Origin of the sequence: Priestia sp. GS2, assembly GCF_036409025.1 — a bacterium.
In the GTDB taxonomy this organism is placed as follows: Bacteria; Bacillota; Bacilli; order Bacillales; family Bacillaceae_H; genus Priestia; species Priestia aryabhattai_A.
Genome location: NZ_JAZGJX010000001.1, coordinates 3,633,763 through 3,691,433, shown reverse-complemented (window position 1 = coordinate 3,691,433; position 57,671 = coordinate 3,633,763). Strand labels below are relative to the sequence as shown.

57 protein-coding genes (1 of these 57 running past the window's edge) are annotated in these 57,671 nt (G+C 38.0%); 43 read left to right on the top strand and 14 right to left on the bottom strand.

Annotated elements, in window-relative coordinates; translation table 11 throughout:
• Positions 1-202: 202 nt before the first annotated feature.
• Both ald and V2145_RS18890 read right to left on the bottom strand, forming a co-directional pair.
• Entirely contained in the window at positions 203-1,336 is a 1,134-nt protein-coding gene (gene ald, locus V2145_RS18895; protein ID WP_094910985.1) for an alanine dehydrogenase, read from the bottom strand.
• Between the two features lie 239 nt (positions 1,337-1,575).
• Complete coding sequence (locus tag V2145_RS18890) at positions 1,576-2,823, bottom strand: PucR family transcriptional regulator (protein ID WP_311856064.1); 1,248 nt, start codon at positions 2,821-2,823, stop codon at positions 1,576-1,578.
• 229 nt (positions 2,824-3,052) lie between these two features.
• Here V2145_RS18890 and V2145_RS18885 point away from each other — a divergent pair, with 229 nt between their 5' ends.
• Complete coding sequence (locus V2145_RS18885; protein WP_179289224.1) at positions 3,053-4,462, top strand: alanine/glycine:cation symporter family protein; 1,410 nt, start codon at positions 3,053-3,055, stop codon at positions 4,460-4,462.
• 181 nt (positions 4,463-4,643) lie between these two features.
• Positions 4,644-6,056, top strand: coding sequence for an NADP-dependent phosphogluconate dehydrogenase (gene gndA / locus V2145_RS18880; RefSeq protein ID WP_094910987.1), 1,413 nt, complete (start codon positions 4,644-4,646; stop codon positions 6,054-6,056).
• A 111-nt stretch (positions 6,057-6,167) separates the two neighbouring features.
• Here the strand turns inward: gndA and zwf are convergent, their stop codons facing one another.
• Positions 6,168-7,670, bottom strand: a complete 1,503-nt coding sequence (zwf, locus tag V2145_RS18875) for a glucose-6-phosphate dehydrogenase (protein ID WP_094910988.1) — start codon at positions 7,668-7,670, stop codon at positions 6,168-6,170.
• Between the two features lie 204 nt (positions 7,671-7,874).
• On the bottom strand, positions 7,875-8,321 hold the full coding sequence (locus V2145_RS18870) for a staygreen family protein (protein ID WP_094910989.1): 447 nt from the start codon (positions 8,319-8,321) through the stop codon (positions 7,875-7,877).
• A 184-nt stretch (positions 8,322-8,505) separates the two neighbouring features.
• On the opposite strand from V2145_RS18870, the gene V2145_RS18865 reads away from it, so the two are divergent.
• From V2145_RS18865 to V2145_RS18855, 3 genes are all read left to right on the top strand, one after another.
• Complete coding sequence (locus tag V2145_RS18865) at positions 8,506-9,186, top strand: uracil-DNA glycosylase (RefSeq protein WP_311856065.1); 681 nt, start codon at positions 8,506-8,508, stop codon at positions 9,184-9,186.
• 101 nt (positions 9,187-9,287) lie between these two features.
• The gene (locus tag V2145_RS18860) at positions 9,288-9,599 is read left to right on the top strand and encodes a YwdI family protein (protein ID WP_094910991.1); all 312 of its coding nucleotides are present in this window, start codon (positions 9,288-9,290) and stop codon (positions 9,597-9,599) included.
• 15 nt (positions 9,600-9,614) lie between these two features.
• Positions 9,615-9,983: a DUF423 domain-containing protein gene (locus V2145_RS18855; protein WP_094910992.1), complete on the top strand. Its 369-nt coding sequence runs from the start codon at positions 9,615-9,617 to the stop codon at positions 9,981-9,983.
• 35 nt (positions 9,984-10,018) lie between these two features.
• On the opposite strand, the gene gerQ is transcribed toward V2145_RS18855, so the two are convergent.
• The 3 genes from gerQ to hemQ all read right to left on the bottom strand — a co-directional run bounded on the left by gerQ (position 10,019) and on the right by hemQ (position 11,808).
• On the bottom strand, positions 10,019-10,501 hold the full coding sequence (gerQ, locus tag V2145_RS18850; protein ID WP_094910993.1) for a spore coat protein GerQ: 483 nt from the start codon (positions 10,499-10,501) through the stop codon (positions 10,019-10,021).
• Positions 10,502-10,528: 27 nt separating this feature from the next.
• Positions 10,529-10,951, bottom strand: coding sequence for a cell wall hydrolase (locus tag V2145_RS18845; RefSeq protein ID WP_094910994.1), 423 nt, complete (start codon positions 10,949-10,951; stop codon positions 10,529-10,531).
• A 113-nt stretch (positions 10,952-11,064) separates the two neighbouring features.
• Positions 11,065-11,808 (bottom strand): hydrogen peroxide-dependent heme synthase, encoded by a 744-nt coding sequence (gene hemQ / locus V2145_RS18840; RefSeq protein ID WP_094910995.1) that lies wholly within the window; start codon positions 11,806-11,808, stop codon positions 11,065-11,067.
• Positions 11,809-12,084: 276 nt separating this feature from the next.
• Here hemQ and pta point away from each other — a divergent pair, with 276 nt between their 5' ends.
• Positions 12,085-13,056 (top strand): phosphate acetyltransferase, encoded by a 972-nt coding sequence (gene pta, locus V2145_RS18835; RefSeq protein WP_094910996.1) that lies wholly within the window; start codon positions 12,085-12,087, stop codon positions 13,054-13,056.
• A gap of 35 nt (positions 13,057-13,091) precedes the next feature.
• Here the strand turns inward: pta and V2145_RS18830 are convergent, their stop codons facing one another.
• Positions 13,092-13,946: a lipoate--protein ligase family protein gene (locus V2145_RS18830; RefSeq protein WP_330988100.1), complete on the bottom strand. Its 855-nt coding sequence runs from the start codon at positions 13,944-13,946 to the stop codon at positions 13,092-13,094.
• 121 nt (positions 13,947-14,067) lie between these two features.
• Positions 14,068-14,733: an RsfA family transcriptional regulator gene (locus V2145_RS18825; protein WP_094910998.1), complete on the bottom strand. Its 666-nt coding sequence runs from the start codon at positions 14,731-14,733 to the stop codon at positions 14,068-14,070.
• Positions 14,734-14,941: 208 nt separating this feature from the next.
• On the opposite strand from V2145_RS18825, the gene V2145_RS18820 reads away from it, so the two are divergent.
• The 3 genes from V2145_RS18820 (at position 14,942) to V2145_RS18810 (ending at position 17,124) form a co-directional block, all read left to right on the top strand.
• A complete protein-coding gene (locus V2145_RS18820; protein ID WP_094910999.1) occupies positions 14,942-15,166 on the top strand; it encodes a DUF1450 domain-containing protein in 225 nt (74 codons plus the stop codon).
• Positions 15,167-15,278: 112 nt separating this feature from the next.
• Positions 15,279-16,580, top strand: coding sequence for an HD domain-containing protein (locus V2145_RS18815; RefSeq protein WP_131887548.1), 1,302 nt, complete (start codon positions 15,279-15,281; stop codon positions 16,578-16,580).
• A 28-nt stretch (positions 16,581-16,608) separates the two neighbouring features.
• The gene (locus V2145_RS18810) at positions 16,609-17,124 is read left to right on the top strand and encodes a YwgA family protein (RefSeq protein ID WP_094911001.1); all 516 of its coding nucleotides are present in this window, start codon (positions 16,609-16,611) and stop codon (positions 17,122-17,124) included.
• Positions 17,125-17,182: 58 nt separating this feature from the next.
• Here V2145_RS18810 and V2145_RS18805 read toward each other — a convergent pair whose 3' ends face one another.
• Entirely contained in the window at positions 17,183-17,368 is a 186-nt protein-coding gene (locus V2145_RS18805) for a 2-hydroxymuconate tautomerase (protein ID WP_025908713.1), read from the bottom strand.
• Between the two features lie 146 nt (positions 17,369-17,514).
• Between V2145_RS18805 and V2145_RS18800 the strand changes: the two genes are divergently transcribed.
• On the top strand, positions 17,515-18,162 hold the full coding sequence (locus V2145_RS18800; RefSeq protein ID WP_094911002.1) for a site-2 protease family protein: 648 nt from the start codon (positions 17,515-17,517) through the stop codon (positions 18,160-18,162).
• Positions 18,163-18,180: 18 nt separating this feature from the next.
• Complete coding sequence (locus V2145_RS18795; protein ID WP_094911003.1) at positions 18,181-18,690, top strand: YwhD family protein; 510 nt, start codon at positions 18,181-18,183, stop codon at positions 18,688-18,690.
• A gap of 35 nt (positions 18,691-18,725) precedes the next feature.
• On the opposite strand, the gene V2145_RS18790 is transcribed toward V2145_RS18795, so the two are convergent.
• On the bottom strand, positions 18,726-20,798 hold the full coding sequence (locus tag V2145_RS18790) for a transglycosylase domain-containing protein (protein WP_311856069.1): 2,073 nt from the start codon (positions 20,796-20,798) through the stop codon (positions 18,726-18,728).
• Between the two features lie 368 nt (positions 20,799-21,166).
• On the opposite strand from V2145_RS18790, the gene speE reads away from it, so the two are divergent.
• The 4 genes from speE to argS all read left to right on the top strand — a co-directional run bounded on the left by speE (position 21,167) and on the right by argS (position 25,294).
• Positions 21,167-21,994, top strand: coding sequence for a spermidine synthase (speE, locus tag V2145_RS18785; protein ID WP_094911005.1), 828 nt, complete (start codon positions 21,167-21,169; stop codon positions 21,992-21,994).
• Between the two features lie 157 nt (positions 21,995-22,151).
• On the top strand, positions 22,152-23,030 hold the full coding sequence (gene speB, locus V2145_RS18780) for an agmatinase (RefSeq protein WP_061785339.1): 879 nt from the start codon (positions 22,152-22,154) through the stop codon (positions 23,028-23,030).
• A gap of 157 nt (positions 23,031-23,187) precedes the next feature.
• Entirely contained in the window at positions 23,188-23,637 is a 450-nt protein-coding gene (locus V2145_RS18775; protein ID WP_025908719.1) for a DUF1934 domain-containing protein, read from the top strand.
• A complete protein-coding gene (gene argS, locus V2145_RS18770; RefSeq protein ID WP_094911006.1) occupies positions 23,624-25,294 on the top strand; it encodes an arginine--tRNA ligase in 1,671 nt (556 codons plus the stop codon). Before V2145_RS18775 ends, argS begins: the two co-directional genes overlap by 14 nt.
• A 31-nt stretch (positions 25,295-25,325) precedes the next feature.
• Here the strand turns inward: argS and uvsE are convergent, their stop codons facing one another.
• Both uvsE and cls read right to left on the bottom strand, forming a co-directional pair.
• The gene (gene uvsE / locus V2145_RS18765; protein WP_094911229.1) at positions 25,326-26,279 is read right to left on the bottom strand and encodes a UV DNA damage repair endonuclease UvsE; all 954 of its coding nucleotides are present in this window, start codon (positions 26,277-26,279) and stop codon (positions 25,326-25,328) included.
• A gap of 23 nt (positions 26,280-26,302) precedes the next feature.
• Complete coding sequence (cls, locus tag V2145_RS18760; RefSeq protein WP_311856073.1) at positions 26,303-27,499, bottom strand: cardiolipin synthase; 1,197 nt, start codon at positions 27,497-27,499, stop codon at positions 26,303-26,305.
• A gap of 191 nt (positions 27,500-27,690) precedes the next feature.
• On the opposite strand from cls, the gene V2145_RS18755 reads away from it, so the two are divergent.
• From V2145_RS18755 to V2145_RS18715, 9 genes are all read left to right on the top strand, one after another.
• A complete protein-coding gene (locus V2145_RS18755) occupies positions 27,691-29,805 on the top strand; it encodes a heterodisulfide reductase-related iron-sulfur binding cluster (protein WP_094911008.1) in 2,115 nt (704 codons plus the stop codon).
• A gap of 144 nt (positions 29,806-29,949) precedes the next feature.
• Positions 29,950-31,128 carry an acetyl-CoA C-acetyltransferase gene (locus tag V2145_RS18750; protein ID WP_330988099.1) on the top strand — a complete coding sequence of 393 codons (1,179 nt, stop codon included), beginning with the start codon at positions 29,950-29,952 and terminating at the stop codon, positions 31,126-31,128.
• Between the two features lie 15 nt (positions 31,129-31,143).
• Positions 31,144-31,998, top strand: a complete 855-nt coding sequence (locus tag V2145_RS18745; protein WP_330988098.1) for a 3-hydroxybutyryl-CoA dehydrogenase — start codon at positions 31,144-31,146, stop codon at positions 31,996-31,998.
• Positions 31,999-32,009: 11 nt separating this feature from the next.
• Positions 32,010-33,122, top strand: coding sequence for an acyl-CoA dehydrogenase family protein (locus V2145_RS18740; protein WP_311856081.1), 1,113 nt, complete (start codon positions 32,010-32,012; stop codon positions 33,120-33,122).
• Between the two features lie 16 nt (positions 33,123-33,138).
• Entirely contained in the window at positions 33,139-34,278 is a 1,140-nt protein-coding gene (locus V2145_RS18735; protein ID WP_330988097.1) for an acyl-CoA dehydrogenase, read from the top strand.
• A 22-nt stretch (positions 34,279-34,300) separates the two neighbouring features.
• Positions 34,301-34,930, top strand: coding sequence for a TetR/AcrR family transcriptional regulator (locus tag V2145_RS18730; RefSeq protein ID WP_094911013.1), 630 nt, complete (start codon positions 34,301-34,303; stop codon positions 34,928-34,930).
• Between the two features lie 18 nt (positions 34,931-34,948).
• Positions 34,949-38,176, top strand: coding sequence for a fused isobutyryl-CoA mutase/GTPase IcmF (icmF, locus tag V2145_RS18725; protein WP_330988096.1), 3,228 nt, complete (start codon positions 34,949-34,951; stop codon positions 38,174-38,176).
• A 210-nt stretch (positions 38,177-38,386) separates the two neighbouring features.
• Positions 38,387-38,932, top strand: coding sequence for a DNA-directed RNA polymerase subunit delta (gene rpoE / locus V2145_RS18720; protein ID WP_311856086.1), 546 nt, complete (start codon positions 38,387-38,389; stop codon positions 38,930-38,932).
• A 347-nt stretch (positions 38,933-39,279) separates the two neighbouring features.
• Positions 39,280-40,887, top strand: coding sequence for a CTP synthase (locus V2145_RS18715; protein ID WP_094911016.1), 1,608 nt, complete (start codon positions 39,280-39,282; stop codon positions 40,885-40,887).
• 39 nt (positions 40,888-40,926) lie between these two features.
• On the opposite strand, the gene V2145_RS18710 is transcribed toward V2145_RS18715, so the two are convergent.
• Positions 40,927-41,457: a DUF2529 domain-containing protein gene (locus tag V2145_RS18710; protein ID WP_094911017.1), complete on the bottom strand. Its 531-nt coding sequence runs from the start codon at positions 41,455-41,457 to the stop codon at positions 40,927-40,929.
• Between the two features lie 237 nt (positions 41,458-41,694).
• Between V2145_RS18710 and V2145_RS18705 the strand changes: the two genes are divergently transcribed.
• The 19 genes from V2145_RS18705 to upp all read left to right on the top strand — a co-directional run.
• A complete protein-coding gene (locus V2145_RS18705; protein ID WP_094911018.1) occupies positions 41,695-42,069 on the top strand; it encodes a response regulator in 375 nt (124 codons plus the stop codon).
• 225 nt (positions 42,070-42,294) lie between these two features.
• Complete coding sequence (locus V2145_RS18700; protein ID WP_094911019.1) at positions 42,295-43,152, top strand: class II fructose-bisphosphate aldolase; 858 nt, start codon at positions 42,295-42,297, stop codon at positions 43,150-43,152.
• 123 nt (positions 43,153-43,275) lie between these two features.
• Positions 43,276-43,920 (top strand): fructose-6-phosphate aldolase, encoded by a 645-nt coding sequence (gene fsa, locus V2145_RS18695; RefSeq protein ID WP_311856092.1) that lies wholly within the window; start codon positions 43,276-43,278, stop codon positions 43,918-43,920.
• 204 nt (positions 43,921-44,124) lie between these two features.
• Entirely contained in the window at positions 44,125-45,411 is a 1,287-nt protein-coding gene (locus tag V2145_RS18690) for a UDP-N-acetylglucosamine 1-carboxyvinyltransferase (protein WP_094911021.1), read from the top strand.
• A 493-nt stretch (positions 45,412-45,904) separates the two neighbouring features.
• Positions 45,905-47,179 carry a transcription termination factor Rho gene (rho, locus tag V2145_RS18685; RefSeq protein WP_025908737.1) on the top strand — a complete coding sequence of 425 codons (1,275 nt, stop codon included), beginning with the start codon at positions 45,905-45,907 and terminating at the stop codon, positions 47,177-47,179.
• Positions 47,180-47,395: 216 nt separating this feature from the next.
• Positions 47,396-47,596 (top strand): 50S ribosomal protein L31, encoded by a 201-nt coding sequence (rpmE, locus tag V2145_RS18680; protein WP_025908738.1) that lies wholly within the window; start codon positions 47,396-47,398, stop codon positions 47,594-47,596.
• Between the two features lie 201 nt (positions 47,597-47,797).
• Positions 47,798-48,409 carry a thymidine kinase gene (locus tag V2145_RS18675; protein ID WP_179289231.1) on the top strand — a complete coding sequence of 204 codons (612 nt, stop codon included), beginning with the start codon at positions 47,798-47,800 and terminating at the stop codon, positions 48,407-48,409.
• A 90-nt stretch (positions 48,410-48,499) separates the two neighbouring features.
• Positions 48,500-48,886: a hypothetical protein gene (locus V2145_RS18670; RefSeq protein WP_330988095.1), complete on the top strand. Its 387-nt coding sequence runs from the start codon at positions 48,500-48,502 to the stop codon at positions 48,884-48,886.
• Positions 48,887-48,972: 86 nt separating this feature from the next.
• Positions 48,973-50,040, top strand: a complete 1,068-nt coding sequence (gene prfA, locus V2145_RS18665; RefSeq protein WP_094911024.1) for a peptide chain release factor 1 — start codon at positions 48,973-48,975, stop codon at positions 50,038-50,040.
• Between the two features lie 2 nt (positions 50,041-50,042).
• Positions 50,043-50,885: a peptide chain release factor N(5)-glutamine methyltransferase gene (gene prmC, locus V2145_RS18660; RefSeq protein WP_330988094.1), complete on the top strand. Its 843-nt coding sequence runs from the start codon at positions 50,043-50,045 to the stop codon at positions 50,883-50,885.
• An 80-nt stretch (positions 50,886-50,965) separates the two neighbouring features.
• Positions 50,966-51,733 (top strand): stage II sporulation protein R, encoded by a 768-nt coding sequence (gene spoIIR / locus V2145_RS18655; RefSeq protein ID WP_210610794.1) that lies wholly within the window; start codon positions 50,966-50,968, stop codon positions 51,731-51,733.
• Positions 51,734-51,814: 81 nt separating this feature from the next.
• Positions 51,815-52,258 carry a GNAT family N-acetyltransferase gene (locus tag V2145_RS18650; protein WP_311856095.1) on the top strand — a complete coding sequence of 148 codons (444 nt, stop codon included), beginning with the start codon at positions 51,815-51,817 and terminating at the stop codon, positions 52,256-52,258.
• Between the two features lie 187 nt (positions 52,259-52,445).
• Positions 52,446-53,486, top strand: coding sequence for an L-threonylcarbamoyladenylate synthase (locus V2145_RS18645; RefSeq protein ID WP_311856096.1), 1,041 nt, complete (start codon positions 52,446-52,448; stop codon positions 53,484-53,486).
• A 70-nt stretch (positions 53,487-53,556) separates the two neighbouring features.
• Positions 53,557-54,117, top strand: coding sequence for a manganese efflux pump MntP (locus V2145_RS18640; protein ID WP_076512295.1), 561 nt, complete (start codon positions 53,557-53,559; stop codon positions 54,115-54,117).
• Between the two features lie 182 nt (positions 54,118-54,299).
• Positions 54,300-54,734 carry a low molecular weight protein arginine phosphatase gene (locus V2145_RS18635; protein ID WP_094911029.1) on the top strand — a complete coding sequence of 145 codons (435 nt, stop codon included), beginning with the start codon at positions 54,300-54,302 and terminating at the stop codon, positions 54,732-54,734.
• Positions 54,735-54,784: 50 nt separating this feature from the next.
• On the top strand, positions 54,785-55,222 hold the full coding sequence (gene rpiB / locus V2145_RS18630) for a ribose 5-phosphate isomerase B (RefSeq protein ID WP_094911030.1): 438 nt from the start codon (positions 54,785-54,787) through the stop codon (positions 55,220-55,222).
• A gap of 24 nt (positions 55,223-55,246) precedes the next feature.
• Entirely contained in the window at positions 55,247-55,798 is a 552-nt protein-coding gene (locus V2145_RS18625) for a TIGR01440 family protein (protein WP_311856102.1), read from the top strand.
• A gap of 122 nt (positions 55,799-55,920) precedes the next feature.
• Positions 55,921-57,165 carry a serine hydroxymethyltransferase gene (gene glyA / locus V2145_RS18620; RefSeq protein ID WP_094911032.1) on the top strand — a complete coding sequence of 415 codons (1,245 nt, stop codon included), beginning with the start codon at positions 55,921-55,923 and terminating at the stop codon, positions 57,163-57,165.
• 277 nt (positions 57,166-57,442) lie between these two features.
• Positions 57,443-57,671 carry the 5' end (the start) of a uracil phosphoribosyltransferase gene (gene upp, locus V2145_RS18615; RefSeq protein ID WP_094911033.1) on the top strand. Its footprint extends 401 nt past the window's final position, so the window shows 229 of its 630 coding nt (coding positions 1-229); its start codon is at positions 57,443-57,445; the stop codon falls past the right edge of the window.

Below are 57,671 nucleotides of genomic sequence, written 5' to 3'. Positions count from 1 at the left end.
TATTCTAGCGCTTTTATAGTAGAGATTCAATTTACAAAATTAAACTTTTTGAATCAAAAATAACTATTCAATGAAAGGTAATAATGTTTTACTAATATATAATTTTTGAAAAAATAGCGAAGTGTGAGAGACGAGGGATGTTTTCTTTAAATAATTTGTTATAAACAACAAAGGTCTCTCTAGATAGAGAGACCTTAATTTATTAAATAGAAGTTAACTCTTTGTTTAAGGCAACTTCAACTGGTACATAATCATAGTCTAAGTCGCGTGCCACTGCTTCATATGTGATTGCGCCATTTGCTACGTTTACACCTAATTTAAGTGCAGGGTTTTCTTGAATTGCTTTATAAGCACCTTTGGATGCAATTTGTAAAGCGTATGGTACAGTTACATTTGTAAGAGCAATTGTAGATGTACGAGGTACTGCACCTGGCATATTTGCAACAGCATAGTGAACTACACCGTGCTTTTCGTACGTTGGTTGATCATGAGTGGTGATATGATCTACTGTTTCTACAATACCACCTTGGTCAATTGCTACGTCAACAATCACAGACCCTGGTTTCATTGTTTGTACCATTTCTTCTGTTACAAGTTTAGGTGCTTTTGCACCTGGAATTAACACAGCACCAATTAATAAGTCCGCTTGAGCAACCGCATCGGCGATGTTATAAGGGTTTGAAACCAGCGTATTGATTTGATTGCCGAAAATATCGTCTAATTGGCGAAGACGTTCAGGGCTTAGGTCAATGATTGTTACATCTGCACCAAGTCCGATTGCTAACTTAGCAGCATTTGTTCCAACAACACCGCCGCCGATAATCGTTACTTTGCCACGACTCACTCCAGGTACGCCAGCTAATAGAATACCTTTACCACCGTTTGATTTTTGTAGGAATTGAGCACCGATTTGAGAAGCCATGCGTCCTGCTACTTCACTCATTGGTGTTAATAACGGTAACGTTCTGTTTACTGCAACTGTTTCATATGCGATAGCTGTGACACCTTTATCTTTAAGCGCTTGTGCTAAAGCAGGCTCCGCAGCTAAGTGTAAATAAGTAAATAAAATTAAACCTGGGCGGAAATAATCATATTCGCTAGGTAGAGGCTCTTTTACTTTCATGACCATTTCAGCTTGAGCCCAAACGTCAGCAGCTAATTCAATGATTTCTGCTCCAGCTTTCATGTAGTCTTCATTCGTAAATCCACTTCCGATTCCTGCTTCAGCTTCTACTAAGACGCGATGACCTGTACCAACAAATGATGCTACTCCTGCAGGCGTAATCGCTACACGGTTTTCGTTGTTTTTAATCTCTTTTGGTACACCAATAATCATAATATGTTTCCTCCCTTAAAATAGACGAAATCTTATTTCTAGGTACAGTATATAAAAAACTTTTTTCTTTTTCTTTGTTAGGAAAAAAGAAATCAATCATATTATTTTGTAAAAATACACAAATGGAAGCGGTTACTATTTGGATTTTTCTGATTATTTGTTAGGTGTTCTGACATAGTTTGAGTCTTTTGGTCTATCTGAAGAAAAGAGCCATTCTTCAGGAAGAATGGCTCTGTTACTTAATTTGATGGAGGATTTTTATACTTTTGTAATTTAATATCTAAATAAAGCGTAATTTTTTGGTTTGTATCCTTTAAGTTAATATCACCAATCTCTGAAATGCGCTTTAAACGATAGCTTAAAGTATTAATGTGAACATTTAATACTTTAGCAGCATCGTTAATGTTATTATCCGAATCTAAAAATACTTCGAGAGTTTCCACTAAGTTACTGTTGTGGCGCAAATCGTACTCGTTTAATTTAGCCAATGAGTAATTTTCAAAGCGATCTTGCGTTCTTTTTTCTAGCAGCACGTCTAAAAATTGATAGATACCTAATTCTTGATAGCCCGCGATATGAGCTGTTTCTTTTGGGAACTTCTTCTTAATGTCCAATACGTTTAGTGCTTCATTGTAGCTTTTGGCGATGTGGTCATAAGAAGAATACATGCTGCTAAAGCTAGATTCAATTTGCTCAATTGAGAATCGTTCCTCCATTGTATCTTTAAAGAATGTTACAAACTCATGCTGATCTTTTAATGGAGCTAAAATTGAATCTAAAGAAAGGAACAAAATTAGATCATTGCAGTCAATTGTATATAGAATAATTTTCAAACGGTGCATGGTTTTTAATAAATAAGAAATTTGACGTTCAGCTTCTGGTGTAATATCTTCCTGAAATCGAAATACTGCAATCGAAAAAGACGTAGGTGGAGTAATTTGCGCATCATAAAAAGCTTGCGTAATATCTTCTTTTGACTCCATGTGTCCTGTGAGTAGCTTCCAAAAAAACTCTTGTGAGCGTTCCTCACGCTTGTACTTGCGAATTTGAAGCTGAAGTAATTTATTGCGAAGTACCGTAGCGGCTTTCTTTAATAGAAATAACTCTTCTTCATTTAAGGCCTTATCGACTTCTACAGCCCAAATAAAACCTAGCACCTCTTCGTTTTTCCAAATTGAAATAGCTACGCGATTTCCCAATCCAATTTCATTGATATTTTCGACGCGAATAGGGTCATCTGTTTTTAATAATTGAGGAATGATCCCTTCTTTCCACAAGTTATTAATTACTTTCTCTGGTACACGTCGGCCAATTATTGTTGCGATACGGGCTTGATCTGTCCGTTCGTCATGCGTACTATATGCCAAAAGACGGTGGTTAGAATCTTCAATAGTAATTGGGCATTGTAAAACTTCACTAATACGGTCTGCAAACTCTTCAAGCGTGTCAAAGTTTTCCTTAAATGGATCTCGAATCGGTTTGTTCATATTAAATCCCTCTTTAATAAAAATAATTACATATTGATTTATCATAAATCTTTTGATAATCTTTTGACTATTGATTAAAAACATTTTGTGAAAATAGACAAAAACAAATTAGTCTTTTTAATGATTTTAACAAAAAAACTTGTCTAAGAAAATGTTAAAATTATATCAGGGAATCATTTATTAGAGCTTATTTAGAATGTAAGCGCTAACAGATGGGGAGGAAGCATCAATGGACATTCTAGATATTTTAGGGAAAATCAATGGAGTTCTTTGGGGAACACCTAGCTTAATTCTTTTATTTGGGACAGGCTTATTTTTAACCTTTGCATTAAGAGGCCTACAGTTCCGTAAGTTGATGTATGCGTTCAAATTAGGATTTACAAAAGAAAAGGAAGAAGATGCAAAGGCTGAAGGTGATGTAAGTAACTTTAAAGCTTTGATGACAGCTTTAGCTGCAACAATTGGTAACGGTAATATTGCTGGTGTAGCAACAGCCATCACGCTAGGTGGACCAGGGGCAATCTTCTGGATGTGGATTGTAGGGTTACTGGGAATGGCTACAAAGTATGCTGAAGCCTTATTAGCAATGAAATTCCGTGTGAAAAATGATAAAGGTGAATATTCAGGTGGTCCGATGTATTATGTCGAAAGAGGGTTAGGACCAAAGTTTAAAATTTTAGCTATCGCATTTGCTCTTTTTGGAGCCTTTGCCGCATTAGGTATCGGAAACAGCGTTCAGTCTAATACAATTGCAAGCGTTGTAGACGAAAGTTTTGGGATTAGTGGCATTGTAACAGGGATTGTATTAGCTGTTTTAACAACTTTAATTATCTTTGGTGGTATTCAGCGTATTAGTACAGTGGCAGGGGTTTTTGTACCGCTGATGGCTTTACTATACATTGCTGGTTCACTATTAATTATTTTCTTAAATGTTGATAAAATTATTCCATCATTTGCATTGATTTTCGAATATGCATTTTCACCAGTAGCTGCAACAAGTGGATTTGTTGGCATTGCGGTTTCTGAAGCAATTCGTAGCGGAGTATCACGTGGAATCTTCTCAAATGAAGCAGGTTTAGGAACGGCTGCTTTAATTGCAGGGAATGCTCGTTCAGATCATCCGGTTAAACAAGCCCTTGTGGCGATGACAGGTACATTTATTGTTACTATTGTTGTTTGTACAATGACAGGTTTAGTACTAATTATTACAGGGTTCTGGGACCCAACAGGAGGAGCTATCTCTGGTGTGGCGCACAACGCTAACTTAGATGGAGGAGCCTTAACTTCAGCAGCCTTTGCCGCATCTTTAGGCAAAATTGGTGAATATATTGTTGCATTTTCTGTTATTTTCTTCGGATTCTCAACAATTGTAGGTTGGTATGTATACGGAGAAAAATGTTTTGAATATTTATTTGGCACAAAAGCAACAGGTCTTTATCGTGCAATTTATGTAGCGGCTTGTGGCCTTGGGGCAGTAGCAAACTTAACGGTTGTTTGGGCATTTGCAGATATGGCGAATGCACTGATGATGATTCCAAACTTAATTGCTCTTGTGTTGTTATATAAAGTTGTTGTTCATGAAACAAATGATTATTTTGAAAATCATTACAAAGTAGCAACAATGAAAAAAGCAAGCTGATATCAAAAAAGCGTCTGCATAAGCAGGCGCTTTCGTTTTTTTTTTAAATAAAACCGTGGTACTATACAGATATGTATAATACATGATATGAAGGTTGCTGCTTCTAGCTTGAATGTTTTTGTGTGGTTCAGTTAAGATTAAAGTGGCTAATTCATATTAAAAAACGAAGGGAAGAGAGAACATGACAAAGCAGCAAATTGGTGTTATTGGCTTAGCGGTTATGGGAAAAAACCTTGCGCTAAACATTGAAAGCAGAGGCTATTCAGTATCTGTTTACAACCGTTCACCGGAGAAAACAGAAGAGTTTTTAAAATCCGAGGCAGAAGGTAAAAACTTTGTTGGTACATACAGTGTCGAAGAGTTTGTTAATTCTCTTGAAAAACCACGTAAAATTTTATTAATGGTTAAAGCTGGTGCAGCAACAGATGCAACAATTGATTCGTTAAAACCATACCTTGAAAAAGGCGATATTTTAATTGACGGTGGTAACACATTCTTCCAAGATACAATTCGTCGAAATAAAGAATTAGAAGAGCTTGGTATTAACTTTGTTGGTACAGGCGTTTCAGGCGGAGAAGAAGGCGCATTAAAAGGTCCTTCAATCATGCCTGGTGGTCAAAAAGAAGCTTATAAGCTAGTAGAGCCAATCTTAAAGTCTATCTCTGCTAAAGTAGAAGGAGATGACTGCTGCACATACATCGGACCAAATGGTGCAGGGCACTATGTAAAAATGGTTCATAACGGAATTGAATATGGCGATATGCAGCTGATTTCTGAAGCGTACTTCATTATGAAAAACGTTTTAGGTTTAGAAGCAGATGAATTACACGAGGTATTTGCTGAGTGGAATAAAGGAGAATTAGATAGCTACCTTATCGAAATTACAGCTGATATCTTTACAAAGAAAGATGACGAGACAGGCAAGCCGCTTGTTGACGTGATCTTAGATACAGCAGGACAAAAAGGTACTGGTAAATGGACAAGCCAAAGCTCATTAGACTTAGGTGTGCCTCTACCAATTATTACAGAGTCTGTATTTGCCCGTTTTATTTCAGCAATGAAAGAAGAGCGTGTAAAAGCAAGCAAAGTATTAAGTGGTCCAGAAACAACTTCTTATGAAGGCGATAAAACAGAGCTAATCGAAGCAATTCGAAAAGCGCTATATATGAGTAAAATTTGTTCATACGCACAAGGATTCGCTCAAATGAAAGCTGCGTCTGAAGAGTATGATTGGAATCTACAATATGGCGATATTGCGATGATCTTCCGCGGTGGTTGCATCATTCGTGCACAATTCCTACAAAAGATTAAAGAAGCATACGATCGTGATGCAGACTTAACAAACTTATTGTTAGATCCGTATTTCAAAGATATCGTAGAAGGATATCAATCTGCGCTTCGTGAAGTAATTTCAATCGCAGTTAAACAAGGTATTCCAGTACCAAGTTTCTCAAGCGCGTTAGCTTACTATGACAGCTACCGTACAGAAACACTTCCAGCCAACCTTTTACAAGCACAACGCGACTACTTTGGAGCTCATACGTACCAACGTATTGACAAAGAAGGCGTATTCCACACAGAGTGGTTAAAGTAAAAATAATGAATAAGAAAGCGGGTTGCTTTTGACAGCAACCCGCTTTTTCTATTCGACAAAGCATTTGTCGAATAAAAACGCAGCGAATATTTCGCTGCGTTTTTGCTTTCATTATTTATTGTTTGAGAAGTTACCTTCCCCAACAGGCCACCACTGGAAGCCTTCTTCAGCAAGAAGAGCATCCGATGCTTTTGGTCCCATTGAACCTGATTCATAGTTCGGGAAGTCTGTTGCTTTATTTTGCTCCCAAGCTTCTGAGATAGTATCAACAAATTTCCATGATAGAGCAACTTCATCCCAGTGTGTAAAGTTTGTCGCATCTCCAAGCATGCAATCGTAAATTAAGCGTTCATAAGCTTCTGGCGTATTCATCTTATCTCCGCAGTTATTGCAGTAGTTAAGGTTAATTGGCGTAGAAGCTGTTGCTCCTGGTGTTTTACGCGCATTTAAATGAAGAGTAATCCCTTCTTCTGGTTGAATATGAATAACAAGTAGGTTAGGATGAATATCCTTACCACGATTGAAGTATAAGTTCATTGGTAAATCTTTAAACTGAACAACAATAGTTGTTGCTTTTTCTTTCATGCGTTTACCTGTACGAATATAAATTGGTACACCAGCCCATCTAAAGTTGTCAATCATTAGTTTACCTGAAACAAACGTTGCAGTATTAGACTCTTCATCCACAGAATTTTCTTCACGGTAGCCAATTACTTCGTTTTCTTCCACAATCCCTTTTCCGTACTGGCCGCGTACAAAGTATTGATCTACCTCATCCGTTGACATTGAACGAAGCGCACGTAATACTTTTACTTTTTCGCTACGAATTTCTTCTGGTGTAAGTTTAATTGGTGGCTCCATAGCTAATAGAGCAACCATTTGTAAAATATGGTTTTGAACCATGTCGCGTAGTGCACCTGAAGATTCATAATAGCGTCCACGATCTTCTACACCAAGCGTTTCACTTGATGTAATTTGGATGTTTGAAATATATTGGTTGTTCCAAAGAGGCTCAAATAGCGCATTTGCAAAGCGAATTACTTCAATGTTTTGAACCATTTCTTTTCCAAGGTAGTGGTCAATACGATAAATTTGATCTTCAGAGAAAGCGTGACGAATTTGCTCGTTAAGCTCTTTAGCAGATTCATAATCGTGACCAAATGGCTTTTCAATTACAAGGCGGCTCCAACCTTCAGTAGCTGTTAAACCTTCATTTTTTAAATTAGACGCAATTGTTCCAAAGAATTCTGGGGCCATTGCTAAATAGAAAATACGGTTTCCAGGAACATTGTATTGTGTATCAAGCTCTTCCGTTAATGTTTTTAACTCTTGATATGATTCTACGTTTGTAACATCAAATGGCTGGTAGTAGAAGTGTGAAGCAAACGTATCAATATCAGCGTCTTCTGTTTGCAGATTACCAACAGACTTTTTAACGTTTTCACGTAACTCTTCGTTTGTCCATGGTCTTCTGGCTACTCCAACAACTGCAAAATCTTCGGATAGTTTATTTTCTCTATATAAGCGGAAAATAGATGGAAATAGTTTACGTTTTGCTAAATCACCTGTAGCTCCAAAAATTACAATAATTGATTTTGGCTGTTCATTTGTCATTGCTTCTAGACCCTCTCTTTATCAAAATTACGTTTAGTTTAAGCTAATATATCTAATATAAAATTGTAACGATTTATAAATGGTAAAGCAAATCTATATGATTTGTAGTTATTATTCCATGTTTTGCATGAGTTTAAAAGTATTTTGTTTGGTAAATGAAAAAAGCTACGCCAATTAAACGGCAGTAGCAATGTTTTGAAAGCGCTATTTGTATTGATATAATGCACCTAATGATTTTTTACGATCTAAAAAAGAATGGGCAGAGTCAATATATAAAAAAATAGGACAATGTTCTAGCAGAGGATGCCTTTGAAAGAATGCTTTTTCAGAATGATATAGGGTATTTAAATAAAGCGGCAAAATTTCTAAAAGATGCATATAACGCTCTAGTGCTGTATCTTCTGAAATAGTATGGTCAATATAAAAATAAAGTGACAGTGAGTAGAATCCTTTATTGAATAAAAAAGAAGCCAAGCATTCGTTACGACTTTTACTAATATGATCATAGGCAAATTCTAAACCGACGTAAATGGACGGTATTGACGATTGATGGGATGGGAAAATGGTATATTTTCGAGGAATCATCGGTTCGGTAGGTGTAATTCCTAATCCGTATGTGACATCCACTTGGCGGGGACTAGCAATTATCATATAAACCCCTCCTTAATAGGAAAAGATGCACTCTTTATAGTGTATACAAAAGCAACTTGAACATGACTTTAACTGGAGAAATATGGTGATTATAATGTGTTATTCACTGAAAGCATGCAGTTTAGGTACAATAACAAAAGAATGAAGAATTACATAATGACTAAATATGAAAGGGATGAACGATATGTCTATTTTAAAAAATGATTGGAATGAGTTATTAAAGGCGGAATTCGAAAAGGAATATTATATTCAACTGAGGCAGTTTCTTGTGAATGAATATAATAGCGAAACTGTATATCCTGACCGATATGATATTTTTAACGCTCTACATTATACTCCTTACAAGGATGTTAAAGTTTTATTATTGGGTCAAGACCCTTATCATGGACCTGGTCAAGCTCACGGGTTAAGCTTTTCCGTTCAGCCTGGAGTAAAAACTCCACCTTCACTTGTAAACATTTATAAAGAATTACATCAGGAGCTAGGATGTGAAATTCCTAATAATGGATACTTGACTAAATGGGCTAAGCAAGGGGTATTGCTTTTAAATACGGTATTAACTGTTCGACGCAGCCAGCCGAACTCCCATAAAGGACAAGGTTGGGAGATTTTCACAGACCGTATTATTGAACTGGTTGCTCAAAAAGAGGAGCCCGTGGTTTTTTTACTTTGGGGTAAGCATGCGCAGGCCAAGAAAAGCTTGATTACGGGAAAACATCATTTAATTTTAGAAAGTCCTCATCCAAGTCCATTTTCTGCAAATCGTGGATTCTTTGGTAATAATCATTTTCTCTTAACAAATAATTTTTTACAAGAAAATGATTGTACACCAATTGACTGGCAAATTGATAACATCAAATCGTGAACATTTAGCGAACTACAATTGAATCATCGCTCAACTTATGAATTTTTGATAAACTATAAACAGATTAGATTCGCAATAGGCAAAGTAAAAGAGGTGAAATGGTGGAAATAAAGTTAGAACAGCTATTAGATAAAATGAGTGCGGAGTTAGCAAAAGCGAAACAAGAAGCGCATCATTCTGCTCGCGTGAGGGATCAATTAATCGCAATTAAAACATTATGTGAACTGGCATTAGCTGACGGAAATTCATCTTCTTCAGTCAAATCAACAGCTCCATCAAGCGTTGTCATGCCTTCACAAATTCAAGCTCAGCCTTCGATGCAACAACAAATCATTCAATCATCTAGGCAAAATTTTGAAGGGGAAAAGCTTGCTTCAGACGATGCTAACGGAGATAGCTTATTTGATTTTTAAAAAAGGGGTAGGAACATGAAAATCTTTGTTATTTTAGGTGCTATCAATGCAGCTTTAGCTGTTGCTTTAGGTGCATTCGGAGCTCATGGATTAGAAGGCAAGATATCGGAAAAATATTTAGAAGTATGGAAAACAGGTGTTCAATATCATATGTTCCATGCTATCGGCTTATTTGTAGTCGCTTTCTTACTTGCAAAGGCTCCTCAGTCAACGTTGTTGTCAACGTCAGGTTGGTTGATGATGGGTGGTATTGTATTATTTTCAGGTAGCTTATATGTTTTAAGTACGTCTGGAATCAAGGTATTAGGAGCTATCACACCTTTAGGCGGGGTAGCATTCATCACAGCTTGGGTATTAATTGTTATTGCAGCGTTGAAATGGTGAAAAAAGGCCTCTAGCTTAAAGCTAGAGGCCTTTTTTTAACGAGGTGAGTAATTGCTTAATGGTGGTCCGCCACCATTAAAGGGATAGGTATACTGAATTTCCTCATCGAACGTAATGTAATCTAAGTAAACCATTAATAGTAAGTAACGCTTCCCTGTTTGTGGGTCGCTTAAGATTAAGTGGTCACGCCCAGCGGCTTCAATGATACCTTTGAAGACTTTAGCATTCCATTGATTATTATTTTCAAATGTCATGTAAACCGTTGCAATTTTTCCGCGATTTAAACGCAAAATGTTTTCAATATATGACTCTTCTATTGGTAGCTGGCCAGGGTCTTGAGGAGCACCGGAACCTCCCGATGGAATTTGAGGCGGCATTTGTCCAGATGGACTTTGTTGCTGACCTCCACCACCTCCTTGTTGCTGTTGATAAGGCGTATAGTAAGGATAGTTATAGCTCATATATGGGTTTTGCATATAAGGCTGGGTCTGATTTTGGTTACCTTTTGGTTTTTTCATAGTACCCTCCTTTAATTCTACATGTATTTAGTAAACACTCGGACAATCCGCTTGAGTTGGTGCAAAAAAGCAATGAGACTTGAACCTTCCAGTGTTTGGTTGGTTATACCATGTAGCGGGACAGTTGCCACCTGGTTTAAAAAACCATAAAGAATTTGTAGCTGGTGAAAATCTTTCTCCTCTTAATACACGGCGAGCTAAATCAATATCTGCTTGCCGTGCACGCTGATAAAAATATCCTTTTTGCGTGGCTTCAAAACCTCCAGGGCTTTGGAAGACCATCTGTCTGATGGTTCGAATATCTTTAAAGTCTAAACAAGAAGCTCTTGCTCGGTTCACACCCACGTTACCTACAAGAAGCATTCCTTGTTTTCCTTCACCTTCAGCTTCAGCTCGCAGGAGTCTGGCTAGAAGCTTAACATCTTCTTCGGTGTGCGCGACAACCGCCATTTCCTCACCTCGCTTACCTGTGACGCTATTGTATGTATATGAATAAAAAGAGAGAATATGACCATTAAAAGGGCATAAAAAATGCTTCCCCTTATAAGAGAGGAAGCATAGGATTAGACTGAAAGAAAGTGATTGAATCGATCGACTTCAAGTAAGTTCCCAACGAAGAAACTACCAAACTCTCCATAGCGTGCACTTACTTCATCGAATCTCATTTCATATACGAGTTTTTTAAATTGTAATACGTCATCAGCGAATAACGTAACGCCCCATTCATAGTCATCAAAGCCAACAGAGCCTGTAATAATTTGCTTCACTTTACCTGCATATTGACGGCCAATCATACCGTGACTGCGCATTAAGCTACGGCGCTCTTCCATCGGCAACATGTACCAGTTGTCGTCACCTTGACGACGCTTATCCATTGGATAGAAGCAAACATACTTCGATTTTGGAAGAGTTGGGTATAAGCGTGCACGAATGTGCGGATTTTCATATGGATCTTCACCTGCTGGTAAGTAGTTACTTAACTCAACAACAGATACATATGAATAAGCTGGGACAGTGAATTCTGCTAGCTTTGTTTTATTGAATTCATTTTCAATTTCATTTAGTTCTTCCATCGTTGGACGTACAAGCATGATCATAAAATCTGCTTTTTGACCGACAATACTATATAGTGCATGACTTCCTTCAGCTGCATTTTCCGTACTTGTCCACTTTTCTGTTAAGGCTAAAAATTCATGAATAGCGGTTTCGCGTTCTTCGTTTGATAGCTGTTTCCATGCTGTCCAATTGATTGTTCGAAAATCATGAAGAGCGTACCATCCATCCAGTGTTTGAGCTGCTTCTGCCATATTCTTTCACTCCTAAACTACAGTATAATGACTTCTAGTTTTACTATATCATAGTTTATCCGAATGCTTGGATTGAAAAACTCATGAATTGTGATTAAAAAAGCACAATTTACGCTATGCTAAAAGGGCAGTTGAAAGTATATTTAATTGAATTTTAGAAATTTAAAGACTTTTTACTGTTATCAAATTGTTAAAGGACATGCCTTTGATTTTTTTTCGAAGTGGAGTATCCTATTACATGGAAACTGTTTTTTAACATATTGAGGAGGACTTAGTTTGAGCAATTTATTTACTGGTTTAAAAGAAAAGGTATCTGCAAGCAATGTATCAATCGTATTTCCAGAAGGTTTAGATGAGCGTATTCTTGGAGCGGTAGCTCGTTTAGCTGCAGATAAAGTTGTAACGCCAATCGTTATTGGAAACGAAGAAGAAGTACAGGCTAAAGCAAAAAGCTTGAACGTAATTTTAGATGGAGTGCAAATCTTTGATCCTCATAATTATGATGGATTTGATGAAATGGTAGCTGCATTTGTAGAGCGCCGTAAAGGAAAAGCGACTGAAGAAGCAGCGCGTAAAATTTTATTAGACGAAAATTACTTTGGCACAATGCTTGTTCATATGGGCAAAGCAGATGGCCTTGTAAGCGGAGCTGCACATTCAACAGCTGATACAGTGCGTCCAGCGCTACAAATTATTAAAACAAGAGAAGGCGTAACAAAAACATCAGGCGTATTCATCATGGTTCGTGGTGACGAGAAGTACGTATTTGCTGATTGTGCAATTAATATTGCTCCAAATAGCCAAGATTTAGCTGAAATTGCAATCGAAAGTGCACGCACAGCTAACATGTTTGACGTAGATCCACGTGTTGCAATGCTTAGTTTCTCAACAAAAGGATCAGCTAAATCACCAGAAACTGAAAAAGTAGCAGATGCTGTTAAAATTGCAAAAGAGATGGCACCAAACCTAACTTTAGACGGTGAATTCCAGTTTGACGCAGCATTTGTACCATCTGTTGCTGAAAAGAAAGCACCGGGTTCAGATATTAAAGGTGATGCAAATGTATTTGTATTCCCAAGTCTTGAAGCTGGTAATATTGGATACAAGATCGCTCAACGCTTAGGTAATTTCGAAGCAGTTGGCCCAATTCTTCAAGGTTTAAACAAGCCGGTTAACGACCTTTCACGTGGTTGTAACGAAGAGGATGTATACAAATTAGCTTTAATTACAGCTGCTCAAGCACTGTAAACGCATAAAAAAAACGCCATTTAACGGCGTTTTTTTTATGCGTTTAGAAAAGCCCCTAACGCTTTTTCGTTTCGGTCATACATTCGTTGTAGCTGTGTGTCAAACAATTCAAGTTCTGCTGCTTGTAGGGGAACCATCTCTAAGGAAGCTCCGGTGGATTGTAATGTTTGAAACGTTAGCATCATTACATCGCTTACCGTTAGCTCAACGTTTAACAGCTGTGAAAGAGAGGCCATTGTCTCTGGAACAATCGTTGGATATGTAAACTTTGTCTCAGTATTTGCTAGGCCTCTTTGGTAAAATTCTTTAATAACACTAGCTCTTTTGGCTCCATCACCTGATACGCAGAGATAAATCTGTACAGCAACTCCACCTCGTACACGGCGCTGTGAGATACCTGCAAATTTTTGACCACCGATGCTTAAGTCGTAGCTTCCTGGACAGTATGAACCGACAATTTCTCTTGCTTCAATGTCAGTTGTATAGCCAGCAAACATTGCTTTAATTAAATCAAACATCGCATCATATCCTCGGTCTATATCAATGCCTTTTTCTGCATCCGGAAAGATAAGTGAAATATTTAGAACACCTTCATCAAGTACGACGGCTAGTCCTCCAGAATTCCGAACAATTGGTTTATAGCCTTGTTCTTGCAAATAGCGAATACCTTCAGCTAAACGTGGAAGCTTTGTGTCTTGAATACCAAGAACAATTGTATCGTGATGCACCCAAGAGCGAACTGTCGCGGGAGACTCGGCCTTTCCAACACTTGTACAAAGAGTATCATCTATCGCGAAAGATTGCTTTGCATCAAATTCTGGACCTAAGCTTGATTGATCAATGATGCGCCATTTTGGCTGTTGTAAAAGATTTGATTTATATATAGACATGTTCCATAACTCCTTTATGAAGTAAACGAACATATTATAGCATATTTAAGAATCAGAGTATGACAAGGCGTAAGTTAATTCCAATAAAAAAGGAGGCATAAGGATGCCACCTTTGGATGCATTATTCAGCTAACTTTTCTAAATTTCCGTTACGGTCCATTTTAAACGAAGTAGCTGATCGGTCTTCTTCATCAAATAAAACCAGCTTGCGGGCACGGTTCATGATTTGCATTAATGTTTCATAGTCTTCTTGAATAGTAGTAGCATTTGCTTCAAGCTGCGTTACTTGCTTTTCAAGATCTTGAATTTTGCGGTGTAAGTCATCGTTTTCTTTACGTAAACGAGAATTCTCATGTTGAATTGCCTGCATGTTTCCAGTTTGGCCTCTAAATGTTTCTAAATAGCGTATGACTAAGTCAATCGATAAACTATCATTACTGGCTGTTATAGTGGGAGCAGAGACTGGGATTGCCTCGTACACTTCCTCTGTAACGTGTTCTATAGTTGGTGTAGGTGGTGTATATAAAAGCTTTTTCTTGCCTTGTTCTTGTCCAAGGGCACGCATGCGTTGCTTACGCTGTTTTTTCGCGAGCTGGAGCGCTTTTTCATATTGATGTCTTACCACGGCATTCCAGCGAAATCCGCAAGCCGCAGACGTACGATTTAGTTCATCTCCAACTTCTTCAAACGCGTTTAATTGGGTACTTCCTTCTCTTACATGTCTTAAAACCGTTTCTGCTAAAAGTAAATCATTTTCTTCTGTCCACGCATCTTGTCTATCTTTCACGTATTTCACTCCTCATTTTTATATGATTGGTAGCTACCATGTTTTGTAGTATTTAGTATGTACGGATTAGCGTAGAGTTATACTATTTTTTCTAGAAGTATGATAGATTTTGGCACTTTTCGAAACTTGCACTCCTATGCAAATAGCGGTAAAATACCCTTTAGGCAAAAAAGATATGTGTAAGCACTTTTGAAAGGATTGTGTCAGCATGACAAATGAATTTAGAATTTGTGATGATTGTCAGGCAACAAATGTGAAGACATTGTTACCTCGACTTCAAAAAATAGATGCATGTGCAGATGTAAAAGTGGGCTGTCAATCATACTGTGGTCCAGGACGTAAAAAGTCATTCGCATTTGTAAATAACCGCCCTGTAGCTGCGCCAACAGAGGACGAGCTAATTGAAAAAATTGAGAAAAAACTAAACAAATAAAATAAAATCACCTTTGTCCTAAGCAAAAGGTGATTTTTTATTCTGACTAGGAATTTTTAAACACCTTGTCGAAGAAGACATACTAACAACGTCAAGATAGAGAGGTATGTAAATGGCATATCTAAATGAAAAACTTAGTGAAGAAAAAGTATTTAAAGACCCTGTTCATCGCTATATCCACGTACGAGACCGATTAATCTGGGAGCTCATCGGTACATCTGAATTTCAGCGTTTACGTCGAATTCGTCAGCTAGGAACAACCTATTTAACGTTTCACGGTGCTGAACATAGTCGTTTTAATCATTCTTTAGGTGTATATGAGATTGTGCGTCGAATTATTGATGACGTATTTCGAAACCGCCCAGAATGGGACGACGATGAAAGGCTTCTTTGCTTATGTGCGGCACTTTTACACGATTTAGGACATGGTCCATTCTCTCATTCTTTTGAAAAGGTATTTCACCTGGACCATGAAGAGTTTACTCAAGCAATTATTTTGGGAAATACAGAAGTAAATCGTGTATTGAAAAAAGCGGGAGCAGATTTTCCAAAAAAGGTAGCAGAAGTGATTGCGAAAACGTACAAAAATAAGTTGGTGGTGAGCTTGATTTCAAGCCAAATTGATGCCGACCGAATGGATTATTTACAGCGTGATGCTTATTATACAGGGGTAAGCTATGGACACTTTGATATGGAGCGTATTCTGCGCGTAATGCGGCCACAAGAAGAGCAAGCTGTCATTAAGCATAGCGGTATGCATGCAGTTGAGGATTACATCATGAGTCGTTATCAAATGTATTGGCAAATTTATTTTCATCCTGTAACGCGCAGTGCGGAAGTCATCTTAACTAAAATTCTACATCGTGCGAAAGAGCTTCATCAAAAATCCTATGAGTTTCGCCAGCCGCCTGTTCATTTTTATTCGATTTTTAAAGATGAAATATCACTAGAAGAGTACTTAAGGTTGGACGAGTCTGTTGTCATGTTTTATTTTCAGGCTTGGCAAGATGAAGAAGATAATATTTTAGCAGATTTATGTCGTAGATTTATGAACCGTAACCTTTTTAAATATATCGAGTTCAATCCAAACCTCCAAATGAAAATGTGGATGGAGCTAACAACATTATTTAAAAAAGCTGGAATTGATCCTGATTATTATTTAGTTGTTGATTCATCCAGTGACTTACCGTACGACTTTTATCGTCCAGGTGAAGAAGAGGAGCGCTTGCCAATCCATTTGTTGATGCCAAACGGTGAAGTAAGAGAGCTATCGCGACAGTCTGAAATTGTTGAGTCCATTTCAGGGAAGAAACGAACGGATCATAAACTTTATTTTCCACAAGATCTAATCGATCAGTTATCGTCAAAAAGAAAAGTGAAAGACCAAATTTTACAGCTATTAAAAAGTAATTAGAGTTAAATAGTATAGGAGTTGAAGGGCTGTGTTAAATGATCACGCAAAGATTATTAAAGTGTTCTCAGCAGCGGGAGAAATTGTAGGGAGAAAAAAGCTCCAAAAAATGATTTTTATTGGAAAAAAGCTAGAGTTTCCTTTTTATGAGCGCTATAATTTCCATTTTTTTGGTCCGTATTCAGAGGAACTTACCCTTCGAGTAGAAGAATTGTGTAATCTAGGCTTTTTGCAGGAATTAAAAGAAAATAAGGGGGGCTATATGCAGTACCGATACGCACTAACTCAGGCTGGAAATGAGTTTCTAAGCCATTATGAGCTAGAGTTACCCCATTTACAGGAAGTCATGACGGATATGAACAACCAGTCTTCAAAGTTTTTAGAGCTTGTCTCAACAATTTTATACTTTGATGGATTATCGAAAGAAGAAGTGAGTGAAAAAGTGTTTACGTTAAAGAGTAAACAGAACTATACAGAAGAAGACATTGAACAAGCATATGCATATATTGAAAATCTAAAAGCGGTGACGTTTGACCGTGTTCATTAATAAAAAGCCCTCTGCATCGGTTCAGAGGGCTTTGTTCAATGAATAAACGATATGTATCTTATTGATCGCTTAAGCGTTTACCGTTTACTGCATAGTGGTTTTTTGACATTTCTTCAATAAAAACCGCGATTTTCTCAGAAGGGGCACCTGTTGTTTCAGATACAGCAGCGGTTACTTTCTCAACAAGAGCTCTTTTTTGATCTTCAGTGCGACCTTCAAGCATTTTTACCGTTACATATGGCATAATAATTTCACTCCTTTTCTTCAGTGTCTTCTTCAGTGTAGTCCTTTTACATTGAAAAATACACCCTCATCTAATGATGAAATAATTAAATTATAGTATACTCGATGTATTATTGTAATTCAGAATGATTATAAAGGAGAGAGCGAGTGAATCAATTTTTAGCTTTTCCGCTTGAATATATTCCGTACGTTGCTATTACGCTAATTATCGCATTTACGCTACATGAATTTGCGCATGCTTTTGTTGCATACAAGTTTGGAGACGAGACGGCAAAGAAACAAGGGCGGTTGACGCTATCGCCTCTTTCACATTTAGATCCGCTAGGAACAATTCTTCTACTTGTCGTGGGGTTTGGCTGGGCTAAACCTGTACCTGTTAATCGTTTTTTCTTCAAGAATCCGCGTCTAGCTGGTGTATTAGTTTCAATTGCAGGGCCGCTTAGTAACCTATTGCTTGCATTTTTAGGGGTTCTTGGTTGGTTTTTGGTGCTGCGCTTTGGCTTAGATACAGAGCCAATATATACATTTTTTAATCTGTTTATCACGATTAATCTTGTTTTATTTTTATTTAATCTGCTGCCATTTCCGCCGCTTGATGGCTATCGTATCATAGAAGATCTTGTTCCAAACACAGTGCGCGCAAAAATGACGCAGTATGAGTCGTGGGGAATCTTGTTATTTTTAGTGTTAATTATTACACCGCTTGACCGCTATATTATTGCCCCTATATATGACATTGGGATCCCATTTTTTGTTGAGCTGTTTCAGCAACTTCTGGGACCGTTATTAACTTAAGTAAGGAGCGTTTTAACAATGGATCAACCGAAAAAAAAGAAAAATATTGGATTTAATATTATTAAGAATGATTCAACAGATGGACATGGAGGTTTTGGGGTTGGAGCACTAAGCTTAGAGAACATTTCACCGGTTTTTGTGTGTCCATCAGACGAAGAAGCTTTTGTTGATATCGGTGCGATGCATGCAAGGAGCGTGGTTGAAAAAGGAATTAAGTTTTTACCAAACAAAGACGAAGTTCCTAACGGCAAGCTCTATTGGCTTGTTTGGGTGACAATTGATCGTAATCCAGCAGGCCCTTATTATGCTGGCGTAACGGCATGTGAAATGACTGTAGATCGTGAGATTCGTCGTGGATACAAGTCGCTTCCAGAGCATGTGAATAAAATGGATAAATCTATGAAGCGCCGTATTATGGTAGACGAAATGGATAGTAAGTCAAAAACAATCTTAAAAGATTTTCTATCTGCTCATGATAAGGAAATTTGGGAACGTTCTAGTGACGAATTAAAAGAAGCTTTATCATGAGAAAAAGGCCCTTGGCATTATGCCAAGGGCCTTTTTTAAAACCAATCGCGCAGACGATGAAAAAATCCATCCGCTTCTTCCTTCTTCTTTGGTGCTTGTTTTTTCTCTTCAGAAGCGCCTTTATCTCGACAATACGTAGTCGGTTGAGTACCTGTTAAATAATATGCTTTATATTTCTTCGAACAAGCTTTTGTTGCGATATCACCTGTCTCAGGGTTGATATTTACGCTAACTAACCCTTTAGGTGCTTTAAATCCTTGCTTTTTCTTTCCTTCAAGTGCATCTTCCATAAACAATGCCCACATTTTTTTTGCATAAGCTTTTTCCTCGACACGTTCAATTTGTTTGCCTTGGTCATAACCTACCCAAACGCCTGATACGAGCTGAGGGGTGTATCCAATCATCCAGCTATCCGTCGATGTAGTACCGGATTTACCAGCATAATCTCTTGACAAGTATTTTAAAATTGGCTTTCCTGTTACTGTTGTATATCCATTTAATTCCTTTTGGAACATACCTGTCATCAAATGCGTTGTTAAAAATGCTAATCGCTTGTCAACAATTCTCTTTTTTTCTTGAGGTGCTTCATACACCATGTCTCCATCAGCTGTTTCAATTCGCTTAATGAATGTTGGTGAAATTTCGTTACCACCGTTTGCAAAGATGCCATATGCATTAACCATATCAATCACGCGAACAGGGGATGTGCCAAGAGCTAGGGATGGTACCTGCTTCAGCGGAGTCGAAATGCCTAATGATTTAGCTGTTTCGACCAATCGGTGCTCCCCGATAAATAAATGTGTTTTAACAGCATAAATGTTGTCTGATAGCGCAATGGCCTGTGCTAGTGTAATCGGATTATTTGCATAATAGCTGTTATAGTTACTTGGTTTATATGTTGAAACTCCATCATTTAAGGTAAAGGTTGTCTCTTCACTTTGCATGGCGGTAGATTCCGTAAAGCCGTCTGCTAAAGCAGCATAATATAAAAATGGCTTCATTGTAGAGCCAGGCTGGCGCACAGCTTGAGTTGCTCTGTTAAATGGGCTTTCCTTGTAATCTCTACCGCCAATTAGTGCCTTTACTTCACCTGTTTTTGGATCCATTGCGACAAATGCTGTTTGAATATCAGAAGCTTTATTCATAACGGTATTCATTGCTTCTTCCGCTTTCTTTTGTACGCTACTATCAAGCGTTGTGTAAATTCGCAAGCCGTTTGAATGGATCATCGCCTCTGTAATTCCTAGCTCGTTTGTTAACTGCGATAAAGCTGCACTCATGAAATAAGACGCATCTTGTTTCTTCACATTTGCTTCATCTTGTGTTTTTTTGGCATATACCAAAGGTGTTACGAATGCTTTATCCGCATCTTTTTGCGAAATTTTTCCTTGGTCAACAAGTAAGTTTAAAATGATGCGCTGACGCTCTTTTGCATTTTCTTCATGAAGAAGAGGAGAATAGTAAGTAGGCCCTTTTGGAATTCCGGCTAGCATACTAGCTTCACTTAGGGTTAATTCCTTTGCTTTTTTATTAAAATACGTTTTTGAAGCAGCCTCAACTCCATAGGCGCCGTGTCCATAGTAAATAGTATTTAAATAACCTTCAAAGATTTTATCCTTGTCATAGTTAAATTCCAGGCGAATAGTATAAAGCGCCTCTTGGAATTTCCTTGTCCATGTTTTATCGTGTTCTAAAAAAAGATTTCGTGCATACTGCTGCGTAATTGTGCTAGCACCTTGTACTTTACTCATTGCTTTAATATCAGCAACAATTGCTCCACCAATCCGTTTAATATCAAAGCCATTATGATCATAAAACCGCTTGTCTTCAACTGCTAATGTGGCTTCTTTAATATTGTCAGATACGCTTTCTAGAGGTACCCAATAACGTTTTTCACCGTTATGTAATTCGTCTAATACTTTACCGTTGCTGGAATAGAAAATAGCGGTTTGCGGGACAGTGAGCGTAGGTGGACCGGCAATTTTGGCGTATAAAAATATACTGATATAGGCAATCCCGATACATACAGTACATAGAAGTGCAAGAACAAGTAGAATGCGAAAAAGACGTCTAGCTTTCTTAAAGTGTTCAATTAATACAGTTTCCATTGTCATCACCTCATGAGTTAACTCCTTTGGTTTCTAAAAAAGTTACGTTTTAAAGGGTACCCAGATTGATATGTGCTTTTTATTAAAGAAGGGTTTTTGTGAGCTAAATCCATTTATTTAAGCCTTTTTAATGTGTAGATTTATACAGGTAATTCAGGTAAATACAGGCTTTTAAAATGAGGTTATAGCAATTTAAAGGAATATATAGTTTAGTATGAAAAAGAAAAAGCTCTTTTAAACCTAGAAGTCTAAAAAAAAACCTTTGCTTTTCACTTAAATTCATCTATACTTTTTTTCATGTTTGTATAAATTATGTTAGGGTAATCTATGCATAGGCTAAATTCTCAAAACAGAAGGGAAGAGTTTAAATGGAATTATGGTTTACTGAAAAACAAACGAAGAATTTCGGAATTACGGCGAAAATTAAGCGCACTTTACATACAGAACAAACTGAGTTTCAAAAGCTAGATATGATTGAAACAGAAGAGTTTGGTAACATGCTAGTTCTTGATGGAATGGTAATGACAACTCAAAAAGATGAGTTTGTTTATCACGAAATGGTGGCACACGTGCCTCTATTTACACATCCAAATCCTGAAAATGTTTTAGTAGTAGGCGGCGGAGACGGTGGCGTAATCCGTGAAGTATTAAAACATCCTAGCGTAAAGAAAGCGACGCTAGTTGAAATTGATGGAAAAGTGATTGAATACTCTAAGAAGTATTTACCGGAGATTGCTGGTGAATTAGAAAATGAACGCGTTGAAGTAAAAGTAGGCGACGGTTTCATGCATATCGCAGAAAGTGAAAACGAATACGATGTGATTATGGTTGATTCTACTGAGCCAGTAGGTCCAGCAGTAAATTTATTTACGAAAGGGTTCTACGCTGGAATTTCAAAAGCGTTAAAAGAAGATGGTATCTTTGTAGCTCAAACGGACAACCCTTGGTTTACTCCTGAGTTAATTACAAACGTACAGCGTGATGTAAAAGAAATTTTCCCAATCACTCGTCTTTACGTAGCAAACATCCCAACGTACCCAAGTGGTCTGTGGACGTTCACAATTGGTTCTAAGAAGCATGATCCACTAGAGGTTAGTGAAGATCGCTTTATTGATATCGAAACAAAGTATTATACGAAAGAGCTTCATAAAGCAGCATTTGCTTTACCGAAGTTTGTAGCAGATTTAGTAAAATAAGGTGAAGCTTCAATAATTGAGGAAGTTATTTCTCTCTGATTATTCGTTGAATCACTCGAGCTTTTACAGACAGTTTAGCTGGTGTAAAGCAGACACAATAGACAAGATGTCAGTCGAAAGGCTTGGCGTCTTGTTTTTATGACAAGGAGGCATTCTCATGCGTTTTGATGAGGCATATTCAGGTAATGTATTTATAAAAAGTCATCCTAGCTTTGAAGAAAGTGAAGCCGTACTATACGGTATGCCAATGGATTGGACAGTAAGCTACCGACCAGGATCTCGTTTTGGTCCAACACGCATTCGCGAAGTATCAATTGGATTAGAAGAGTATAGTGCATATTTAGATCGTGAGCTTGAGGAAGTAAAATATTTTGATGCTGGAGATATTCCGCTCCCTTTTGGAAACGCACAGCGAAGCATCGACATGATTGAGGGCTATATCGATGAGCTGCTAGCAGCCGATAAATTTCCGCTTGGGATGGGTGGAGAGCATTTAGTTTCATGGCCAGTTATGAAAGCAATGTATAAGAAGTATCCAGATCTTGCTATCATTCATATGGATGCGCATACGGATTTACGTGAAGAGTATGAAGGTGAACCTCTTTCTCATTCGACACCAATTCGTAAAATTGCCGAGCATATTGGACCAAGCAACGTTTATTCATTTGGTATTCGTTCAGGTATGAAAGAAGAGTTTGTATGGGCGAAAGAGAACGGCATGCACATCTCAAAATTCGAAGTATTAGAGCCGTTAAAAGAAATCTTACCTAAGCTAGCAGGACGTCCAGTTTATGTAACAATTGATATCGATGTGTTAGATCCAGCTCATGCCCCAGGTACAGGTACAGTAGATGCGGGAGGTATAACATCAAAAGAACTGTTAGCCTCTATTCATGAAATTGCTAAATCAGATATTCGCGTTGTAGGTGCAGACTTAGTAGAGGTTGCCCCAATTTATGATTCTTCTGAGCAAACGGCAAATACGGCTAGTAAGCTTATTCGTGAAATGATTTTGGGTTGGGTTCAAAAGCGCTAAACAAATGTATAAAAGAGTAGGTTGCATTGAGAGAAATGTGGCCTACTCTTTTTTTACAAGATGAGCGAAAACTTGAAGTATTATTGAATTCTTGTCTCGGAATGTTTATACTATTTAAGTTATAAAGTATTCGTAAAAATTAAGGAAGTGTCTTGAGATGAATAACGCTTCAACAATTAAAAAGCCAATCGCAATTAAGATTGTGACGGACATTCGAGACGGGCACATGAAGGAAACAACAGCGGTGGAAGCTCAAGGAACGTACTATAAAAAAGACGAAGTCGTTTATTTGACGTATACGGAGCATCAAGAAGAAGTAGGGGATATTAAAACGTTACTGAAGATTAAAGAGGATGAAGTAACGATTAACCGTACCGGTGCTGTGAAAATGAAGCAGTCTTTTCGTAAAAAAGTTAAGCTTGAAGGAACGTATATGAGTCCTTATGGCCGTATGGATATGATGACATATGCTCATAACATTGAATATAAAAAGCTCCAAAAAAGAGGTCATCTCTTTTTTACGTACGATTTGACTTTACAAGGTCAATCAGTAGGTAAGTACGCTGTAACGATAACATTCAAGGAGGAAGAACATGAACATTGTTGAGCAAGTGCAAAGTAAGTTAAAAGCTGAGATTCAAGATGCAGTTGTAAAAGCTGAGCTAGCAACAAAAGATCAGCTGCCGGAAGTCGTGTTAGAAGTACCAAAAGATAAAGCCCACGGTGATTATTCTACAAATATGGCAATGCAGCTTGCACGAATTGCAAAAAAAGCACCTCGCGCTATTGCAGAAGAACTAGTAGCACAGTTTGATAAATCAAAAGCTTCAATTGAAAAAATTGAAATTGCAGGTCCGGGATTTATTAACTTCTACATGAACAATTCATACTTAACAGAGTTAATTCCAACCATCTTAAAAGCCGGAGAAGCTTACGGTGAATCAAACGTTGGAAACGGTGAAAAAGTTCAGGTTGAGTTTGTATCAGCAAATCCAACAGGTGATTTACACTTAGGGCATGCTCGTGGTGCAGCTGTAGGGGACTCTTTATGTAACGTTCTTGCAAAAGCAGGTTATGACGTATCTCGTGAATACTACATTAATGATGCTGGTAATCAGATTAACAACTTAGCTTATTCAGTGGAAGCACGTTATATGCAGGCTTTAGGTATGGATAAGGAAATGCCGGCTGATGGCTACCACGGTGAAGATATTATCAAAATCGGTAAAGAGTTAGCTGAAAAATATGGTAATCAGTATGTACAAGCTGATGAAACAGAACGTTTTGAGTTTTTCCGCCAGTACGGATTAGATTATGAGCTGGAAAAATTAAAGCGTGATTTAGAGCAATTCCGCGTGAAGTTCGATGTATGGTATTCTGAGACATCTCTATATAAAAACGATAAGATTCAAGTTGCACTTGATACGTTAAAGCAACAAGGTCACGTTTATGAAGAAGAAGGAGCAACGTGGTTCCGTTCGACAACATTTGGTGATGATAAAGATCGAGTATTAATTAAAAATGATGGTTCATTTACGTACTTAACACCAGATATCGCTTATCATCAAGACAAAATTCAGCGCGGCTTTGATAAGTTAATCAACATTTGGGGTGCTGACCACCATGGTTACATTCCACGTATGAAAGCTGCAATCCAAGCACTTGGTTATGGAAAAGATACGCTAGAAGTTGAAATTATTCAAATGGTTCAGCTATATCAAAACGGTGAAAAGATGAAGATGAGTAAGCGTACTGGTAAAGCTGTTACGATGCGTGATCTTGTAGAAGAGGTTGGGTTAGACGCAACGCGCTACTTCTTTGCAATGAGAAGTGGAGATACGCACTTAGACTTCGACTTAGACTTAGCAGTTTCTCAATCAAACGAAAACCCAGTGTACTATGCACAATATGCACATGCTCGTATTTGCAGTATCTTAAAGCAAGGTACTGAAGTTGAAGAATTAACAAAAGGAAACGTAGACTATACGCTAATTCAGTCTGAGAAAGAAATGGACTTATTAAAGAAAATTGGTGAGTTCCCGCAAGCTGTTTCTGAAGCAGCAACAAAACGTATTCCTCACCGTATTACAAACTATATCTTTGACTTAGCATCAACGTTCCATAGTTTCTATAACGCAGATAAAGTTATTGATACAGATAACATTGAAACAAGCAAAGCGCGCTTAGAGCTTATCAAAGCAGTGCAAGTTACTTTACAAAATGCATTAAAATTAATTGGTGTTTCGGCTCCTGAAAAGATGTAAAAAAAAATCCCCTTTGAAAGGGGATTTTTTTTTACATCTTTAGCGTAGCTCCACCAATTCTTTTTACACCGCGAATTTTGGATAAGTCCTCTACAAGTTTTAATAGTGCTTGGTCTTTTAGCTTTGCTTCAATCATCACATCAAAATCTTGATTCAGCTCTTTGGCTAGTTGAAAAAACGGCTTCACAAAATCAGCAGATACGTAATCAGCATGACTGCGAAATGCTTTGTCGGACTTTGGTGAAGAAATATGTACCTTAGGTCGAATGTTTACATGCTTCCAAGTTTCAAAAATCCGTGGCAATAAATCTTCAAGAGGCTGTGTTCCCAAATTTGCTTGATGGTGGTGAAAGTCAAATACAAGCGGAATTTGTTCTTTTTCACAAACTGCTAGCGTTTCTTCGGTTGTGTAAGTTTTATCATCGTTTTCAAGTGTCATTTGCTCTTTAATATGCACTGGAAGTTTCTTTAAGTTCTGGTGAAAGCGTTCCAAGGCCTTAATCTTATCTCCGTACGCTCCTCCAACATGAATATTAATTAACGATCCCTCCACGACGTCCATTGCTTCTAGCATTTGATAGTGATAGTTCATATCTAAAACAGCATTATCAGTAATATGCGGCTTATCGCTTGTAAACAACGTGAACTGGTTAGGGTGAAAACTTACTCGTAGCTGATGAGACTTTATTAAGTGACCAAGTTCGTTCCACTCTTGTTGAAAAGGTGTTACAAAATCCCAGGCAACTTCAGGATGAGTCGCCAAAGGAACAAGGGAAGAAGAAAGACGGTAAAGCATGATTTCATGTGCAATGTTATAGTGTAGAGCTCGTTTGGTATGGTACAAGTTCTGCTGAGTAACATCATACAATTTCTCCATACGTTCATCTTTTGAGAGCTTACTCCAGCGTGCAAACGTTAATGTTTTTGCAGGTGAGCAATCCCATAAAGAGAGGGCATGAGAAACATAGCCGAATCTGACATTCATGTTTGTTAACTCCTTTTTCATAGCTATAAAAGCGGGGATATAAACGTAGCTACCCCCTGTTTAAATCTATCAAACCAATTGCGTTTTTTTATATCGGATAAAGAAAGAAGAGGACAATCGTGTAAACACATATGGAACGTTTCTTTTACATGCTTAATAAAAGCAGGGTCAAAGATAAAGCAATTGATTTCGCCATTTAAAAACAAACTTCTTTTATCAAAATTAGCGGTTCCTACATCACAAATTCGCTCATCAGCAATCATCACTTTTCCGTGATAGAAACCATAATAAAATTGATGAACCTGGCACCCCGCTTCGACTAAAGTTGGAAGGTAAGAGAATGCTGCATCGCGAACGAGTGGATGGTCTGCTCGCATCGGGATGAGAATATAAACCATAACCCCTCGTTTTCGTGCTTCTAAAATGGCTGTCATTAAGGCTTCTGTTGGGATAAAGTAAGGAGTTCCAATACAAAGTTCATCTTTTGCTTCGTTAATGATGTGCAAGAAATGATCCTCTAAGGAAACACCTTCCGTTGAGCGAAGCTGAACGGTTTGCATAGAGGGGTCTTTTATTTGCTTACTAATTCCCGCTTCCTCGTGTTCTTCATTGTTCACAGATGAGCCCCAGTCTGTTAAAAACTGCGTTTGCAAATCAGTGACGGCTTCTCCCGTTATTTTTAAATGATAATCTTTCCAAATGCCTAACTTAGGATCTAAGCCCAAATATTCTTGACCAATATTAAACCCTCCAATATAGCCAACGGACTCATCAATAATGGTTATTTTTCGATGATTTCTTGCGTTGATTGTGTAAAATAAGTAAGGGAATTTTATACGGCGGCTAAATGAAAACTTTACTCCGCAAGATTGAAGATGGTTTCTCATCTTTCGATTAAGTTTCATACTACCGATGCGGTCAACGAGTAGGCGAACGTCAACTTGCTGATTGGCTTTTTCGCAGAGAAGATCCACAAATTGTTGGCTAACCTGATCGTTCTTAACAATGTAAAAAGAAATGTGAATGGAATGCTGAGCTTGTTCAATTGACTTAAACAAGTCATTATAAAGCTTTGTTCCATCTGTAAAAAGTTTGAGAGACGCTTGACGCATTGGAAATGTACGCTCTTCTTGCATGAGTTCCTTTTTGCCAACACCTAAATCAATAGCAAACCATGCCACAATCAAAATAACGATTAAAATAATTATAGTAGCCAACATTTCCTTTCCCTCCCTCCATCAAGCGAATAATTTACGATGATTATCTTATTTCTGTTCTTAGTTTCACCTCGTTTAAATAGAATATGAACAAAAAAGAAAGAAAACATGTTGACTGAATGTTCATTCATTATATAAAATGAAGAAAAGTTCATTATTTTCTAAATTTTCATCAGGGAGAGGGAGGGAATTATGTGTCAGCTTTATTGTGGGTCAATCTAATTTTGTTTCTAATTGTAACCGCTTACGCGGCGTCGCTGTTCATTTACTTAATTCGAACCAGGTTGATGTATATTCAATTGGGTAAGAAAGTTGAGTTTGATCAAAAGCTAAAAGAAAGGCTAAACAAAGTCTGGGTTAATGTCTTTGGTCAGAAAAAGTTACTAAAAGATAAGAAAAGTGGAATTATCCACGTTCTTTTTTTCTACGGTTTTATTCTAGTTCAGTTCGGTGCAATTGATTTTATTTTAAAAGGGCTAGTTCCTGGGTCACATCTACCACTAGGTCCGCTATATCCAGGCTTTACATTCTTTCAAGAAATTGTAACTGTATTAATTTTAATTGCTGTTGTATGGGCTTTCCACCGTCGTTATGTTGAAAAGCTTGTTCGATTAAAAAGAGGATTTAAATCAGGATTGGTTCTCCTGTTTATCGGTAGTTTGATGCTTTCGGTACTAATTGGAAACGGAATGTCACTAATCTGGCATGATCATGATTTAGCTTGGACGGAGCCAATTGCGTCATCTGTTGCGTTTCTTTTAAATGGAATCGGTGAAACCGCGTCTATTGTCATTTTTTATGTAGCATGGTGGGTTCATTTACTGGTTTTATTAGCATTTTTAGTGTACGTACCTCAGTCGAAGCATGCACATTTAATTGCAGGTCCAGCGAATGTGTTTTTTAATCGTATTTCTAAGCCGGGGAAGTTAGAGAAAATTGACTTTGAAGACGAGTCTCAAGAAACATTTGGTGTGGGGAAAATTGAAGATTTTACACAGAATCAACTCATTGACTTGTATGCATGTGTAGAGTGTGGACGTTGTACGAATATGTGTCCAGCGACTGGGACAGGAAAAATGCTTTCACCTATGGATTTAATTTTGAAACTGCGCGACCATTTGACTGAAAAAGGAGCTGTCGTGACTTCTAGGGCGCCTTGGGTTCCTACGTATGCTTTTGCCAATACAAAAGGAAATCAGCTTGCTGTTATGGGAGCAAGCCAAAGCAGTAGCGAAGTAGCGGCTACTTTAGAATACAATCCTTCTTTAATTGGAGACGTAATCACAGAAGAAGAAATTTGGGCGTGTACGACCTGTCGAAATTGTGAAGATCAATGTCCTGTAATGAACGAGCATGTGGATAAAATTATTGACCTTCGCCGCTTTTTAGTTTTAACAGAAGGAAAAATGGATCCAGATGCTCAAAGAGCGATGACAAATATCGAGCGTCAAGGAAATCCATGGGGGCTAAATCGTAAAGAAAAAGAAACATGGAGAGAGATGCGAGAAGATATTCATGTACCAACAGTTAAAGAAATGAAGAAAAGCGGAGAGGAATTTGAATATTTATTTTGGGTCGGTTCAATGGGGTCTTATGATAATCGAAGTCAAAAAATTGCGCTTTCCTTTGCTAAGTTGCTAAATGAAGCAGGAGTTAAGTTTGCCATCTTAGGAAACAAAGAAAAGAACTCGGGAGATACGCCTCGTCGACTAGGGAACGAGTTCTTATTTCAAGAGTTAGCTGCGAAGAATATTGAGGAATTTGAAAAGAATGACGTAAAGAAGATTGTCACGATTGATCCTCATGCATATAACATTTTCAAAAATGAGTATTCAGACTTTGGGTTAGAAGCAGAAGTTTATCATCATACAGAGCTTTTAGCACAGCTTGTAAAAGAAGGAAAGTTAAAGCCAAACTTTCCAATTGAAGAAACAGTTACGTTTCACGATTCCTGTTATTTAGGAAGATATAACGAAGTATATGATCCGCCACGTGAAATCTTAAAAGCAATTCCAGGAGTGAAAATAGTTGAGATGGTTCGAAATCGTGAAAGTGGAATGTGCTGTGGTGCAGGAGGAGGGCTCATGTGGGCAGAGGAAACTTCTGGTCAGCGAATTAACGTAGCGCGTACAGAACAAGCGCTAGAAGTAAACCCGGGTATTATTAGTTCTGGTTGCCCTTACTGTTTAACAATGATTAGCGATGGTACAAAAGCGAAAGAAGTTGAAGAAAAAGTAGGAACATATGATGTAGCTGAGCTTTTAGAAAAATCAATCTTTGGAACAAGCGAAGCAAAACAACCTGTTTGATAAGAGAGTTTATTACACAAGCATAAAGGTTTAGAAGCCCCCCAAATGCTACTAAAAGCACGGGGGCTACAACCTTGTAAGGGATAGAAAGTTTGCTTGCCATCAAGTTGAGCAAACGTTCAATCGGAAAAGGGGGAGTTATAGATGAAGAAGTCTGTCATTGTCAGTGCTGTGCGTACGCCTTTTGGTAAATTAGGGGGAGGGCTAAGCTCACTCACTGCCTCAGAGCTCGGTGGCCACGCTATAAAATCGGCGGTTCAGCGTGCTGGTGTAGAGGCAGAAAAGATTGATTCGGTTATTATGGGCTGTGTACTTCAAGGGGGACAAGGACAATTGCCATCTCGTCAAGCGCTGCATCATGCTGGTTTACCTTGGAGTGTGCAAACAGAAACCATTAACAAAGTATGTGCATCAGGGATGAGAAGTGTTATGTTAGCAGACCAGTATATACGTTTAGGTGAAGCTTCGACCATTGTGGCCGGAGGCATGGAGTCTATGAGCAACGCACCATACCTTTTACCAAAAGCAAGATGGGGTTTTCGAATGGGAGATGGCCAAACCAAAGATTTGATGATTCATGATGGTTTAACATGCAGCTTTACAGGAGTTCATATGGGAACTTACGGAAATAGATTAGCAAATGAACTGAATATTTCCCGAGAAAAGCAGGATGAGTGGGCTTTACGTAGTCATCAGTTGGCTGTTCAAGCAGAGAGAGAGGGAAAGTGGCAAGCTGAGCTTGTGGCCATCGATGTAAAAGGACGTAAAGGAACAGAAGTAGTGAAGCAAGATGAGGGGCCACGCCATGATACGTCATATGAAAGACTGAGTACGCTGCGACCAGTATTCGATCATGGTGGAACAATTACGGCAGGCAACGCACCCGGTGTAAATGACGGCGCAGCAGCATTGCTTGTAATGGATGAAGAAGAAGCAAAGCAAAATGGTTATCAACCGATTGCAACGATTATAGGTCATGACTCATTAGCTGTTGAGCCACAAAAATTTCCTGTTACGCCAGGGTTAGTAATAGAGAGAGTGTTAAAGCGTTGTAATAAAACTGTTCAAGATATTGATTTATTTGAGATTAACGAAGCCTTTGCAGCTGTAGCGCTTATGAGCATGCAAGTAGCTAACTTACCTGCTGACAAAGTGAACGTAAACGGAGGAGCTATCGCACTTGGCCATCCAATTGGGGCAAGTGGAGCGAGGATTTTAGTTACCCTTATTCACGAACTAAAGCGCCGTGGGGGTGGCTTAGGAATTGCAGCAATTTGTAGTGGCGGTGGCCAGGGTGATGCTGTGATGGTAGAAGTACATTAAAAAGGGGAGAAGGCCATGGATATTAAGAACGTACTTGTAATTGGAGCAGGACAAATGGGGTTAGGGATTGCCCAAGTTTTTATGACGTCAAATTACCATGTTTCACTTTACGATATGTCAGAAGAACAGATTAAAAAAGGAATCGCATTTATCGATAAGCAGTTAAATCGCCAAGTAGAAAAAGCTGCTATGACACAAGCGGAAAAGGATGAAGTGATGGAGAGATTAAGTCCAATTTCGTCTCTTTCTAAGGCAAAGCAAATAGATTTAGTAGTGGAAGCCGTCGTGGAGAAAATGGAGGTTAAACAAATGCTCTTTAAAGAGTTAGATCAGCTTATGCCACCTCATACAATCTTGGCTACCAATACATCATCCCTACCCATTACCGAAATTGCAGCCGCTACTAATCGGCCTCAACAAGTCATTGGAATGCATTTTATGAACCCAGTGCCTGTGATGAAGTTAGTGGAAATTATTCGAGGGTTAGCTACAAGCGATGAAGTGTATAAAGTAATTCACGAAACGTCTGAGCGTTTAAATAAAGTTCCTGTAGAAGTAGAAGATTTTCCTGGGTTTGTATCAAACCGAATTTTAATGCCAATGATTAATGAAGCAATTTATACGTTATATGAAGGTGTTGCAAGGAAAGAGGATATTGATGCAGTGATGAAGCTTGGCATGCGTCATCCAATGGGGCCGCTGACGCTAGCTGATTTTATTGGCTTAGATACCTGTCTATTTATTATGGAAACACTCCACAAAGGGTTTGGAGATGATAAATATCGACCGTGTCCGTTGTTAAGGAAATATGTAAAAGCGGGTTGGTTAGGGAAGAAAGTAGGTCGTGGCTTTTTTATATATGACAAGTAAGGAGTGATGAAATGCTTGCTTTTACGGATAAACAGCTCAGCTTTCAACAGCTCATTCGTAAATTTGTGGCGGATGAAGTGATAAAAGTGGTGCCCAAAATGGAGAACGGAGAGTTTCCAAAAGAGATGTTAAAAGTCATGGGGAATGCAGGCCTTCTTGGAATTCCTATTCCAAAGGTTTACGGTGGTCAAGAGCTCGATTTTATTTCATATACCATGGCCATCCATGAAATCTCCAAAGTAAGCCCTGCTTTAGGCGTTATTTTATCTGTTCATACGTCCGTTGGTACCAATCCAATTCTTCGCTTTGGAACAGATGAACAAAAGCAGAGGTATGTGACAAAACTATCCAAAGGAGCATATCTGGGCGCTTTTGCTTTAACTGAACCGAATGCAGGCTCTGATGCAGCTAGTTTAAAAACAACTGCTGAAAGAAAAGAAGACCACTATATTGTAAACGGTTCCAAAATTTTTATCACAAATGGTGGAGAAGCAGATACGTACATTATGTTTGCGAAAACTAACAGAAGCTTAGGTTCCAAAGGAATTACCGCGTTTATTGTAGAGAAAAATATGGTTGGGTTTCACGTTGGGAAAGATGAAAAAAAGATGGGGTTAAACGGTTCTCGTACTGTGCAGCTTCACTTTGAAAATATGAAAATACCAGTTGCTAATCGCCTTGGCAACGAAGGAGAGGGCTTTAAGATTGCGATGGCCAATTTAGATGCAGGGAGAATTGGCATTGCAGCGCAGTCCTTAGGGATTGCAGAAGGAGCTCTTTATGAAGCCAAGAAAAATATAGTATTTACTGAAGAAAAAGAGAACATTCTTCAGCAAGGAAAACTTGCTGACATGGAAACTCAAGTGGAAGCAGCTCGACTACTTGTTTATCGCGCAGCTCATTTATATCAACAAGGCATGAAATGTACAAAACAAGCTTCAATGGCAAAGCTTTTTGCTTCACAAGCTGCAATGAATCTTACGACAGAAGCCATTCAGCTTATTGGACTTGGAGGAGCCACACAAGGCCATGCTGTAGAACGTTTATTCCGAGATGCAAAGGTATGTGAAATTTATGAAGGAACAAGTGAAATTCAGCGTATCGTAATCAGTAAATCTTTATAAATTGGGGGAGCTTAACATGTATTTTAAACTATCAGAAGAGCATGAAATGATTCGGAAAATGGTTCGAGATTTTGCTAAGAATGAGGTAGGGCCTACAGCTGAAGAGAGAGATGAAGAAGAGCGTTTTGATCGAGATATCTTTCGAAAGATGAGTGAGCTAGGATTAACTGGCATCCCGTGGCCAGAAGAGTATGGAGGAATTGGAAGCGACTATTTAGCTTATTGTATAGCCGTTGAAGAGCTGTCGCGCGTATGTGCATCAACAGGAGTGACACTGTCAGCCCATACCTCTCTTGCTGGGTGGCCAATCTTTAAGTTTGGTAGCGAAGAGCAAAAGCATAAGTACTTAAAACCGATGGCTCAAGGAGAAAAAATTGGTGCTTACGGACTTACTGAGTCGAGTGCAGGATCTGATGCGGGAGGCATGAAAACGACCGCTGTAAAAGAAGGCGATTTTTATGTATTAAACGGCTCGAAGATCTTCATTACAAACGGTGGAGAAGCGGATATTTATGTCGTGTTTGCCCGTACAAATCCAGCAGAAAAACAAAAAGGAACGAGCGCATTCATCGTGGAGAAGAATACGGAAGGATTCTCTGTTGGAAAGAAAGAAAAGAAGCTAGGTATTCGTTCATCACCCACAACGGAAATTATCTTTGAGAACTGTCGAGTGCCAAAAGAGAATCTACTGGGCAACGAAGGAGAGGGCTTTAAGATTGCCATGATGACGCTGGATGGTGGACGAAACGGTATTGCTGCTCAAGCGGTAGGGATTGCTCAAGGAGCTCTAGACGCAGCGGTGGCGTATGCAAAAGAGCGTCACCAGTTTGGCAAGCCCATTATTGCGCAGCAGGGAATTGCGTTTAAGTTAGCTGATATGGCAACTAGCATTGAGGCAGCACGACTATTAACGTATCAGGCAGCTTGGTTAGAAGGAGAAGGGCTACCTTATGGGAAGGAATCCGCTATGTCAAAACTTTATGCAGGTGATACTGCTATGAAAGTCACGACAGAAGCTGTTCAAGTATTTGGTGGATACGGATATACGAAGGATTATCCTGTTGAGAGATATATGAGAGATGCAAAAATTACCCAAATTTATGAAGGGACTCAAGAGGTTCAGCGTTTGGTTATTTCTCGTTACCTTTCAAAATAAAGAGCGGAGAAGGTGGATGTTGATGAGTAAAAGAGAAGTGCTTACCTCTATTAAGGATGAGCGGTTAATTGAAGAAAGACGGACGCAGATGGTGAAAGGTGCAGTTAGTCTTTTTAAAGAAAAAGGTTTTCATCGAACGACCACGAGAGAAATCGCAAAATCATCAGGATTTAGTATCGGTACGCTTTATGAATACATTCAGTCAAAAGAAGATGTTCTTTATTTAGTTTGCGACAGCATTTATGAAGAAGTAAGAGAGCGCTTAGAAGAGGAAATGCACCTTGAAGGCTATACGGTTCAATGCTTAGAAAAGGCAATTACGCATTATTTTAAGGTGATTAATGAACTTCAAGATGAAGTTCTTGTTATGTACCAAGAAGCAAAATCATTATCAAAAGATGCTCTCCCCTATGTATTAAAAAAAGAGCTTGAGATGGTGGGCATGTTTGAGACATTAATTCGTGGTTGTATCCAAAGCGAGCAATTCCTTCTAGATGACAAAGAGGTAAAGCTGCTAGCCCATCATATTTTTGTCCAGGGGCAGATGTGGGCGTTTAGACGTTGGTGGCTGCAGCAACACTACACGCTGGAAGAATACACAAACATACAGCTGAAGTTTTTGCTAAAAGATTTTTCAGTCCAATCTGTTTAATGGGGAGGCGTCATTATAATGGAGCAAAAGAAAAGAGTACGTTTTGTAACGGCGGCTAGCTTATTTGATGGCCATGATGCGTCTATTAATATTATGCGACGCATTTTGCAATCGTTAGGAGTAGAAGTCATTCACTTAGGCCATAACCGGTCTGTTGAAGAGGTGGTGAATGCTGCTATACAGGAGGATGTTCAAGGAATTGCAATTTCTTCATACCAAGGAGGTCACGTCGAGTACTTTAAATATATGTATGATTTGCTAAAAGAGAAAGGGGCTTCCCACATTCGTATTTATGGAGGAGGTGGTGGAGTTATTATTCCAAGCGAAAGAGAGGAGCTTCACCACTACGGGATTGCTAAAATTTTCTCTCCAGAGGATGGGCGCTTAATGGGGCTACAAGGCATGATTCAGTATATGGTGGACGAGTGTCAGATGGTGGCTGTGCCTGAAGTACCCCCGGTCAATCAGTTAGAAAAAACCAATCATCAAGTCATTGCTCAGTATATTACATTAGTTGAGAATGCGCTTTTAAATGGGGTTATGCAAGAACAAGCGGCAACTCTAGAAGCGATTAAAAGAGATTTAAAATCGGCATCATCTATTCCCATTTTAGGTATAACGGGAACAGGCGGGGCTGGTAAAAGCTCTTTAACAGATGAATTAATTCGGCGCTTTCTAGAAGAAAATGAATCTCTTCATATTGCTGTATTATCAATTGATCCAACTAAGCAAAAAACAGGTGGAGCGCTGTTAGGAGACCGAATTCGAATGAATAGCGTTTCATCGAATCGAGTTTATATGAGGAGTTTAGCAACACGTTCTTCTAAACATGAGCTATCAGCAGCTATTAAAGATGCAGTTGATATTGTAACGACAGCGGGCTTCGACATGATTATCGTCGAAACGAGTGGTATTGGGCAAGCGGATGCTGAAATTAAAGATTTAGCCAATCTATCCATGTATGTCATGACTAGTGAATTTGGTGCCCCATCGCAGCTTGAAAAGATTGAGATGCTTGATTATGCCGACTTTGTTGTTATTAATAAATTTGAGAAAAAAGGGTCTGAAGATGCGAAGCGCCAAGTTCAAAAGCAATATCAGCGTAACCATGAACGATTTGAGGAATCACCAGGCAATATGCCTGTATATGGAACTATTGCCAGTCAATTTAACGACCCGGGAACTAATTATTTATATAATGAGTTGATTCGCACTATTAATCAACAGTTCAATACTCAGCTTAAACCAACTCTATCTACAGATGAAAAACAATCACATACCATTATTCCTCCAGATAAACAGCAATATTTACAGGAGATTGTAAATACAGTGCGAGGCTATCATAGCTATGCAAAAGAGCAAGGGGACTTTGCGCATAAAGTCCATCAAGTAAAAAGCGTTATAAATGAGGTTAGACATAAAGAAAGTCAGCATGAGCTAAAGGAACTTTTGCAAAAATATGAAAACCAGTTATCTAAAGAATCAAAAGAGAAGTTAGAAAGGTGGGAAGAATTAAAGATTAACTATCGTCAACCTACGTTGACAACTTACGTGCGAGGAAAAGAAATCAAAACAGATTTACAAATTGAGACATTGTCAGGATTGAAAATTCCAAAGGTAGCGTTGCCTACATTACGAGATGATGGAGATGTTTTACAGTGGTTATATAGAGAAAACGTTCCAGGTGGATTTCCTTTTACAGCCGGAGTTTTCCCATTTAAGCGAAAAGGTGAAGACCCTAAACGACAGTTTGCTGGAGAAGGCACACCAGAAAGAACGAACCGTCGCTTTCATTATTTGTCAAAAGATGATAACGCGAAGCGTCTAAGCACAGCCTTTGATTCCGTGACGCTATATGGTGAAAATCCAGCGGAACGTCCTGATATTTTCGGGAAAATCGGTGAAAGTGGCGTTAGTATATGTACATTAGACGATATGAAAAAGTTATATGAAGGCTTTGATTTATGTGCACCTTCTACATCGGTTTCTATGACGATTAACGGACCAGCTCCTATTTTATTAGCTATGTTCATGAACGTAGCTATTGCTCAAAAGGTAGATAAAAAAGAAAAAGAGTTGAAACGTCAGCTGAGTCTAGAAGAATACGAAGTGGTAAAAAACGAAGCCTTAACCACGGTTAGAGGAACTGTCCAAGCAGATATTTTAAAAGAAGACCAAGGACAGAATACATGTATTTTCTCTACAGAGTTTGCTTTGAAGATGATGGGAGATATTCAAGAATACTTTACGCAGAATCAAGTTCGTAACTATTACTCTGTGTCAATTTCGGGCTATCATATTGCAGAGGCAGGAGCTAACCCCATTTCTCAGCTTGCTTTTACGCTTGCTAATGGATTTACGTATGTAGAGTATTACTTAAGTCGTGGTATGAATATCGATGACTTTGCACCAAACCTTTCCTTCTTTTTCAGTAATGGACTTGATCCCGAGTATACGGTAATTGGTCGCGTAGCTCGACGTATATGGGCCATTGTTATGCGTGATAAATATGGAGCAAACGAACGGAGTCAAAAGTTAAAGTACCATGTACAAACGTCTGGGCGTTCACTTCATGCTCAAGAAATTCAGTTTAACGACATTCGTACAACACTACAGGCATTAATGGCTCTTCATGATAACTGTAACTCTTTGCATACGAATGCGTATGATGAAGCTATTACAACACCTACGGAAGAATCAGTACGTCGTGCGATGGCTATTCAATTAATTATTACGAAAGAAAATGGGTTAACAAAGAATGAAAACCCGCTTCAAGGTTCTTATATTGTAGAAGAGTTAACAGATTTAGTGGAGGAAGCTGTTTTACAAGAATTTGAACGTATCAATACACGAGGTGGAGTATTAGGTGCTATGGAGCTACAGTACCAGCGCGGCAAAATTCAAGATGAATCAATGGAATATGAGATGAGAAAGCATAATGGTTCCTTACCAATCATTGGAGTAAATACGTATCGTAACCCCAATGAGCAAGGTGATATAAGCGTTAATGATATGCAGCTTGCTCGCGCATCTTGGGAAGAAAAGAATTATCAAATCGAGCAGCTTAAAGCGTTTCAAAAAAAACATATTGGTGATGCAAAGCCAGCGCTTGAAAGGTTAAAAAAGGTTGCCAACAATGGAGAGAATATCTTTGCTGAGCTTATGAATACCGTCCAAGTTGCCAGCCTCGGTGAAATTACACAGGCGCTTTACGAATGTGGTGGGCAGTATCGTCGAAATATGTAAATTGTTTTAGAAACAGAAACTATTAGCTATATAGAGCTAGTAGTTTCTGTTTCATTTTGCAATTTCCAAGAGATTTTTAGAATCGAGGCTAGCATAAATGTATTGAATTTGTTTATAATGAATGGTATGTATTTATTCGTGTCCATCATTTGAACTTATGATGAATTGATTTAATAGATTTTAGATATACATAGAAAGGGCGTGTCACCTTTGAGTTTAGAAAAATACTCAAAAGAAGAATTAAAAGAGATGTCAATGATCGAAATTGCGTATGCGCTGTTAAGTGAGAAAACAGACCGTCAAGCTATTTCATTTCAAGAAATTATTGATGAAATTGTAAAAGCAACAGAGATGTCAGATACAGAATTAAAATCAAGAATTGCTCAGTTCTATACAGATATTAATATCGATGGCCGTTTCCTAACAATTGGTGAAAACTATTGGGGTTTAAGAGGTTGGTATCCTTTTGATCAGGCAGAAGAAGATATTGTACCAGCAGCGAAGCCTAAGAAGAAGAAAGCGAAAAAAGCTGTTGTAGACGAGTTAGATGATTTTGATGATTTAGAAGAAGAAGATCTAGATTTCGATGATCTTGATGAACTAGCTGAAGAAGACGATGACGATGATTTTGACGATTTAGATGAAGAAGATGTTATTGAAGAAGACGAAGAAGAATTTGATGACTTAGATGAAGATCTAGATGAAGAAGATGATGAAGAAGACGAAGAAGACCTTGAATATGAGGATGGAAAATAATCTATCATAATGGTTCTTGACTTTTGTCATTGAAATATGTAGAATCTTTTTTGGGCTCTTTAAACGAGTATTTAAGAAGTTTAAACATATTATATAGAACATTGCTCCCAATCCTGTTATGGCATTGGGAGCAATTTTTTTTTAAAAACTTGGCAACTTGGAGTTAAAAACTATAAAGGCTCTTTGTGCTATCGGGTTTTTGCTTTTTCGTACTGAACAGTTGAATTCTTATTCAAGCATTCTTAGTCATGCTTTCAATAATTTCATACATGATGAATGAATTGTGATTGTTTATGTAAAAACTTTTAGTATTGTACACTTTAACAAATTTAGAGGGGGAAGACCAAATGACAAAATATATTTTCGTAACAGGTGGCGTTGTATCTTCTTTGGGGAAAGGGATTACTGCTGCTTCTCTAGGTAGACTATTAAAAAATCGTGGATTAAATGTAACCATTCAAAAGTTTGATCCATACATTAACGTAGACCCAGGAACAATGAGCCCTTATCAGCATGGTGAAGTATTCGTTACAGATGATGGTGCAGAAACAGATTTAGACTTAGGGCACTATGAGCGCTTTATTGATATTAACTTAAATCGCTATAGTAACGTAACAACAGGGAAGGTTTACTCAACTGTATTGAAAAAAGAGCGCCGTGGTGACTACCTAGGTGGAACAGTTCAAGTAATTCCTCATATTACAAATGAAATCAAAGAAAAAGTATTCCGTGCAGGTAAAGAGACAAACGCAGACGTTGTTATTACTGAAATTGGTGGAACAGTAGGAGATATCGAATCTCTGCCATTCTTAGAAGCTATTCGTCAAATTAAAAGCGATATCGGTCGCGATAACGTAATGTACATTCATTGTACATTAGTGCCATATTTAAAGGCTGCAGGTGAGATGAAAACAAAGCCAACACAGCATAGTGTTAAAGAACTTCGTAGCTTAGGGATTCAGCCAAACGTTATTGTTGTACGTACAGAAATGCCAATTTCTGAAGATATGAAAGAAAAGCTAGCTTTATTCTGCGATATCGATAAAAAAGCAGTTATTGAATGTGCAGATGCAGAAACGCTATACGAAATTCCATTATCTCTACAAGACCAACACTTAGACCAAATCACGTGCGATCACTTAAAGCTAGATTGTAAAGAAGCGGATATGACAGAGTGGAAAGAGCTTGTAGCTAAAGTAAAAGGCTTATCTAAAACAACAAAGATTGCTCTTGTTGGTAAATATGTAGAGCTTCAAGATGCTTACATTTCAGTTGTTGAAGCAATGCGACATGCTGGCTATGCGTTCGATGCAGATGTAAACATCCAATGGATTAACTCAGAGCACGTTACGCAAGAAAACGTAAGTGAACTATTAGGTGATGTTGATGGAATTCTAGTACCAGGTGGATTTGGTGACCGCGGTATTGAAGGTAAGATCGTAGCTACTCAATATGCTCGTGAGCAAAAAGTGCCATTCTTAGGTATTTGCTTAGGTATGCAACTTGCATCTGTAGAGTTTGCTCGCAACGTATTAGGTTTAGAAGGAGCACACTCTGCTGAAATTGCTCCAAGCACAAATTATCCAATCATCGACTTATTACCAGAACAAAAAGATGTTGAGGATTTAGGTGGAACACTTCGCTTAGGCTTATATCCTTGTAAGCTAACAGAAGGAACATTAGCTCATCAAGCGTACCAAGATGAAGTTATTTATGAGCGTCATCGCCACCGTTACGAGTTCAATAACGAATATCGTCAGGAGATGGAGAAGAAAGGCTTTATCTTCTCTGGTACAAGTCCAGACGGTCGTTTAGTGGAAATTGTTGAGTTAAAAGACCACCCATGGTTCTTAGCAGCTCAATTCCATCCAGAATTTACTTCTCGTCCGAACCGTCCACAACCTCTATTTAGAGAGTTCATTCGCGCATCAATTGAATTAGGACAACAACAATAAAATGTGATAAAAAAGACGCTGTGTTACAGCGTCTTTTTGTTATTCGTTTTCATCTAGGATTTCTTTTAATGTAAACGATAAACCATAATAAGCATAAAGGGCCGTCATGAGAGCTGGAAAGCCAAAGCGTTCACCATTATCATCAGGTATAAGAGGTTGTAAAAGATAAGTATTAATGTGAACATCTGATAGGTCATGAATGCTATCACTTTGTACTTCTTTAGGAACGGCACCGATGCTAACAAACGGAATTCCTTCTTTAAGTAGCATATGTGCAACTTCAACTGCTTTTTCATCTGTGGAAAATCTTGTAACAATGAGGACTCGATCGACTGATGTTAAACTGCGAATGTCATCGAGAACTAAAGGTTTTGCATGAGTTAAAGGTTCTGCACTCTGCGTCGCTTCGTACGTCACAGCTTGCATTTCATTTACTCCATAAATATAAATATTGCCTTGTCCAACGGCTGCTTGAGCTAAAATACGAGACCCATCTTCTAAGTTGAGTTCTTCTTTTTCGCCTATGCGTTTAAAATAGCTAGACAATTGTGTTGTGAAAATTTTAAGCATGATAAATTCACCTTTCTCTTTCTCAAGAGTGTTTGCTAATCATTATAGCGAAAAAATATATCCATATTCTAGTGTAAAACAAGTTATAATAAAAAGGTATTAAAAAACGAGGTAAGAATAATGACTGAAATTCCTGTATTTTGTAAGATTTTCTTAAATGAGCAGGGATTTGTCGCTTTATAACGAAATACATATGTTAGTTTTGTCTCAACAAGAGGCGGTATAGAAGGTGGGATTATGTTGACTGAAAAAATCTTAATTGTAGATGACCAGTACGGAATTCGTATTTTACTAACAGAAGTATTGCAAAAGGAAGGGTATCAAACTTTTCAAGCAGCGAATGGGTTTCAAGCGATTGACATTGCAAAAGAACAACAACTTGATCTTGTCTTACTTGACATGAAGATTCCAGGAATGGACGGAATTGAAATTCTAAAAAGATTAAAAGAGTATGACAAGACAATAAAAGTAATTATAATGACCGCTTATGGTGAATTAGATATGATTCAAGAAGCAAAAGATTTAGGTGCATTAACGCACTTTGCAAAACCGTTTGATATTGATGAAATTAGGCAGGTTGTTAGGGAATATATACCATTAAAGTCTAAGTAAGTGCTTACAAACAAGCGTGTTTCTAAGAAATTTTTAATATTAACCTAAAAATCTTGCTGTTTTGTTTTTAAGTTGGTATCCTAATTACTGTATTAATCATTCGACAACATATTGTGTGCAGATACACCGCATTTCTACATGGAATGTCAGATTCAAGAGCATACTACTTTAGGTAGGCTTTTGGTTAGTATCTAACTCACATAGATTATTAAGGAGGATTTCAACATGCCTTTAGTATCAATGAAAGACATGCTTATTAAAGCAAAAGAGGAAGGCTACGCAGTAGGCCAATTTAACCTAAACAACTTAGAGTTCACTCAAGCTATCTTAAAAGCAGCTCAAGAAGAAAACTCTCCAGTTATCCTAGGTGTATCTGAAGGTGCAGCACGTTACATGGGCGGTTTCAAAACTGTAGTATCAATGGTTAAAGGTTTAATCGAAGACTACAATGTAACAGTGCCAGTTGCAATTCACTTAGACCATGGTTCAAGCTTTGAATCATGTGCAAAAGCAATTCATGCAGGATTTACTTCTGTAATGATCGATGCTTCTCACCACCCATTCGAAGAAAACATTGCAACTACTGCTCAAGTAGTTGAATTAGCACACTTCCACGGTGTATCTGTAGAAGCTGAGTTAGGAACTGTTGGTGGACAAGAAGATGACGTAATCGCTGATGGCGTTATCTACGCTGATGCAAAAGAGTGTGAAGAGCTTGTTAAACGTACAGGTATCGACTGTCTTGCTCCAGCATTAGGTTCAGTTCACGGTCCTTACAAAGGTGAGCCAAACTTAGGTTTTGCTGAAATGGAAGAAATCGGTCAAATTACTGGTTTACCATTAGTATTACACGGTGGTACTGGTATCCCAACAAAAGATATTCAAAAAGCTGTTTCTTTAGGAACTGCTAAAATTAACGTAAATACAGAAAACCAAATTGCTTCAGCTAAAGCTGTACGCGAAGTACTAGCTGCACAACCTGAGCAATATGACCCACGTAAATACTTAGGACCAGCTCGCGATGCAATTCAAGCGACAGTTCAAGGGAAAATGCGTGAGTTTGGTTCTTCAAACAAAGCATAATTACCATTCCGCATTAAGTGATTAATGATGAGATGGTGCAAAGCCGCCTTGCTCAATAGTTGTAAGGCGGCTTTGTTTTAATTATAATTTTCATATAATTAAGAAAAAAGGGGATGGGGACAGGTGAAATTTTTTATTGATACAGCTAACTTATCAGAAATAAAGGAAGCGTATTCATTAGGTGTAGTTGCTGGTGTTACAACGAATCCAAGTTTGGTAGCAAAAGAGAATATTACATTTGAAGATCGCCTTCGAGAGATTACGGAGCTGGTTGAAGGGTCAGTAAGTGCCGAGGTCATTTCTTTAGATGCAGAAGGAATGATACGAGAAGGTAAAGAGTTGGCAGCCATTGCGCCAAATATTACGATTAAAGTGCCAATGACTCCAGACGGCCTAAAAGCAGTAAACGAATTCACTAGTCTTGGAATTAAAACCAACGTAACGCTTATTTTTTCTGCTAACCAAGCATTGTTAGCTGCAAGAGCTGGAGCTACATATGTTTCGCCATTTTTAGGACGCCTTGATGATATCGGATTTAATGGTATGAACTTAATTTCAGATATTGCAGAGATTTTTGCTATTCACGATATTCCAACTGAAATCATTGCTGCTTCCATTCGTCACCCAATGCATGTAACGGAAGCTGCTAAGCAAGGAGCTCATATTGCAACAATTCCTTACAAGGTTATTATGCAACTTTTTAAGCACCCTTTAACAGAAGCAGGAATAGAACAGTTTCTATCAGATTGGGAAACACGACAAAAATAATGTAGATAAGATGATATGGCATTTACGAATAAACTGAGTAAATGCCATATTTTCTTTAAAATTGTCGAAATTATACATGATTTTTGGATTTTCGTGTACACTAGTAGATAAGAGGAAAAATACAAGTAGTCTACATAGTGGTAGTTCCAATTTTTTCCTTAACTACAGAGTGGAAAACTTTCTTTCGCTGGAAGGGAGCTATAAATGGAAAAGCTGAAAATACAAGGTGGCTTTACTCTAAGTGGAACAGTTCGTGTAAGCGGTGCTAAAAATAGCGCTGTGGCACTGATTCCAGCTACAATTTTAGCGGAGTCACCTGTTACAATAGAGGGGTTACCTCGTATATCAGATGTTGAATTGCTGAGTGATTTAATTGAAGAAATTGGTGGCAGTGTCACAAGTGATAATGAAGAATTAACGGTAAACCCGACTCATATGACGGCAATGCCTTTACCGAGTGGAAAGGTAAAAAAACTGCGCGCTTCTTATTATTTAATGGGAGCAATGTTAGGACGCTTTAAAAAAGCGGTTGTTGGTCTTCCTGGCGGTTGTTATTTAGGACCTCGCCCAATCGACCAGCATATCAAAGGTTTTGAGGCGCTAGGTGCGACTGTTACAAATGAACAAGGAGCTATTTATTTACGTGCTGAAGAACTAAAAGGAGCTCGAATTTATTTAGACGTAGTAAGTGTCGGTGCAACTATAAATATCATGCTAGCTGCTGTCAGAGCAAAGGGACGTACTGTTATTGAAAATGCAGCTAAAGAGCCTGAGATTATTGATGTTGCAACACTATTAACAAGTATGGGAGCAAAAATTAAAGGTGCGGGAACAGACGTTATTAGGATTGATGGTGTAGATACTTTACACGGCTGCCGTCATTCAATTATTCCAGATCGTATTGAGGCCGGTACTTATATGGTAATGGGTGCTAGCATGGGAAAAGAAGTGATTGTGGATAATGTAATTCCGCAGCACTTGGAATCCTTGACTGCTAAAATGAGAGAAATGGGCATTCATATTGAAACAAGTTCGGACCAAATTTTGGTGGCTACAAGAGAATTATTAAAGCCTGTAGACATTAAAACATTAGTGTATCCAGGATTCCCAACAGATTTGCAACAACCGTTTACTACTTTATTGACAAAAGCATCTGGTACAAGCGTAGTAACAGATACAATTTATGGTGCTCGTTTTAAACACATTGATGAACTAAGACGAATGAATGCTTCCGTAAAAGTAGAAGGTCGCTCTGCAATTATTAATGGCCCTGTACAGTTGCAAGGTGCACGTGTTAAAGCTTCAGACTTACGCGCAGGAGCCGCTTTAGTGACAGCTGGTTTAATGGCTAAAGGAATTACTGAAGTTACTGGATTAGAGCATATTGATCGTGGATATAGTCACTTAGTGGACAAGTTATCAACTCTAGGTGCAATGATTTGGCGAGAAGAAATGACTGAGGAAGAAATTGAGCAATTTCAAAATTCTTAATCATAGTCTTTCTCATCAGGTAAGCTACTAGACATTATGCAAATTTGGTCTATAATAGAGTAAGTTGAAAATCAGTGAGGGAAATCCCTCACTGATTATTCGTTATAAATAATAAATTGGTGTGTGCAATGCATTTGTACCTATCATTTCTTATTTAATATGAATTGAAAAGGTTTTCAGTCGAAGCTAGTAAACTATAACGTGTTTTTTGGATTTGACCGTTATGCGTCAAAAAAAGATTGATTAAAAAGATAGAAAAAGGTTAGAATATAAGTTGCTACATCAAACAATTCGTGGTTTTGGCCACTTCGTTATGAAAGTAACCTGTTTTTTCTTCTAATAAGTGTATAATTATAATTGATTCTACTTATGTATACTTCTAGATTACCTTCTCCATCTTTAACACACTGTTCCGACCGTATCATTTTCTGCTAGATAGTAACTTAATATGGAAGGAAACTCAAAAATTATTCATTAAAAGCGTGGTGTCCTAATGAACTTAACATTATCCAGTTTAGAAAATATGAAATTAAAAGAGCTATATGAACATGCGAAAGCATATAAAGTTTCTTATTATAGCAAGCTAACGAAAAAAGAGCTTGTTTTTGCAATTTTAAAAGCACAGGCAGAACAAGACGGTCTGCTTTTCATGGAAGGTGTCCTTGAAATTATTCAATCGGAAGGGTTTGGTTTTTTAAGACCAATCAACTATTCTCCAAGTTCTGAGGATATCTATATTTCTGCCTCTCAGATTCGACGTTTTGATTTAAGAAACGGAGATAAAGTATCTGGTAAGGTTCGTCCCCCTAAAGAAAACGAGCGTTACTATGGCTTGTTACACGTAGAAGCAGTTAATGGCGAAGATCCAGAGACATCAAAAGAGCGCGTGCATTTCCCGGCCCTAACACCTATTTATCCAAATGAGCAAATGCGTCTAGAAACACAACCTAGAAGTTTCTCAACCCGAATTATTGATCTCATTTCACCAATTGGTTTTGGCCAAAGGGGATTAATTGTTGCGCCACCTAAGGCTGGTAAAACAATGCTTTTAAAAGAAATTGCCAACAGCATTACAACAAATCACCCAGAAGCAGAGCTTATTGTTCTCTTAATTGACGAGCGCCCTGAAGAAGTAACCGATATTGAACGATCTGTTGATGGAGATGTTGTCAGCTCAACGTTTGATGAGGTGCCAGAAAATCATATTAAAGTCGCAGAGCTTGTACTGGAACGTGCAATGAGACTAGTAGAGCATAAAAAAGACGTTGTCATCTTAATGGATAGTATTACTCGTCTAGCTCGTGCTTATAACCTCGTTATTCCGCCAAGTGGACGAACGTTGTCAGGTGGTATTGACCCAGCAGCTTTCCATCGTCCAAAACGATTCTTTGGTGCGGCTAGAAACATTGAAGATGGTGGAAGCTTGACCATTCTTGCAACAGCTTTAATTGATACAGGCTCTCGTATGGACGACGTAATTTACGAAGAGTTTAAAGGAACTGGAAATATGGAGCTTCACCTTGATCGCTCACTTGCTGAAAAACGTATTTTCCCAGCAATTGATATTCGTCGTTCAGGTACACGTAAAGAAGAGCTTCTTATTCCAAAAGAGCAGCTTGATCATCTATGGGCTATTCGTAAGTCGATGGCTGATGCACCTGATTTTGCTGAAAAGTTCTTAAAGCGTCTTCGTCAAACCAAGTCAAATGAAGAATTTTTTGCTTTATTGACTGAAGAGAAGAAAGCTTTATTAGCTAATAAAAGATAAAAGAAAACAGACCAAATTAATTTTATATAAGTTTTAAATGAAGTGTTAGTTGATGGAAAAAAGATGTTTTGAATAGGTGGTTGCAAAACGAAACAACCCTTGTTATAATTTCATCATGTGTGTTGATAAGATACACGATGTTGCAATTATGCTCATCATTTTTCTTATCAATAAACTCTGTTTCAGAATGATTCAGGGCGGAAGGAGATGAAAAGAATGAAAACAGGAATTCATCCAAAGTACAACAAAATCATGGTGAAATGCAGCTGTGGTAATGAGTTTGAAACTGGTTCTGTAAAAGAAGAGATGCGCGTTGAGACTTGTTCACAATGTCACCCATTCTATACGGGCCGTCAAAAATTCGCTGAAGCTGGTGGCCGTGTTGATCGTTTCAACAAAAAATACGGTCTTAAATAATCAAGATTGTCGAAGCAAACAGGCAAGTGGCTTATCTCTTGCCTGTTTTTTTACTTCTTAAAATAGGAAAAAAGTTAAAGATTTCCATTGTAGGTGAAGAAATCTTTTCTATATACATGTTCTACATAATTAAAGGTAGACTAGATAAAGTTAGTAGCGGTTCGCTCATAATGGAGTGATAGGAAGGGAGAGTCCCGCATGGTGTACGTAATGAAACAAAGCGGTTGGATTGAAGTAATTTGTGGAAGTATGTTCTCAGGGAAATCAGAAGAGTTAATTCGTCGTGTTCGTCGCACGCAGTTTGCTAAACAAAATGTGCAGGTATTTAAACCTGCAATTGATGATCGATACAGTGAAGAAGCAGTTGTGTCACATAATGGAACATCAGTTATTGCGCATCCAATATCCATCTCTACCGATATTTTAGATAAGGTTAGCGCTGAAACAGACGTAGTGGCAATCGATGAGATTCAATTCTTTGATAATCAAATTGTTGAAGTTGTACAAGCTCTTGCAGATAAAGGGTTTCGTGTCATTGTAGCAGGACTTGATCAAGACTTTCGTGGTGAGCCTTTTGGACATGTACCTCAGCTGATGGCAATAGCTGAATCAGTTACAAAATTGCAAGCTGTTTGTGCATCATGTGGATCTCCAGCAAGTCGTACTCAACGCTTAATTAATGGAGAGCCAGCTTCTTATGATGATCCCATTATATTAGTGGGTGCATCAGAATCTTACGAACCTCGCTGCCGTCATTGTCATGTGGTGAAAAGTTCAAAAACAGCAAGTAACTTTCAAGAGTTAACAAAGTAAAAAAGCAAGGCCAAACGGCCTTGCTTTTTTTTATGGAATTGGATGAAAAGAGAGGAATGCGGAAAGCTAACAAGATAGGAGGGTGATAGTATGAAACACTTAATCATAATACTGTTTACAGCTTTTCTTGTAACCGCATGTAATCAAGGAAACAATTCTCAAGAAGCTCAATCAAAAAAAGAGTGGGCTGAGCTTGAAAATTATGAAGAATTTACGGATCAAAACCCTAATTTTTTAAATACAACGAATAAACAAACTGCAGTAAAAGATGATGCAGCTAAGATTGAGGAAATTATTAACGTTAAAACTCCCTATAAGCCTGGAAATATTGTTATCAGTGGAAAAGATGCTTGGGTGACGGTCTATGTTGGAAAAGAATATAACGTTCACGAGAAGAAAAAGATTATAAAAAATCTCAATGAGGCTTTCTATGAGGGTTTGCCTAGACTTCAATTTCATGTAAACGTCAAGCCATAATCCATGTTAAGACTCACTTTGTTTTGACTGAATCCATGAGCTATACTATAATTAGAACGTTATGGATAAAAAATGAGGTGAATGACGTGTTTGATCGTTTAGAAGCCGTGGAGGCACGCTATGAGAAGTTGAATGAGCTTCTTAGCGACCCTGAAATCGTAAATGACCCATCTAAATTAAGAGAGTATTCAAAAGAACAATCAGATATACAAGAGACTGTTACGTGTTACCGAGAGTATAAAGAAGTAAAAGAGCAGCTACAAGATGCAAAAGCGATGCTTGAAGAAAAACTTGATGCGGATATGCGTGAAATGGTTAAAGAAGAAATTCAAGAGCTAGAGCCACAGGCAGAAGAATTAGAAGATAAACTTCGCATTCTGTTAATCCCGAAAGATCCAAATGATGACAAAAACGTTATTATGGAGATTCGTGGTGCTGCAGGAGGCGATGAAGCAGCTTTATTTGCTGGTAACCTGTACCGCATGTACTCCCGTTTTGCCGAGACTCAAGGCTGGAAAATTGACGTAATGGAAGCTAACACAACAGGTGTTGGTGGATATAAAGAAATTATTTTCATGATTAACGGTAAAGGTGCATATTCAAAAATGAAGTTTGAAAACGGCGCACATCGCGTTCAACGTGTACCTGAAACGGAATCTGGTGGACGTATTCATACTTCAACAGCAACCGTTGCATGTTTACCGGAAGCAGAAGAGGTAGAAGTAGAGATTCACGAAAAAGATATTCGTGTTGATACGTTCGCATCTAGTGGACCAGGTGGACAAAGTGTAAATACAACTATGTCCGCTGTTCGTTTAACTCATTTACCAACAGGAACAGTTGTGTCGTGTCAAGATGAAAAGTCCCAAATTAAGAATAAAGAAAAAGCAATGAAAGTATTACGTGCGCGTGTTTATGATAAATTTCAGCAGGAAGCCCAAGCTGAATACGATGCAAATCGTAAGCAAGCAGTAGGTTCTGGGGATCGTTCAGAGCGTATTCGTACGTATAACTTCCCTCAAAACCGTGTAACGGATCACCGAATTGGTTTAACAATTCAAAAGCTTGATCAAATTCTAGAAGGTAAGCTAGATGAAGTCATTGATGCATTAATCATGGAAGATCAAGCGAGAAGAATGGAAGATTCGAACTAACAATGAAAGTTTTTGAAGCCCTAAAATGGGCTTCTTCTTGTTTAAAAGAAGCGAAACGAGATGAAAATGCGGGGGAAATGCTGTTGCGTCATCACCTTGGCATGACTCGAACTTACCTACTTGCTTCATTACAAGAAGAAGTTCCAGCAGTAACAATAAAAAAATTCCAATATGATGTTAACAAACATGTAGATGGTATCCCGGTACAATATCTCATTGGTTCGGAAGAGTTCTATGGAAGGACGTTTCAAGTAAATGAGGAAGTGCTAATACCGCGTCCCGAAACGGAAGAGCTTGTATTAGGTTTAATTGAACGTATGAAACAAAAGTTTGGGCATAATCCAATTCAAGCTGTTGATATTGGAACAGGTAGTGGTGCAATTGGTGTTACACTTGCTTTAGAAGTTCCAGCAATAGAAATGACGTGCACTGATATTGCAGAAGAATCTTTAGCGGTAGCAAAAAAAAATGCTAAATGCTTGGGTGCGAAGGTTCAATTTGTACATGGTGATTTATTAAAGCCTTTTATTGAGACAGCTCAACGGTTTGATGTTGTGGTATCTAATCCTCCTTATATTCCTGATAGTGATGAGTTATCAACCGTTGTAAAGGACTATGAGCCTAATCGAGCTCTTTTTGGTGGTCAAGATGGTTTGAATTTCTATCGACGCTTTATGGAAGAGCTCCCGCTTGTTATTAACAAACAAGGAATTATTGCATTTGAAGTAGGGGCTGGACAAGCTAATGTCGTAGCAGATATGTTAAAAAAGAAGTTTCACAGTGCGAAAGTTGAAGTTGTTTTTGATATCAACGGAAAAGATCGAATGGTATTTGCTTCTTTATAAAAATAATAGATTTTAATAAGTTGCTAGTTTAGGATAGAAAATGATTGTCCATACTGTCTTGTGAAGGGATGGTGGACATAATGAAAAAACAAGCAATCATTTATTTTCTTTTACTTATTATTGGAGCAAATATCCAAATTCTATATACAAACCAAAAGGTCGAAGCTAATGAGCCCATGGTAATTCCAGATGAAGCGATTCGTTTGCGTATTCTAGCAAACAGCGATAGTGAGAAAGATCAGCATGTAAAGCGATTGATTAGAGATGAAGTAAATGCACAAATCACTACGTGGGTACAAGAGCTTACGTCAGTGGATGATGCCAGAGATGTTATTAAAAGCAACTTGCCAGCATTAGAAGCAATTGCTAAGGAAGTTATGAAAGAACAAGGTATGAATGAGTCTATACACGTTGATTTTGGAAAGGTGAGCTTTCCAACAAAGTTATATGGCCAGTTTCTTTATCCTGCTGGTGAATATGAGGCAGTACTAATCACTTTAGGTGAAGGTGAAGGAGCAAACTGGTGGTGCGTACTATTTCCACCCATGTGCTTTTTGGATTTCTCAAATGGTGAAGCTATTCAATCACCAATGCCAGAGGAAGAGCAACCTGTAGAAAAGAAAGAAGTGATTGAATCGGTCGCTGAAGAAGTAGCGAAAGTAGATGCTAATCATATTGATCATTCAAACCTTGTTGCATCGACTTCAAATTTAGCACAAGAAGTAGCTGTAAAAGAAGCGAAAAAAGAAAAGCAGCAGAAGAAGTCTAGTAAAAAAGTACAGAAAAAAGAAGAAGAAGTAGAAGTGAAATTCTTTATTGTAGAACTAGCTTCATCTTTATTCAAATGATAGAAAGTAAAAGTATATAGTTCTATTTGTTTCTCATATTTCATAGTTTTGTTACTAGAAACTAAAATGAGGTGATGAGAAATGAAGGAACAATTAAAGTTAGCAGAAGTGAAAGATTGTGGGCGAATTCAATCTTTCTTAACAAAAGCAGGTATTAGTTCAGAAGGTGTAGCAGAAAGTATTCATCATTTTGTTATTATGGAAGATGAGAATGACGAGCTGTTAGCAACTGTTGGATTTGAAAAAGATGGAGAGCATGGGTTATTACGTTCTCTTGTTGTTTCGCCTTCCCTCATGAGATCGGACATTTTATTATTATTTAAAAGTATTGTACAACTAGCAAAAAAAAATGATGTGCATCAATTATATTTAGTGACCAATAAGGCTTCATCTGTACAGTTTTTTTCTATGATGAATTTTCAGCAAATCCACTACGAAGAATTGCCGGGTGGCTTGAAACATCACTCTTATCTACGAAATCTTCCAAGCTTAGAGCAAGTATATGTGATGGCTTATCAAGATTAACTTTTACACATGTGAATAAATGTCATCCACAAAGTTATTAACAAACAAACAAGCTTTATCCACATTTTGTGGATAAAGCTTGTTTGTTGCAATCGTCTATTGATAAAATAAGTTAAAATCTTGTATAAATAGTAGGTAATATAGATGGTTTTGCCTATATATAGTTGTGCTAATAGGAGTGAATGAAATGAATACAAAAATCTGGTCTGTGGATAAAGAAATGAAAGAACATGATAGTTATCCACAGATAGAAAAAGCAGCTTCTTTATTAAGAAATCAAGAAGTGGTTGCGTTTCCTACAGAAACAGTCTATGGATTAGGAGCGGATGCAACCTCTGAAGAGGCTGTGGATAAAATTTTTAAGGCAAAAGGGCGTCCAAGTGATAACCCACTTATTGTACACATTGGCGACATGAAACAGTTAGATAGGATTGTAACCGAGGTTTCAGAAACGGCTCGAAAAATAATGAACGCTTTTTGGCCAGGACCAATTACGCTTATCTTTCCTAAAAAAGGATTTGTAGCGGAAAACGTAACCGCTGGATTAGATAGTGTTGCTGTTCGAATGCCTTCGCATCCCGTAGCTCTAGCTTTATTAAAAAAGGCAAATGTACCAGTAGCTGCACCAAGCGCAAATCTATCGGGAAAGCCCAGTCCAACAAGCGCTCAGCATGTTGTGAGCGATTTAGAAGGTAGAATTAGTGGAATTGTCGATGGGGGAGTGACAGGAGTGGGTCTAGAATCTACTGTTTTAGACTGTACAGAAGATATTCCAGTGATTTTACGACCTGGTGGCGTTACAAAAGAACAATTAGAAGCTTTAATTGGAGAAGTAAGGGTAGACCAAGCTCTTAAAGATGAGAAGGAAGCGCCGAAATCCCCTGGGATGAAGTATACCCACTATGCTCCTAACGCGCCGCTCATCATTGTAAAGGGTTCAAAGGAATTTTTGCAGAAGCAAGTTGAATATTTTCAAAAACAAGGAAAGAAAGTTGGAGTTTTAACAACGCATGAACATCAAGACTTTTATCATGCAAATCAGATTTTAACTTGCGGCTATCGAAGTAAGTTAGAGACGGTCGCAAGTGAACTATATCATGTTTTACGTTCCTTTAATGACTATGACGTAGATATTATTTTAAGTGAGAGCTTCCCTGAACATGGAGTAGGTCAAGCTTTAATGAATCGGTTAGTAAAAGCGGCTGGTCATCAGTTTATTGTTCAATAATTTTAGATTCATCTTCTAAACCATTTCGTGCGTGCATAAGGTGAAATAGGCACGTCCGAGGAGGTTGAAGATGGATATTTCAGGATTGATTAGTGAACTGATTACATTAGTTATTATGGCATTTGCGTTAGGAATGGACGCCTTTTCGGTCGGACTCGGTATGGGTCTAGTCCGTTTACGCTTTCGCCAAATTTTCTACATTGGAGTAATAATAGGTCTTTTCCATATATGGATGCCCCTTTTGGGTATGTTTATTGGAAAGTTGTTGTCTGATAAGCTGGGAATGTTGGCTACATATGGTGGAGGCGTGTTATTACTCATATTAGGAATCCAAATGATTTACTCATCCTTCAAGCGTGACGAGGAACCGTTTATTAAACCAGTAGGATGGGGATTAATTATCTTTGCATTAAGTGTTAGCTTAGATAGCTTTTCCGTGGGCTTAAGCCTTGGAATCTTTGGAGCACGAACATTTTTAACAATTATGATTTTTGGCGTAGTAAGTATGCTTTTAACATGGTTAGGTCTTTTGCTTGGAAGGCGTGTTCAAGGCTGGCTAGGTTCATACAGTGAAGCGTTAGGTGGAAGCATCCTCCTTGCATTTGGAATCAAGCTTCTTTTTCAATTATAAATAGTTTACTAATTCAGTATCCTATAGAAGCAAGCTCAATTCACATAGAGCTTGCTTTTTTATGCTTACATTTAATGAAAAGTATCATAGGTCATGGGTGTTGAACTCTTCTATATATTAAGGATAAAATAAAGGCAATGTAGAAAGGGTTTATTAGTAGTAAAATAAGGAGAGATTTTAGATTGAAAAAAGTCTTATTTGTTTGTACAGGAAATACATGTCGAAGCCCTATGGCAGCAGCTTGGTTAAGGAACCAAAAAAAGCATGAGATGGAAGTGAAATCAGCGGGTTTATTTGCAATGGACGGCCAACCGATTTCCACGCACGCAGCAGCTGTTTTAGCACAGCAAGGTATTGATGCATCACATACATCATCTAGTATAACAAGAGAGATGTTAGATTGGGCAACTCATATCTTTACCATGACGAGTAGTCATAAGCAGATGCTAGCAAGTCAAGCTCCTGATACGCTAGATAAACTGTTTACGCTAAAAGAATTTGTAGGTGAAAATGGAGACGTTGCCGATCCTTACGGAGGCAATTTATCTGTTTATCAAATGACATTTGAGGAAATACAGCAGCTTATTAATCGAGCAGTTAAAAAATTAGAAAATTAAAAATGGTAGTTTTAAAAAATACCTTTAACAGTCTATAGGGAGGATTCATTATGAAAGTAGCAATTGCATCAGATCATGGCGGTATAAATATTAGGAAAGAAATTATGCAATTAATGGAGGAACTAAACATTGAGTATATTGATTTCGGTTGTGAATGCAGCGATTCAGTAGACTATCCAGACTATGCAATTCCAGTTGCTGAAAAAGTAGCAGGTGGAGAAGTTGACAAAGGAATTCTAATTTGTGGAACAGGAATTGGAATGAGCATTGCTGCTAATAAAGTAAAAGGTGTTCGTTGTGCACTTGTCCACGATACGTTTAGTGCTAAAGCGACTAGAGAACATAATGATACAAATGTACTAGCTATGGGTGAACGGGTGATTGGCCCAGGTTTAGCTAGAGATATTGCTAAAATATGGTTGACGACGAGTTTTGAAGGTGGACGTCACGAAAATCGTGTAAACAAAATTAAAGCATATGAAGAGTAAATGATGTAAAGGAGGCGCTTTAGAATGTCTAATGCTCAAGATTGGGGCCAAGAACTAGAAGTGGTGCTAGCAGACTTTTCAAATCAGGTAAAACTTCCGCAACATAGTTTATTTGTAGTTGGTTGCAGTACAAGTGAAGTAGTTGGAGAGCGAATCGGAACATCGGGAACCGAAGAAGCAGCAGAGGTAATCTATGGTAAGCTTGAAGAATTTGCAGAGAACAAAGGCATCTATTTAGCGTTTCAATGCTGTGAACATTTAAATCGAGCGCTAGTGGTAGAAAGAGAAGTAGCGTTGAAGCAAAGTTTAGACCTGGTAACCGTTGTACCTGTTCGAAAAGCAGGTGGAGCGATGGCCACTTATGCATATCATCATTTCAAGGATCCTGTTATTGTTGAATTCATTAAAGCTGATGCAGGCATTGATATTGGAGATACATTCATTGGTATGCACTTAAAGCATGTGGCTGTTCCTGTTAGGTGTTCTTTGAAGCAAATTGGTCAAGCGCACATGACTATTGCTTATACTCGACCAAAATTAATTGGTGGACCAAGAGCCATTTACGAACGATTGTAAATAAATATATTAATATAATGCACATTTTTTGTTTTTTATTCTAAATAAACCATGTTACAATGTAGATGAATTAATAAAAAACGAACATTGTTCATACGAAACGAAACGAGGAGAGGATTTCGATGGAGAAAAAGTTAGTGCAGCAAGATCCAGCAGTCTATAATGCAATTCAAGATGAATTAGGTCGTCAACGTACAAAAATTGAGTTAATTGCATCAGAGAACTTCGTAACAACGGCAGTAATGGAAGCTCAAGGTTCTGTACTTACAAATAAATATGCAGAAGGTTATCCAGCTAAGCGTTATTATGGTGGCTGTGAACACGTAGACGTAGTAGAAGATTTAGCTCGTGACCGTGCAAAAGAAATCTTTGGTGCAGAACATGTGAATGTTCAACCTCACTCAGGTGCTCAAGCAAACATGGCTGTGTACTTTACAATTTTAGAGACAGGAGATACAGTTCTTGGTATGAACTTATCTCACGGTGGACATTTAACGCATGGTAGTCCAGTAAACTTTAGCGGCGTGCAGTACAATTTCATTGAATATGGTGTAGACGCAGAAACACATCGTATTAACTATGAAGATGTATTGGAAAAAGCACGTACTCATAAGCCGAAGTTGATTGTTGCTGGTGCTAGTGCGTATCCTCGTGAAATTGACTTTAAAAAATTCCGTGAAATTGCAGATGAAGTGGGAGCATATTTAATGGTGGATATGGCTCATATCGCTGGACTTGTAGCAGCAGGCCTTCATCCGAATCCAGTTCCACATGCTCATTTCGTTACAACAACTACGCATAAAACATTACGCGGACCGCGTGGTGGAATGATTTTATGTAAAGAAGAATTTGCAAAAGCAATTGATAAATCAATCTTCCCTGGAATTCAAGGTGGGCCATTAATGCACGTTATTGCTGCTAAAGCAGTAGCATTTGGTGAAGCGTTACAAGAAGAATTTAAGCAATATGCACAAAACATCATTGATAATGCAAATCGCTTAGCTGAAGGCCTAACAAAAGAAGGTTTTACATTAGTTTCTGGTGGTACAGATAATCATCTTGTTTTAATCGATGTAAGCTCAATGGGACTAACAGGTAAAGTGGCTGAAAAAGCGTTAGATGAAGTTGGAATTACAACGAATAAAAACACAATTCCTTACGACCAACAAAGTCCATTTGTAACAAGTGGAATTCGTATTGGAACAGCTGCTGTGACGACTCGCGGATTTGGTGCTGAAGAAATGGATGAAATCGCTGCTATCATTGGCTTAACATTAAAAAACATTGATAATGAAGAAAAGTTAGCAGAAGCAACAGCTCGTGTAGAAGCATTAACAAGTAAATTTGAAATGTATGCATCTCTATAATCTATATAAGATAAATAGTAAAATACAAAAAGAAAAGTTGGGAAGTTACCCAACTTTTCTTTTTGTATCAACGTTTAAAGGTGAATAATATGGTTACAAAATTGTTATAGAAAAATATCTATTTTTGGATTAAGCTTGAACTCAAAAATAATTTTCTGTAAAATAGATGCAATGCTTAAGTTATGTTAACGTTATCGTTTTTTTTAAAGTAGGTACCATTCAAGGGCTTGAATGGTATTTCAATGTGGACATTTTTAAATTCAAAGGAGAGATTTTAATGGGCAAAGTATACGTATTCGATCATCCTCTTATTCAACACAAATTAACATACATACGTGATGTAAAGACGGGAACAAAAGAATTTCGTGAGCTAGTAGATGAAGTAGCGAGCTTAATGGCGTTCGAAGCAACTCGTGATCTACCTTTACAAGATGTAGAAATTGATACACCAGTATGTAGAACAACTTCTAAAGTAATTGCTGGTAAAAAGTTAGGAATTGTACCGA

What these genes read in the sequence shown, in the direction of transcription:
- ald (WP_094910985.1), bottom strand. Translation starts at nt 1,336, where the DNA reads ATGATTATTGGTGTACCAAAAGAGATTAAAAACAACGAAAACCGTGTA.
- V2145_RS18890 (WP_311856064.1), bottom strand. Translation starts at nt 2,823, where the DNA reads ATGAACAAACCGATTCGAGATCCATTTAAGGAAAACTTTGACACGCTT.
- V2145_RS18885 (WP_179289224.1), top strand. Translation starts at nt 3,053, where the DNA reads ATGGACATTCTAGATATTTTAGGGAAAATCAATGGAGTTCTTTGGGGA.
- gndA (WP_094910987.1), top strand. Translation starts at nt 4,644, where the DNA reads ATGACAAAGCAGCAAATTGGTGTTATTGGCTTAGCGGTTATGGGAAAA.
- zwf (WP_094910988.1), bottom strand. Translation starts at nt 7,670, where the DNA reads ATGACAAATGAACAGCCAAAATCAATTATTGTAATTTTTGGAGCTACA.
- V2145_RS18870 (WP_094910989.1), bottom strand. Translation starts at nt 8,321, where the DNA reads ATGATAATTGCTAGTCCCCGCCAAGTGGATGTCACATACGGATTAGGA.
- V2145_RS18865 (WP_311856065.1), top strand. Translation starts at nt 8,506, where the DNA reads ATGTCTATTTTAAAAAATGATTGGAATGAGTTATTAAAGGCGGAATTC.
- V2145_RS18855 (WP_094910992.1), top strand. Translation starts at nt 9,615, where the DNA reads ATGAAAATCTTTGTTATTTTAGGTGCTATCAATGCAGCTTTAGCTGTT.
- gerQ (WP_094910993.1), bottom strand. Translation starts at nt 10,501, where the DNA reads ATGAAAAAACCAAAAGGTAACCAAAATCAGACCCAGCCTTATATGCAA.
- V2145_RS18845 (WP_094910994.1), bottom strand. Translation starts at nt 10,951, where the DNA reads ATGGCGGTTGTCGCGCACACCGAAGAAGATGTTAAGCTTCTAGCCAGA.
- hemQ (WP_094910995.1), bottom strand. Translation starts at nt 11,808, where the DNA reads ATGGCAGAAGCAGCTCAAACACTGGATGGATGGTACGCTCTTCATGAT.
- V2145_RS18830 (WP_330988100.1), bottom strand. Translation starts at nt 13,946, where the DNA reads ATGTCTATATATAAATCAAATCTTTTACAACAGCCAAAATGGCGCATC.
- V2145_RS18820 (WP_094910999.1), top strand. Translation starts at nt 14,942, where the DNA reads ATGACAAATGAATTTAGAATTTGTGATGATTGTCAGGCAACAAATGTG.
- V2145_RS18815 (WP_131887548.1), top strand. Translation starts at nt 15,279, where the DNA reads ATGGCATATCTAAATGAAAAACTTAGTGAAGAAAAAGTATTTAAAGAC.
- V2145_RS18805 (WP_025908713.1), bottom strand. Translation starts at nt 17,368, where the DNA reads ATGCCATATGTAACGGTAAAAATGCTTGAAGGTCGCACTGAAGATCAA.
- V2145_RS18795 (WP_094911003.1), top strand. Translation starts at nt 18,181, where the DNA reads ATGGATCAACCGAAAAAAAAGAAAAATATTGGATTTAATATTATTAAG.
- V2145_RS18790 (WP_311856069.1), bottom strand. Translation starts at nt 20,798, where the DNA reads ATGGAAACTGTATTAATTGAACACTTTAAGAAAGCTAGACGTCTTTTT.
- speE (WP_094911005.1), top strand. Translation starts at nt 21,167, where the DNA reads ATGGAATTATGGTTTACTGAAAAACAAACGAAGAATTTCGGAATTACG.
- speB (WP_061785339.1), top strand. Translation starts at nt 22,152, where the DNA reads ATGCGTTTTGATGAGGCATATTCAGGTAATGTATTTATAAAAAGTCAT.
- V2145_RS18775 (WP_025908719.1), top strand. Translation starts at nt 23,188, where the DNA reads ATGAATAACGCTTCAACAATTAAAAAGCCAATCGCAATTAAGATTGTG.
- argS (WP_094911006.1), top strand. Translation starts at nt 23,624, where the DNA reads ATGAACATTGTTGAGCAAGTGCAAAGTAAGTTAAAAGCTGAGATTCAA.
- uvsE (WP_094911229.1), bottom strand. Translation starts at nt 26,279, where the DNA reads ATGAATGTCAGATTCGGCTATGTTTCTCATGCCCTCTCTTTATGGGAT.
- cls (WP_311856073.1), bottom strand. Translation starts at nt 27,499, where the DNA reads ATGTTGGCTACTATAATTATTTTAATCGTTATTTTGATTGTGGCATGG.
- V2145_RS18750 (WP_330988099.1), top strand. Translation starts at nt 29,950, where the DNA reads ATGAAGAAGTCTGTCATTGTCAGTGCTGTGCGTACGCCTTTTGGTAAA.
- V2145_RS18745 (WP_330988098.1), top strand. Translation starts at nt 31,144, where the DNA reads ATGGATATTAAGAACGTACTTGTAATTGGAGCAGGACAAATGGGGTTA.
- V2145_RS18740 (WP_311856081.1), top strand. Translation starts at nt 32,010, where the DNA reads ATGCTTGCTTTTACGGATAAACAGCTCAGCTTTCAACAGCTCATTCGT.
- V2145_RS18735 (WP_330988097.1), top strand. Translation starts at nt 33,139, where the DNA reads ATGTATTTTAAACTATCAGAAGAGCATGAAATGATTCGGAAAATGGTT.
- V2145_RS18730 (WP_094911013.1), top strand. Translation starts at nt 34,301, where the DNA reads ATGAGTAAAAGAGAAGTGCTTACCTCTATTAAGGATGAGCGGTTAATT.
- icmF (WP_330988096.1), top strand. Translation starts at nt 34,949, where the DNA reads ATGGAGCAAAAGAAAAGAGTACGTTTTGTAACGGCGGCTAGCTTATTT.
- V2145_RS18715 (WP_094911016.1), top strand. Translation starts at nt 39,280, where the DNA reads ATGACAAAATATATTTTCGTAACAGGTGGCGTTGTATCTTCTTTGGGG.
- V2145_RS18710 (WP_094911017.1), bottom strand. Translation starts at nt 41,457, where the DNA reads ATGCTTAAAATTTTCACAACACAATTGTCTAGCTATTTTAAACGCATA.
- V2145_RS18705 (WP_094911018.1), top strand. Translation starts at nt 41,695, where the DNA reads ATGTTGACTGAAAAAATCTTAATTGTAGATGACCAGTACGGAATTCGT.
- V2145_RS18700 (WP_094911019.1), top strand. Translation starts at nt 42,295, where the DNA reads ATGCCTTTAGTATCAATGAAAGACATGCTTATTAAAGCAAAAGAGGAA.
- V2145_RS18690 (WP_094911021.1), top strand. Translation starts at nt 44,125, where the DNA reads ATGGAAAAGCTGAAAATACAAGGTGGCTTTACTCTAAGTGGAACAGTT.
- rho (WP_025908737.1), top strand. Translation starts at nt 45,905, where the DNA reads ATGAACTTAACATTATCCAGTTTAGAAAATATGAAATTAAAAGAGCTA.
- rpmE (WP_025908738.1), top strand. Translation starts at nt 47,396, where the DNA reads ATGAAAACAGGAATTCATCCAAAGTACAACAAAATCATGGTGAAATGC.
- V2145_RS18670 (WP_330988095.1), top strand. Translation starts at nt 48,500, where the DNA reads ATGAAACACTTAATCATAATACTGTTTACAGCTTTTCTTGTAACCGCA.
- prmC (WP_330988094.1), top strand. Translation starts at nt 50,043, where the DNA reads ATGAAAGTTTTTGAAGCCCTAAAATGGGCTTCTTCTTGTTTAAAAGAA.
- spoIIR (WP_210610794.1), top strand. Translation starts at nt 50,966, where the DNA reads ATGAAAAAACAAGCAATCATTTATTTTCTTTTACTTATTATTGGAGCA.
- V2145_RS18650 (WP_311856095.1), top strand. Translation starts at nt 51,815, where the DNA reads ATGAAGGAACAATTAAAGTTAGCAGAAGTGAAAGATTGTGGGCGAATT.
- V2145_RS18645 (WP_311856096.1), top strand. Translation starts at nt 52,446, where the DNA reads ATGAATACAAAAATCTGGTCTGTGGATAAAGAAATGAAAGAACATGAT.
- V2145_RS18640 (WP_076512295.1), top strand. Translation starts at nt 53,557, where the DNA reads ATGGATATTTCAGGATTGATTAGTGAACTGATTACATTAGTTATTATG.
- rpiB (WP_094911030.1), top strand. Translation starts at nt 54,785, where the DNA reads ATGAAAGTAGCAATTGCATCAGATCATGGCGGTATAAATATTAGGAAA.
- V2145_RS18625 (WP_311856102.1), top strand. Translation starts at nt 55,247, where the DNA reads ATGTCTAATGCTCAAGATTGGGGCCAAGAACTAGAAGTGGTGCTAGCA.
- glyA (WP_094911032.1), top strand. Translation starts at nt 55,921, where the DNA reads ATGGAGAAAAAGTTAGTGCAGCAAGATCCAGCAGTCTATAATGCAATT.